The sequence below is a fragment of the Leucobacter sp. NPDC058333 genome (assembly GCF_042726155.1).
Taxonomy (GTDB): Bacteria; Actinomycetota; Actinomycetes; order Actinomycetales; family Microbacteriaceae; genus Leucobacter.
In genome coordinates this window covers 227725-284753 of the sequence record NZ_JBHXHV010000003.1, presented here as the reverse complement: position 1 = coordinate 284753, position 57029 = coordinate 227725, and the positions used below count along the sequence as shown (strand labels likewise).

At 64.0% G+C, this 57029-nt stretch carries 55 protein-coding genes (2 of these 55 only partly in view); 27 read left to right on the top strand and 28 right to left on the bottom strand.

Features of this window, described 5'->3' with window-relative positions; all coding sequences use genetic code 11:
- The 3 genes from lnt to ACFWHR_RS11820 all read left to right on the top strand — a co-directional run.
- Positions 1-65, top strand: the final stretch of a protein-coding gene (gene lnt / locus ACFWHR_RS11830) for an apolipoprotein N-acyltransferase (protein WP_382448498.1). Its footprint begins 1603 nt before the window's first position; the window shows 65 of its 1668 coding nt (coding positions 1604-1668); its start codon lies beyond the left edge, outside the window; the stop codon is at positions 63-65.
- 62 nt (positions 66-127) lie between these two features.
- Positions 128-949: a DUF5819 family protein gene (locus ACFWHR_RS11825; protein WP_382448497.1), complete on the top strand. Its 822-nt coding sequence runs from the start codon at positions 128-130 to the stop codon at positions 947-949.
- Positions 946-2010 carry an HTTM domain-containing protein gene (locus ACFWHR_RS11820; RefSeq protein ID WP_382448496.1) on the top strand — a complete coding sequence of 355 codons (1065 nt, stop codon included), beginning with the start codon at positions 946-948 and terminating at the stop codon, positions 2008-2010. The genes ACFWHR_RS11825 and ACFWHR_RS11820 overlap by 4 nt, the downstream gene beginning before the upstream one ends.
- Here ACFWHR_RS11820 and ACFWHR_RS11815 read toward each other — a convergent pair.
- On the bottom strand, positions 1999-2358 hold the full coding sequence (locus ACFWHR_RS11815) for an RNA polymerase-binding protein RbpA (protein ID WP_382448495.1): 360 nt from the start codon (positions 2356-2358) through the stop codon (positions 1999-2001). The two genes, ACFWHR_RS11820 and ACFWHR_RS11815, sit on opposite strands and share 12 nt — an antisense overlap.
- 169 nt (positions 2359-2527) lie before the next feature.
- Here ACFWHR_RS11815 and ACFWHR_RS11810 point away from each other — a divergent pair, with 169 nt between their 5' ends.
- The 7 genes from ACFWHR_RS11810 to ACFWHR_RS11780 all read left to right on the top strand — a co-directional run bounded on the left by ACFWHR_RS11810 (position 2528) and on the right by ACFWHR_RS11780 (position 14320).
- A complete protein-coding gene (locus ACFWHR_RS11810; protein WP_382448494.1) occupies positions 2528-3295 on the top strand; it encodes an SDR family oxidoreductase in 768 nt (255 codons plus the stop codon).
- A 377-nt stretch (positions 3296-3672) separates the two neighbouring features.
- Positions 3673-8325, top strand: coding sequence for a glutamate synthase large subunit (gene gltB, locus ACFWHR_RS11805; protein ID WP_382448493.1), 4653 nt, complete (start codon positions 3673-3675; stop codon positions 8323-8325).
- Entirely contained in the window at positions 8318-9769 is a 1452-nt protein-coding gene (locus ACFWHR_RS11800; protein WP_382448492.1) for a glutamate synthase subunit beta, read from the top strand. Before gltB ends, ACFWHR_RS11800 begins: the two co-directional genes overlap by 8 nt.
- Positions 9770-9789: 20 nt before the next feature.
- Positions 9790-11352, top strand: coding sequence for a methyltransferase (locus tag ACFWHR_RS11795; RefSeq protein WP_382448491.1), 1563 nt, complete (start codon positions 9790-9792; stop codon positions 11350-11352).
- Between the two features lie 66 nt (positions 11353-11418).
- Positions 11419-12738 (top strand): histidinol dehydrogenase, encoded by a 1320-nt coding sequence (hisD, locus tag ACFWHR_RS11790; protein WP_382448712.1) that lies wholly within the window; start codon positions 11419-11421, stop codon positions 12736-12738.
- On the top strand, positions 12738-13268 hold the full coding sequence (gene nrdR, locus ACFWHR_RS11785; protein ID WP_382448490.1) for a transcriptional regulator NrdR: 531 nt from the start codon (positions 12738-12740) through the stop codon (positions 13266-13268). Before hisD ends, nrdR begins: the two co-directional genes overlap by 1 nt.
- Before the next feature lie 5 nt (positions 13269-13273).
- On the top strand, positions 13274-14320 hold the full coding sequence (locus tag ACFWHR_RS11780; RefSeq protein WP_382448711.1) for a quinone-dependent dihydroorotate dehydrogenase: 1047 nt from the start codon (positions 13274-13276) through the stop codon (positions 14318-14320).
- 121 nt (positions 14321-14441) lie between these two features.
- On the opposite strand, the gene ACFWHR_RS11775 is transcribed toward ACFWHR_RS11780, so the two are convergent.
- On the bottom strand, positions 14442-15011 hold the full coding sequence (locus ACFWHR_RS11775) for a DUF3043 domain-containing protein (RefSeq protein ID WP_382448489.1): 570 nt from the start codon (positions 15009-15011) through the stop codon (positions 14442-14444).
- A 149-nt stretch (positions 15012-15160) separates the two neighbouring features.
- Between ACFWHR_RS11775 and ACFWHR_RS11770 the strand changes: the two genes are divergently transcribed.
- From ACFWHR_RS11770 to ACFWHR_RS11745, 6 genes are all read left to right on the top strand, one after another.
- Positions 15161-15553: a HesB/IscA family protein gene (locus tag ACFWHR_RS11770; RefSeq protein ID WP_382448488.1), complete on the top strand. Its 393-nt coding sequence runs from the start codon at positions 15161-15163 to the stop codon at positions 15551-15553.
- A 163-nt stretch (positions 15554-15716) separates the two neighbouring features.
- Positions 15717-16565 (top strand): cytochrome c oxidase subunit II, encoded by an 849-nt coding sequence (coxB, locus tag ACFWHR_RS11765; RefSeq protein ID WP_382448487.1) that lies wholly within the window; start codon positions 15717-15719, stop codon positions 16563-16565.
- A 17-nt stretch (positions 16566-16582) separates the two neighbouring features.
- Positions 16583-18226, top strand: a complete 1644-nt coding sequence (ctaD, locus tag ACFWHR_RS11760; protein ID WP_382448710.1) for a cytochrome c oxidase subunit I — start codon at positions 16583-16585, stop codon at positions 18224-18226.
- Positions 18227-18244: 18 nt separating this feature from the next.
- Positions 18245-18667, top strand: coding sequence for a cytochrome c oxidase subunit 4 (locus ACFWHR_RS11755; protein WP_382448486.1), 423 nt, complete (start codon positions 18245-18247; stop codon positions 18665-18667).
- Between the two features lie 13 nt (positions 18668-18680).
- A complete protein-coding gene (locus ACFWHR_RS11750; protein WP_382448485.1) occupies positions 18681-19124 on the top strand; it encodes a GNAT family N-acetyltransferase in 444 nt (147 codons plus the stop codon).
- A 2-nt stretch (positions 19125-19126) separates the two neighbouring features.
- Positions 19127-19624: a TetR/AcrR family transcriptional regulator gene (locus ACFWHR_RS11745; RefSeq protein ID WP_382448484.1), complete on the top strand. Its 498-nt coding sequence runs from the start codon at positions 19127-19129 to the stop codon at positions 19622-19624.
- A gap of 431 nt (positions 19625-20055) precedes the next feature.
- Here ACFWHR_RS11745 and ACFWHR_RS11740 read toward each other — a convergent pair whose 3' ends face one another.
- The 4 genes from ACFWHR_RS11740 to ACFWHR_RS11725 are packed head-to-tail and all read right to left on the bottom strand — an operon-like array spanning position 20056 to position 24296.
- A complete protein-coding gene (locus tag ACFWHR_RS11740) occupies positions 20056-21693 on the bottom strand; it encodes a cytochrome bc complex cytochrome b subunit (protein ID WP_382448483.1) in 1638 nt (545 codons plus the stop codon).
- The gene (locus ACFWHR_RS11735) at positions 21690-22805 is read right to left on the bottom strand and encodes a Rieske 2Fe-2S domain-containing protein (protein ID WP_382448482.1); all 1116 of its coding nucleotides are present in this window, start codon (positions 22803-22805) and stop codon (positions 21690-21692) included. Before ACFWHR_RS11735 ends, ACFWHR_RS11740 begins: the two co-directional genes overlap by 4 nt.
- 46 nt (positions 22806-22851) lie before the next feature.
- A complete protein-coding gene (locus tag ACFWHR_RS11730) occupies positions 22852-23661 on the bottom strand; it encodes a cytochrome c (protein ID WP_382448481.1) in 810 nt (269 codons plus the stop codon).
- 20 nt (positions 23662-23681) lie between these two features.
- Positions 23682-24296 (bottom strand): heme-copper oxidase subunit III, encoded by a 615-nt coding sequence (locus tag ACFWHR_RS11725; protein WP_382448480.1) that lies wholly within the window; start codon positions 24294-24296, stop codon positions 23682-23684.
- Positions 24297-24492: 196 nt separating this feature from the next.
- On the opposite strand from ACFWHR_RS11725, the gene trpD reads away from it, so the two are divergent.
- Positions 24493-25557 carry an anthranilate phosphoribosyltransferase gene (gene trpD, locus ACFWHR_RS11720; protein ID WP_382448479.1) on the top strand — a complete coding sequence of 355 codons (1065 nt, stop codon included), beginning with the start codon at positions 24493-24495 and terminating at the stop codon, positions 25555-25557.
- Between the two features lie 49 nt (positions 25558-25606).
- On the opposite strand, the gene ACFWHR_RS11715 is transcribed toward trpD, so the two are convergent.
- The 6 genes from ACFWHR_RS11715 to ACFWHR_RS11690 form a co-directional block, all read right to left on the bottom strand.
- Positions 25607-26530 (bottom strand): M23 family metallopeptidase, encoded by a 924-nt coding sequence (locus ACFWHR_RS11715; protein WP_382448478.1) that lies wholly within the window; start codon positions 26528-26530, stop codon positions 25607-25609.
- Between the two features lie 101 nt (positions 26531-26631).
- Positions 26632-28581 (bottom strand): BCCT family transporter, encoded by a 1950-nt coding sequence (locus ACFWHR_RS11710; protein WP_382448477.1) that lies wholly within the window; start codon positions 28579-28581, stop codon positions 26632-26634.
- Between the two features lie 16 nt (positions 28582-28597).
- Positions 28598-29290 (bottom strand): phosphoribosylanthranilate isomerase, encoded by a 693-nt coding sequence (locus ACFWHR_RS11705; protein ID WP_382448476.1) that lies wholly within the window; start codon positions 29288-29290, stop codon positions 28598-28600.
- Between the two features lie 351 nt (positions 29291-29641).
- Entirely contained in the window at positions 29642-30436 is a 795-nt protein-coding gene (locus ACFWHR_RS11700) for a phosphatase PAP2 family protein (RefSeq protein ID WP_382448475.1), read from the bottom strand.
- Positions 30433-31299, bottom strand: a complete 867-nt coding sequence (locus ACFWHR_RS11695) for a TrmH family RNA methyltransferase (protein WP_382448474.1) — start codon at positions 31297-31299, stop codon at positions 30433-30435. Before ACFWHR_RS11695 ends, ACFWHR_RS11700 begins: the two co-directional genes overlap by 4 nt.
- The gene (locus ACFWHR_RS11690) at positions 31296-32210 is read right to left on the bottom strand and encodes an alpha/beta fold hydrolase (RefSeq protein WP_382448709.1); all 915 of its coding nucleotides are present in this window, start codon (positions 32208-32210) and stop codon (positions 31296-31298) included. The genes ACFWHR_RS11695 and ACFWHR_RS11690 overlap by 4 nt, the downstream gene beginning before the upstream one ends.
- A gap of 167 nt (positions 32211-32377) precedes the next feature.
- Here ACFWHR_RS11690 and ACFWHR_RS11685 point away from each other — a divergent pair, with 167 nt between their 5' ends.
- Positions 32378-33076, top strand: coding sequence for an exonuclease domain-containing protein (locus ACFWHR_RS11685; RefSeq protein ID WP_382448473.1), 699 nt, complete (start codon positions 32378-32380; stop codon positions 33074-33076).
- Between the two features lie 87 nt (positions 33077-33163).
- Here the strand turns inward: ACFWHR_RS11685 and ACFWHR_RS11680 are convergent, their stop codons facing one another.
- Together ACFWHR_RS11680 and ACFWHR_RS11675 are read right to left on the bottom strand one after the other, a co-directional pair.
- Positions 33164-33412: a type B 50S ribosomal protein L31 gene (locus ACFWHR_RS11680; RefSeq protein ID WP_382448472.1), complete on the bottom strand. Its 249-nt coding sequence runs from the start codon at positions 33410-33412 to the stop codon at positions 33164-33166.
- 103 nt (positions 33413-33515) lie between these two features.
- Complete coding sequence (locus ACFWHR_RS11675; RefSeq protein ID WP_382448471.1) at positions 33516-34313, bottom strand: ABC transporter ATP-binding protein; 798 nt, start codon at positions 34311-34313, stop codon at positions 33516-33518.
- Positions 34314-34337: 24 nt separating this feature from the next.
- Between ACFWHR_RS11675 and serB the strand changes: the two genes are divergently transcribed.
- The gene (serB, locus tag ACFWHR_RS11670; RefSeq protein ID WP_382448470.1) at positions 34338-34988 is read left to right on the top strand and encodes a phosphoserine phosphatase SerB; all 651 of its coding nucleotides are present in this window, start codon (positions 34338-34340) and stop codon (positions 34986-34988) included.
- Positions 34989-35011: 23 nt separating this feature from the next.
- Here serB and ACFWHR_RS11665 read toward each other — a convergent pair whose 3' ends face one another.
- Both ACFWHR_RS11665 and fabG read right to left on the bottom strand, forming a co-directional pair.
- On the bottom strand, positions 35012-35821 hold the full coding sequence (locus ACFWHR_RS11665) for an isocitrate lyase/phosphoenolpyruvate mutase family protein (protein ID WP_382448469.1): 810 nt from the start codon (positions 35819-35821) through the stop codon (positions 35012-35014).
- Positions 35822-35886: 65 nt separating this feature from the next.
- Positions 35887-36597, bottom strand: coding sequence for a 3-oxoacyl-ACP reductase FabG (gene fabG, locus ACFWHR_RS11660; protein ID WP_382448468.1), 711 nt, complete (start codon positions 36595-36597; stop codon positions 35887-35889).
- 132 nt (positions 36598-36729) lie between these two features.
- Between fabG and ACFWHR_RS11655 the strand changes: the two genes are divergently transcribed.
- From ACFWHR_RS11655 to ACFWHR_RS11640, 4 genes are read left to right on the top strand one after another with little or no spacing between them, the layout of a single operon-like run.
- The gene (locus ACFWHR_RS11655; protein WP_382448467.1) at positions 36730-37098 is read left to right on the top strand and encodes a DUF3099 domain-containing protein; all 369 of its coding nucleotides are present in this window, start codon (positions 36730-36732) and stop codon (positions 37096-37098) included.
- On the top strand, positions 37095-37340 hold the full coding sequence (locus tag ACFWHR_RS11650; RefSeq protein WP_382448466.1) for a hypothetical protein: 246 nt from the start codon (positions 37095-37097) through the stop codon (positions 37338-37340). Before ACFWHR_RS11655 ends, ACFWHR_RS11650 begins: the two co-directional genes overlap by 4 nt.
- Complete coding sequence (locus ACFWHR_RS11645) at positions 37333-38256, top strand: SURF1 family protein (protein WP_382448465.1); 924 nt, start codon at positions 37333-37335, stop codon at positions 38254-38256. The genes ACFWHR_RS11650 and ACFWHR_RS11645 overlap by 8 nt, the downstream gene beginning before the upstream one ends.
- Entirely contained in the window at positions 38249-39154 is a 906-nt protein-coding gene (locus ACFWHR_RS11640) for a cutinase family protein (RefSeq protein WP_382448464.1), read from the top strand. Before ACFWHR_RS11645 ends, ACFWHR_RS11640 begins: the two co-directional genes overlap by 8 nt.
- Here ACFWHR_RS11640 and ACFWHR_RS11635 read toward each other — a convergent pair.
- From ACFWHR_RS11635 to sufB, 10 genes are all read right to left on the bottom strand, one after another.
- Positions 39151-40749 (bottom strand): ABC-F family ATP-binding cassette domain-containing protein, encoded by a 1599-nt coding sequence (locus ACFWHR_RS11635; RefSeq protein WP_382448463.1) that lies wholly within the window; start codon positions 40747-40749, stop codon positions 39151-39153. The two genes, ACFWHR_RS11640 and ACFWHR_RS11635, sit on opposite strands and share 4 nt — an antisense overlap.
- Positions 40750-40884: 135 nt before the next feature.
- The gene (gene pgl / locus ACFWHR_RS11630; RefSeq protein ID WP_382448462.1) at positions 40885-41613 is read right to left on the bottom strand and encodes a 6-phosphogluconolactonase; all 729 of its coding nucleotides are present in this window, start codon (positions 41611-41613) and stop codon (positions 40885-40887) included.
- A 27-nt stretch (positions 41614-41640) separates the two neighbouring features.
- Positions 41641-43077 (bottom strand): NADP-dependent phosphogluconate dehydrogenase, encoded by a 1437-nt coding sequence (gndA, locus tag ACFWHR_RS11625; protein WP_382448461.1) that lies wholly within the window; start codon positions 43075-43077, stop codon positions 41641-41643.
- Between the two features lie 20 nt (positions 43078-43097).
- Complete coding sequence (locus ACFWHR_RS11620; RefSeq protein WP_382448460.1) at positions 43098-44030, bottom strand: glucose-6-phosphate dehydrogenase assembly protein OpcA; 933 nt, start codon at positions 44028-44030, stop codon at positions 43098-43100.
- Positions 44027-45562 (bottom strand): glucose-6-phosphate dehydrogenase, encoded by a 1536-nt coding sequence (gene zwf, locus ACFWHR_RS11615; RefSeq protein ID WP_382448459.1) that lies wholly within the window; start codon positions 45560-45562, stop codon positions 44027-44029. The genes ACFWHR_RS11620 and zwf overlap by 4 nt, the downstream gene beginning before the upstream one ends.
- Positions 45563-45803: 241 nt before the next feature.
- Complete coding sequence (locus ACFWHR_RS11610; protein ID WP_211648429.1) at positions 45804-46154, bottom strand: metal-sulfur cluster assembly factor; 351 nt, start codon at positions 46152-46154, stop codon at positions 45804-45806.
- 16 nt (positions 46155-46170) lie between these two features.
- The gene (gene sufC / locus ACFWHR_RS11605; protein WP_382448458.1) at positions 46171-46929 is read right to left on the bottom strand and encodes a Fe-S cluster assembly ATPase SufC; all 759 of its coding nucleotides are present in this window, start codon (positions 46927-46929) and stop codon (positions 46171-46173) included.
- A gap of 3 nt (positions 46930-46932) precedes the next feature.
- Positions 46933-47259: a non-heme iron oxygenase ferredoxin subunit gene (locus ACFWHR_RS11600; protein WP_382448457.1), complete on the bottom strand. Its 327-nt coding sequence runs from the start codon at positions 47257-47259 to the stop codon at positions 46933-46935.
- Entirely contained in the window at positions 47259-48446 is a 1188-nt protein-coding gene (gene sufD / locus ACFWHR_RS11595; protein WP_382448456.1) for a Fe-S cluster assembly protein SufD, read from the bottom strand. Before sufD ends, ACFWHR_RS11600 begins: the two co-directional genes overlap by 1 nt.
- Positions 48446-49864, bottom strand: coding sequence for a Fe-S cluster assembly protein SufB (sufB, locus tag ACFWHR_RS11590; RefSeq protein WP_382448455.1), 1419 nt, complete (start codon positions 49862-49864; stop codon positions 48446-48448). Before sufB ends, sufD begins: the two co-directional genes overlap by 1 nt.
- 282 nt (positions 49865-50146) lie before the next feature.
- Here sufB and ACFWHR_RS11585 point away from each other — a divergent pair, with 282 nt between their 5' ends.
- On the top strand, positions 50147-51082 hold the full coding sequence (locus tag ACFWHR_RS11585; RefSeq protein WP_382448454.1) for a heme A synthase: 936 nt from the start codon (positions 50147-50149) through the stop codon (positions 51080-51082).
- Positions 51083-51183: 101 nt separating this feature from the next.
- Here ACFWHR_RS11585 and ACFWHR_RS11580 read toward each other — a convergent pair whose 3' ends face one another.
- Complete coding sequence (locus ACFWHR_RS11580) at positions 51184-51738, bottom strand: DUF559 domain-containing protein (protein ID WP_382448453.1); 555 nt, start codon at positions 51736-51738, stop codon at positions 51184-51186.
- 808 nt (positions 51739-52546) lie between these two features.
- Positions 52547-53479 (bottom strand): heme o synthase, encoded by a 933-nt coding sequence (locus tag ACFWHR_RS11575; RefSeq protein ID WP_382448452.1) that lies wholly within the window; start codon positions 53477-53479, stop codon positions 52547-52549.
- Between the two features lie 88 nt (positions 53480-53567).
- On the opposite strand from ACFWHR_RS11575, the gene tkt reads away from it, so the two are divergent.
- The 3 genes in view from tkt to ACFWHR_RS11560 are tightly spaced (at most 29 nt apart) and all read left to right on the top strand, a layout consistent with a single transcriptional unit that may run on beyond the window.
- A complete protein-coding gene (tkt, locus tag ACFWHR_RS11570; RefSeq protein WP_382448451.1) occupies positions 53568-55655 on the top strand; it encodes a transketolase in 2088 nt (695 codons plus the stop codon).
- Between the two features lie 29 nt (positions 55656-55684).
- Positions 55685-56794 carry a transaldolase gene (gene tal / locus ACFWHR_RS11565; protein ID WP_382448450.1) on the top strand — a complete coding sequence of 370 codons (1110 nt, stop codon included), beginning with the start codon at positions 55685-55687 and terminating at the stop codon, positions 56792-56794.
- Positions 56795-56796: 2 nt separating this feature from the next.
- Positions 56797-57029, top strand: partial view of a glucose-6-phosphate isomerase gene (locus ACFWHR_RS11560; protein ID WP_382448449.1) — the start only. Its footprint extends 1399 nt past the window's final position; only the first 233 of its 1632 coding nucleotides appear in the window; the start codon lies at positions 56797-56799; its stop codon lies off the right edge, out of view.

Sequence of the window (57029 nt, the reverse complement as noted above, 5' to 3'; positions counted from 1 at the left end):
GGCGTCGACGCGCGGAGTCATACGCCACGCGCGGCTCGCGGCGCTCGGCCCCGGATGGCGTGTAACACCCCTTCTCCTGTGTACGCTATGTCCAGGGGTAATCAGCCGGGGGACCAGGAGTAGCTGAGTGGACACATCCAATGACGGAGCCGCGAACGCAGTGCAGCGTACGCAGCCCAAACTCTGGGTACGCATCGTTGCCCTGATCGCGGTGATGCTGACGCTCTGGCATATCTTTGCGTCGTTCTTGTGGATCGCTCCGGCTGCGCCGCTGCGTGAGGTGGTGCCGGGCAATATGCTCTCGAGCTACATGCTGCCGATGTTCGGGCAGTCGTGGAGTGTGTTCGCGCCCGAACCGATTAACGGCGATTACCACTTCAATGTGCGCGCCGTCATTGAGCAGGACGGCAAGCCGGTGGAAACCGGCTGGGTCAGTGCGACGGATGTCGAACTGTCGATGATTCGGTACAACCTTGCTCCGCCTCGCGCGGGAATTCAGTCGTCTGAAGTCGCCTCGAAGTTTAAGGGCGCTTACGACGCGCTCAACCAGAAGCAAAAGGACGCCGTCGCTGGTGGATTCTTGAGCGACGACAGCCAGGCGGGTCTGCGCAAGGCACTTCTCGCTGGTGGCACTGCCGCGTCGGGCGACGTCGCAGCTTCGGGCGCCGACGCTGCGGAAATCGAAACGTACCTCGCTCAGGAGCACCGCTCGACGGCGTTCGCGACACAGGTAGCGCGGGCGATCTGGGGCGAGAACGTGCGAGAGGTGCAGTTTCGTGTGAGCCGTCAGAACATCATTCCGTTCGCCGAGCGCCACAATGCGGACGCGCAGCGACCGGCGCCGATGATCGCGGAGCCGGGTAGGCGTCTCCCGTTTGCCGAGGCTGGGCAAAACGACGAGAACTTCGCACGCACGTTCAAGGCGCAGTACGAGAGGATCAGCGAATGAGCGACGAGCGCGCGCGGGCCGGCCGCACCGGCCGGTTCATTGCTGATGTCATCGGATCGGCCTGGGCCGCGCTCATGTCGAGTCTCGGCACTGTTATCGACCGCGGCGAGCAGTGGCTATTTGACGGCAAGAAGGCACTGTACGGCCTCGCCGTGACGCGCATCGTATTTGGCGCGGCGATGCTCGGGCTATTGCTCGCGAATTTCGGTACACGCTTGTACACGTTCGGCTCCGGTTCTGCATGGAACGGCGAGATGGAGCAGCCAACGAGCGAGTTCCCGCGAATCTGGATCTTCAGCCTATTCTCACGCATCGCGGCAAACGATGCCGCGTTCACCTTCGCCTACATCTGCTTGATGGTGCTCGCAGTGCTGTTTATCATCGGTTGGCGTTTCAGGATCGTGTTGCCGATGTTTTTCGTCGGCTGGGTCGGCTTCATCGAGATGAACGACATGGTGGGTGATCAGAGCGACAATATGCAACGCATCGCACTGATCTTGCTGTTCTTCGCGGATCCGGCAGCCCGCTGGTCGCTCGACGCCCGGCGCCGTGCACGCCGGGGTGAGTGGTTCAGAGCGAACTCTGGCGCGCGCCAGCTCGGTACCGTCTTGCACAACCTCGCCATTGTGGCGCTCGTCGCGCAGGTCTGCTTCGTCTATGTGTCCGGGGGATTGTACAAGGCGCAGGGCGCACCGTGGGCTGGCGGCTGGGCGGTGTACGACCCGCTGCACACGATGCGGTTCGGTACCTGGCCGATTCTCTCCGACGTCATGACGGCGTGGGGGCCCGGCGTCACCATTGCGACGTGGGGATCGATTCTGTTGCAGATCGCCTTCCCGCTCATGCTGCTCACGCGCCCGACACGTCTGATCGGGCTCGTCGGCATCTTGAGCTTCCACCTGGCTATCGGTGTCGTGATGGGCCTGCCGTGGTTTTCACTCACGATGATCGCCATCGATGCGATCTTCATTCGGGATCGGTCGTGGCAACGACTCAGCGAGGGGCTTCGTCGGCGCTGGCGAGACTCGCGCAGCGTCGAGGAATCACCGTCACTGGCCTGAGCCGCGGCGGGAGCGCAAGAGTTTCAGTCGCTCTTCGAGTAGCTCTTCGAGTTCTTCACGACTGCGACGTTCGATGAGCATGTCCCAGGGCGTACGCTGCGATGCGCCCTTCTCTTCAAACTCGGCGCGTGCCGCGCGCCCGGCGTCATCATCGAGAAATCCGATCTCGCCGGTCTTCTGATCCACCCATTCTGCTGGCGGCTCAGCGTCAGCATCGAACATGATGGTGAATCGCACACCACGATCGGTCAGGTACTCGACTGATCGACGAGGGGAGAGCTCTACGCCCTCCTCGCCCTGCAAGCTGGTCGCGCCGATGCGCGTTCCGCGGAGTGTTCGATCGGCCATGTGGGAACCCCCTCGTGTCTGACGCCCACGTTTCCGAGGCGCCGTGCCTCTTCCCGAGAGTACCGGTCTGAGTATCCCGGGCGATAGCCCCGGGGCCGCGCTGAGCTGGGCGTTGCCTGGCCGTCCACTACCCTGGAGATACGGTAATCACCACTACTGAGGAGTACATGTGACCCAGATTCTCGAACCCGGCAGCCTCGCCGGCCAGCGTGCGCTCGTGACGGGGTCATCCCGTGGCGTGGGCGCCGACACGGTGCGCTACTTCGCTCAGGCGGGTGCCGACGTCGTAGTGAACTTCCGGAATAAGGCGCCGCGTGCCGAAAAGCTCGCGGCAGAGTTCCGGGATCTCGGCGTGCGCGCCCTGGTGCAGGGTGCCGATTTGACTGACCCCGAATCAGTGCAAGAGATGATGGCGGCGGTGAAGCAGGAGTTTGGCGGGCTCGACATTCTCGTGCTCAATGCATCCGGGGGCATGGAGAGCAACATGGGGGAGGACTACGCACTTCGCTTGAATCGTGACGCGCAGCTCTCGGTGCTCGAAGCGGCGCTGCCGCTGCTTGGCGAAGGGTCGCGCGTGGTGTTCGTCACGAGTCACCAGGCGCACTTCATCCGAACCACTCCGACGATGCCTGAGTACGTGCCGGTAGCCCAGTCGAAGCGCGCGGGGGAGGACGCGCTGCGCGAACTCATTCCCGATCTCGAAGCGCGCGGCATCGGCTTCACTGTGGTCTCGGGCGACATGATCGAGGGCACCGTGACAGCGACGCTGCTGAACCGACTGAACCCGGGTGCTATCGAGGCCCGTCGCGAAGAGGCCGGCAAGCTCTACAACGTCGCGGAGTTCGCTGCAGAGGTCGCGCGCGCGGCCGTCGATCCCGTACCGGCCGACCACACGCGGCTCGTCGGAAATACTTCGAGCTTCAACGGCGAAGGCTAGTACGAAGGAACGATTTACGATCGCGTGAGCTATAACGCGGTGTTCAATATGTGAACGGCCTTCGACGCCGTTTCTGACTATTGAACACCGCGTTCGCGTGTGCGGGCCCGCTTCCGAAGCCGTGTTTGTTTCGGGGGTGTTTCGGGTTGCGAACGTCTGCGGCAGAAGTCAAGATGTTCCGTCAAAAATTCGGCATCCTTGCGCGCGTCTCCGCACGGTTGCCACAAACTACGAAGTCAGCTGCGTTTCACCGAAGAAACGAAGTGCTACATTCGGAACTCAGCCACCGCTCTGCTGTCTCACTCCCTGTGAGGCCGGTTCGCGCAGAGCGGCTTCGCAACGGGGCAGACGACGTCCCGCCGATCGAGAGGACGTCGATGCCGCAGCGCTCGCCGAAAACGCACCCGGGGCAGCAGCCCATTCCGGGTTCGGCCTTCCCTTCCGCTACCGGTCTGTATAACCCGGCTGACGAGCGTGATGCCTGTGGGCTTGCCTCCGTCGTCGCGCTGACCGGTGAGGCGAGTCACGACATTATCGAGAAAGCGCTCGAGGCGCTTGAGCATCTCGAGCACCGTGGGGCCGTCGGCTCCGACGCTGGCACCGGTGACGGCGCCGGCATTCTGAGCGATCTTCCAGACACACTCATCCGCGAGGAGCTCGGGCGCCTGGATCCTCAGCTGCGATTGCCTGAGCCCGGTGGCTACGCCGCGGGTCTCGCGTTCTTGCCTCAGGCGTCCACAGAACGTCGCGCGACGCAGTACCGCATCGCGGCGATCGCCGCGGAGGAGGGGCTCACCGTGCTTGCGTGGCGCCCCGTCGCAGTTCGGCCGGAGGTGCTCGGCGAGAGCGCACGAGTCGCAAGCCCCGTCATTGAGCAGCTCGTGCTGACACCTGCCCCGGGCATCACCCTTTCGACCGATCAACTGGAGCGTCGCGCCTTCCGCACACGAAAGCGCGTGCAGCACGAGACGGGCAGCTACCTGCCGTCGCTGAGCGCTCGAACCATCGTGTACAAGGGGATGGTGACCACACTGCAGCTGCCCGGTTTCTACCTGGAGTTGTCTGACCCGCGGTTTATGAGTCGCTTCGCAATCGTTCACTCCCGGTACTCGACCAACACTTTTCCGTCGTGGCACCTCGCCCAGCCGCTCAGACTTGTCGCTCACAACGGCGAGATCAACACCGTACGGGGCAATCGCAACTGGATGCGAGCACGCGAAGCACAGCTCTCCTCCGAGCTCATCGGCGACATCGAGCCGCTGCTGCCAATTTGTTCCGACGGCGGCAGCGACTCGGCAAGCTTCGATGAGGTGCTCGAACTGCTCGTGATGGCTGGCCGTTCGCTGCCGCACGCGTTGGCGATGATGGTGCCAGAGGCGTGGGAGTCTGAGCCCGGCCTGCACCCTGCGCTCGTTGACTTCCTGGAGTATCACTCGCTCGTGATGGAGCCGTGGGACGGCCCAGCGGCGATGATCGCCACCGACGGCCAGGAGCTCGTTGCGCTGCTCGACCGCAACGGCCTGCGGCCCGGTCGGTATCTCGTGACCTCAGACGGAATGCTCGTCATCGCGAGCGAGACCGGCGTGCTCGACATCGCTCCCGAGCGCGTGGTACAGCGCGGCCGGCTCCAGCCGGGACGCATGCTGGCGGTCGACCTCGCGAGCGGCGTGATTCGTGACGACGAGGCAGTGAAGTCTGAGCTGTCAGCTGCGGCACCGTGGGGCGAGTGGCTCGAGGAGGGTCGCATTCGACTTTCGGAGCAGCCCGAGCGCGAGCACCTCGTGCACCCGCCCGCTTCGATTGAGCGCCGTCAGCGCACGTTCGGCTACACGGAAGAAGAGCTGCGCGTGCTCCTCATGCCGATGGCGCGCGACGCCATCGAGCCGCTCGCAGCAATGGGCACCGACACGCCCATTGCAACACTTTCAGAGCGTCCCCGGCTCGTGTTCGACTATTTCGTTCAGCAGTTCGCGCAGGTCACGAACCCGCCCCTCGACGCCCTGCGCGAAGAGCTCGTGACGAGCCTGCGCGCCGGCATGGGTCCGCAGGAGAACCTCCTGGAGCAGTCGGCGGAGCACGCCCGCCAGGTGATCCTCGATTTCCCGGTCATCAACAACGATGCGCTCGCCCGCATCCAGCACTTCGGCGATGACCCCGAGCGCGAGCGCGCAGTGACACTGCGCGGCCTGTACCAGGTTGACTCGGGTGCCCGAGGGCTCGCCGACCGCCTCGAAGCGATGTGTCTGGAGGCCACGGCGGCCATAGAGGCTGGAGCTGAGTTTCTGATCCTCTCGGATCGAGACTCGAATAAGGATCTCGCGCCCGTGCCGTCGCTGCTCGCGGTGTCGGCGGTGCATCACCACCTGATTCGCGAGGGCCAGCGCATGCACGTCGCGCTCGTCGTGGAGGCCGGGGACGTACGCGAGGTGCACCACGTCGCTGCACTCATCGGTTACGGCGCAGCGGCCGTGAATCCCTACCTCGCAATGGAGACTGTCGGGCTGCTCGTGCGCGACGGCTCAATCCCAGATCTCACCGAAGATGAGGCGATTGCCGGGCTCATCAAAGCGCTCGGCAAGGGCATGCTCAAGGTGATGAGCAAAATGGGCATCTCGACGGTCGCGTCGTACTGCGGTGCGCAAACGTTCGAGGCGATCGGACTCGCCCAGAAGCTCGTCGATCGCTACTTCACCGGAACGGCGTCGCGCCTCGGCGGAATCGGACTCGACGTGATCGCCGCCGAAGTCGCGGCACGGCACCGTTCGGCTTACCCCGATGACGCCGCGGCGATCGCACACCGCAAGCTCGAGACCGGCGGCGAGTACCGCTGGCGTCGCGGCGAGGAGCCGCACCTGTTCGATCCCGAAACGATCTTCCGTCTGCAGCACGCGACCCGCACCGGGCGCCGCGACATTTTCACGGCCTACACCGACCGGGTAAACGACCAGCAGCACCGCCTGATGACGCTGCGCGGGCTCTTTAAGTTCGCGCCGCAGCGACCTGCTGTGCCGCTCGCCGAGGTCGAATCGGTGAGCGACATCGTCAAGCGCTTCGCTACGGGCGCGATGAGCTACGGCTCGATTTCACCAGAGGCGCATCAAACGCTCGCGATCGCCATGAACCGGCTCGGGGCAAAATCGAACACGGGGGAGGGCGGCGAAGCTGAGGATCGCTTGCTCGACCCCGAGCGACGCAGCGCCATCAAGCAGGTAGCCTCCGGCCGATTCGGGGTGACGTCTATGTACCTGACGCACGCCGACGAGATCCAGATCAAGCTCGCGCAGGGAGCGAAGCCGGGCGAGGGCGGGCAACTTCCGCCCACCAAGATGTACCCGTGGATCGCGCGCACCCGCCACGCGACTCCGGGTGTCGGGCTCATCTCACCGCCGCCGCACCACGACATCTATTCGATCGAAGACTTGAAGCAGCTGATCTTCGATTTGAAGCGCGCGAATCCGTCGGCCCGCATCAGTACGAAGCTCGTTGCGCAGAGCGGCATCGGCCCGGTCGCCGCTGGTGTCGCGAAGGCGCTATCCGATGTGATCCTGGTATCCGGGCACGATGGCGGAACTGGCGCGAGTCCCATGAATTCGCTCAAGCACGCGGGTTCCCCGTGGGAGCTCGGCCTCGCCGAGGCGCAGCAGACCCTTATGCTGAATGGCCTGCGAGAGCGCGTGGTACTTCAGGCGGACGGTCAGTTGAAGACCGGCCGAGACGTGGTCATTGCGGCCCTGCTCGGCGCCGAAGAGTTCGGCTTCGCTACGGCTCCGCTCGTGGTCTCCGGCTGCATCATGATGCGAGTCTGCCACCTCGACACCTGCCCGGTTGGCGTCGCTACGCAGAATCCGGAGTTGCGCGCACGCTACACCGGTCAAGCCGACCACATCGTCAATTTCTTCCGCTTCATCGCAGAAGAGGTGCGCGAGATTCTCGCGTCGCTCGGCTTCCGGTCGATTGCCGAAGCCGTGGGTGACACTTCGGCCCTCGACGTCGACGACGCAATTTCGCACTGGAAGGCATCGGGGCTCGACCTCACACCGATCCTGCGCGGGCCTGTTTTCGCTGAGGGTGAGCCCCGTCGCCACGGTCGCGAGCAAGACCATGAGCTCGGTGATCACTTCGACGCGGCCCTCATCACGATGGCGGCAGACGCTCTCGAACGCCAAGATCCTGTGCTGATCGATCTGCCTATCCGCAACATCGATCGCGCCGTGGGAACGATGCTCGGTCACGAGGTCACGAAGCGTTTCGGCGCCGCGGGTCTCGCTCCCGAATCGATCGACGTCACGCTGACGGGCTCGGCGGGGCAGTCGCTCGGAGCCTTCCTGCCAGCGGGCATCACGCTGCGACTCGTGGGCGATGCAAACGATTACGTTGGGAAGGGGCTCTCAGGCGGCGAGGTCGTCATTCGGCCTCATCCAAACGCCGGGCACCCGGCCTCGGGCAACGTCATCGCCGGAAACGTCATCGGCTACGGCGCCACCAGCGGTTCGCTCTGGATCGCGGGCGTTGTTGGCGAGCGGTTCCTCGTGCGAGGCTCGGGCGCGACCGCGGTTGTCGAGGGCACGGGCGACCACGCGCTCGAATACTTCACCGGCGGCTTTGCGTTGATACTCGGCCCGACCGGTCGCAACATCGGAGCGGGCATGTCGGGCGGCGAAGCGATCGTGCTCGATCTCGACCCTGCTGATGTGAACTCGGCGGAGCTCGCGTCTGGGTCACTCATGCTGCAGCGATTCGGTGGCGCCGACGATCTCGGTCCCGGTTTGCCCGGTGGCGAAGAATCAGCGCTGCGCGCCAAGATAGTCGAACTGGTGAAACGGCACGCGGAACAGACGGGTTCGAGCGTGGCGGCAGAACTACTCGATCGCATTGAGCAGGACCCCGATCGCACCTTCGCTCGCTTTACGCGCCTGATTCCGCGCGGCTACTCCCGCGTACTCGAGATTCGAGTGCGCGCTGGCGAGCAAGGAATTGATCCCGACGGCGACCGTGTCTGGTCTGAAATCTTGGAGGCGACTCATGGCTGATCCCCGCGGCTTTCTGAAGGTGCGCGAGCGCGAGCTCGCCCAGAAGCGACCCGTTGCGCTGAGGTTGAAAGACTGGAGCGAGGTCGTGGACCCGGCCGACCCGAAGCTCGTCGCCCGACAGGCGTCTCGCTGCATGGACTGCGGTGTCGCGTTCTGCCATCAGGGGTGCCCGCTCGGCAACCTGATTCCCGAGTGGAACGACCTGATGCACCGCGGCCGCGAGCGTGACGCGATCGAGCGCCTGCACGCGACGAATAACTTCCCGGAGTTCACCGGTCGCGCGTGCCCGGCTCCGTGCGAGTCGGCGTGCGTGCTCGGCATCAATCAGCCCGCGGTCACCATCAAGCAGATCGAGAACAGCATCATCGATCAGGCGTTTGCGAACGGCTGGGTTGTTCCGCAGCCGCCGTCGCGGCTCACCGGAAAGACCGTCGCCGTCGTTGGATCGGGCCCGGCGGGGCTCGCGGCCGCGCAGCAGCTCACGCGCGCGGGCCACACGGTCGCGGTCTACGAGCGAGACGAGGAGCCAGGCGGGCTGCTGCGCTTCGGGATCCCCGACTTCAAGCTCGAGAAGACGCTGGTCGCTCGACGAATTGAGCAGTTGAAGGCTGAGGGAACACGGTTCCGCTGCGGTATCGAAATCGGCCGAGACATGTCGTGGACCGAACTGCGTCGTCGCTTCGATGCTGTCGTTGTGGCGACCGGTGCGACGGTGCCGCGGGAGCTGCCGCTGCCCGGCCGCGAGTACGGCGGCATCTTGCCGGCCATGACCTACCTCTCGGCGTCGAACAGAGTGCAGTCGGGGGCGGCCGCGTCGACGCCGTTCGACGCGGCTGGCAAGCACGTCATCGTCATCGGCGGTGGCGACACGGGTGCCGACTGCATTGGCACTGCTCACCGACAGGGCGCAGCCTCCGTTACGAACCTCGCAATCGGCAAGCAGCCGTCCGAGGTGCGCACCGCCGGTCAGCCGTGGCCGGTGCACCCGACCCTGTTCGAGGTGTCGAGTTCGCACGAGGAGGGTGGTGAGCGGCGCTACCTCGCATCGACCGTCGAGTTCGTCGCGAACGAGCAGGGCGAGGTGGCGGGACTGCGCGTCGCCGAGACCGGGTTCACCGAGACGGGCCGCGCCCCGATCGCGGGCACCGAGCAACTGCTGCGGGCCGATCTCGTACTCATCGCAATGGGCTTCACAGGCCCCGAAGATATCGAGGACGCAGCCCACAGGCTCGGGCGCTCACCGCAGGGGGCGTTTGAGCGCGGCCGCGACTACGCGACAGAGCTGCCGGGTGTGTTTGTCGCGGGCGACGCCGGTCGCGGGCAGTCGCTGATCGTGTGGGCAATCGCGGAGGGTCGGGCCGTTGCCGCCTCGGTTGACCGCTACCTCACCGGCGATACGGTGCTGCCGAGCCCCGTGACTGCATACGACCGCGCGTTTGCCTGACCAGCCACTACGCTGGGCGGGTGCACGAAGAACTCGTCGACCGCCTTCGCGTCGATCTTAGGTCCGCCGAATACTCCGCCGACGCGATTGCGGGGCTGCTCGGCTCAGTCGCTGACGGCGCCAGGCAGCGAGGGGTATGGGCGCCAGCGCTTCGCGCCCTCAACGGTCGTGCGGGCGAGCCGCTCGCGATCCTCGTCCGCTGCTTTCTGCTGGGCACAGCAGTCACAGCGCGCGAACTCGACGCTGCACTGCCCGAGCTGCGGGCTGCGGGGGCCGAGCAACTTGGACTGGTCGCGGCTATCGGGAACACGCTCGTTTCTCCGGATGAGTCAGAGCTTCGAGCCGCGCTTTCGCTGAACCCGGTTCGCATTGACGACGGTGAAGAGTGGCTCGTGCTCTCCGATCTTGACGACCAGCTGCGCCGTGGCCCGGCGCGCGCAGACCACGTGATGGGCGTCGGGGGAGCGACTCGCTCACTGCTGGTTCAGGCGCCGACTGCGCCGGTCGACTTGGCCCTCGACCTCGGTACCGGTTGTGGCATCGTCGCGATGCACCTGACGCAGTGCGCGGAACACGTGATCGCCACCGATATCTCTGAGCGGGCGCTCGACCTGGCTCGCCTCAATGCGCGACTGAACTCGGTTCAGGATCGCATCGAGTTTCGGCACGGAGACCTGTTTGCGCCGGTCGCGGCCGATCGCTTCGACCTGATCCTGTCGAACCCGCCGTTCGTCATCACGCCCCGCTCGGGGGACACGCCCGTGTACGCCTATCGCGACGGTGGCAAGACCGGTGACGCGCTTGCGCAATCGGTGATCGAAGCGGGTCCGGCGTTGTTGCGCGACGGTGGCACACTGCTGTGCCTCGCAAACTGGGAGTCGCCGTGGGGTGAAAACGGGCTGAGTCGCGTCGAAGAGTGGCTCACTGTGGCGAGTGGCGCCTGCGGACCGCTCTCTGCGTGGGTCATCGAACGCGACCGGGTCGAGCCGGTGCAGTACGCGGAAACCTGGGTCCGCGACGGCGGAGCGCGTCCGGGGGAGTCCGCTTTCGAAAGCCTGTTGGGGCTCTGGATCGATGACTTCGCTCGCCGGCGCATCACCGCCGTGGGGCTCGGTTCGGTGCGAGTGCAGCGCACCGTGGCGACCACGAACATCGTTGCGGGCGCGGCTCCGGTCGTGCACCTCGATGCGGCCACCGGCGCGTTTTCTATCGAGTCCGGTCTCGGTGACGCCCTGCAGCGCGCGTTCGAGGTCGGCTCCGCCACCGCGCGCATGACGCTCGAGGCCGTGCTCGAAACACGCTGGCTGCTCGACACCACTGTCATCGAGATTCGCGAGCACCAGCCGGGCGAAGAGGCGCCGCGCCGCATCTCTCTCGAAACCGTTCGGCCGATCGCGCGCCGAGTCGCTGCAGATCCACTGCTCGCCGCCGCACTGGGCGCCTGCGATGGCGAACTGACACTTGCTCAGATTGCTGATGCGCTCGCAACGCTGCTCGAGGTTGATGCGGCGGCGGCGAGTGACGCCCTCGTCGCCGGCGTGCGAGAGCTGGCATGGTTCGGCATGCTCGAACCTGCCGCGTAGCTCCTCGTTCTCGTCGCCCTCGGTGGGCGTTTTCGCGTGCCTGTCGCTCAGTAGACTGGGGGAGTGATGCGAACGATCGATCTCAGGGGCCGAGCGCTCTCTCGTACTGAATTGCTGCGGCTTGTGCCGCGCGCCGCGGTGAGCGCGGACGTCGCAGTGGAACAGGTGCGACCGCTCGTCGCCGACGTTGCCGCTCGCGGCGAGGCGGCGCTCCGCGATCAGGCGCGCTCCTTCGACGGCGTTGAGGGCCACGCGCTTCGCGTACCGGCCGAGACAGTTGCTGACTCGCTGGCCAGCTGCCCGCCCGAGGTCGAAGATGCTTTGCGGCAGCTCATCGAGCGGTTGCGACGTGGATCGGCAGCGCAGGTTCCGGCCCAGCAGGTCACGAGATTCGACGACGGCGCTATGATTCTGCAGCGCTGGCAGCCTGTGTCGCGCGTCGGCTTGTACGCCCCGGGCGGCAAGGCGGCTTACCCGTCGTCCGTGGTGATGAATGCCGTCGCGGCTCAGACCGCCGGAGTTCCGAGTCTCGCGCTCGCCTCGCCTGCGCAGTCTGACAACGGCGGACTTCCACACCCCGCGGTGCTCTGGGCAGCCGCGCTCTGTGGCCTCACCGAGGTGTACGCGATCGGCGGCGCAGGGGCGATCGCCGCGTTTGCACACGGCGTTACCGAGATTGACTTGGAACCCGTCGACGTCGTCACTGGACCTGGCAACGTATTCGTCGCCGCGGCGAAGCGCGTGGTCACGGGGCTCGTCGGCATCGATTCCGAGGCCGGCACCACTGAGATCCTCGTGATCGCGGACGCTTCGGCCGAGCCGGGCTTTGTCGCCGCCGACCTCATTAGTCAGGCGGAGCACGACGAAGCAGCCGCATCGGTGCTCGTCACCGATTCCGCCTCATTCGCCGAACGCGTCAGCGCAGAAATCTCCGCGCGAGCCGCTGCCACGCGGCACGCCGAGCGCGTCGCCACGGCCCTCACGGGGCCGCAGTCGGCGATTATTCTCGTCGACGATCTCGCGGCTGCCGTGCGCGTGAGCAACGCCTACGGCCCGGAGCACCTTGAGATCCAGACGGCCGATGACCAGCGGGTGCTCTCCCGCATCACAGATGCTGGTGCCATCTTCGTCGGTGGCTTCACACCCGTGAGTCTCGGGGACTATCTCGCCGGATCAAACCACGTACTGCCCACCGGTGGCACCGCGAGATTTGCGGCCGGCCTCGGAGCGCACACCTTCCTTCGCCCGCAGCAGGTCATTAGCTACGACCGCGCCGCACTTCGCGATGTCGAAGCGCCGCTGTTGGCCCTCGCCGAGGCAGAGGGCCTACCGGCGCACGGCGAAGCCGTCACCGCACGATTTGAGACAGGAACGGAGCTCAGCTGATGCACTGCCCATTCTGCCGCCACCCAGATTCACGTGTGATCGACTCACGCACCGCCGACGATGGCCTGTCGATCCGACGTCGCCGTCAGTGCCCCGAGTGCGGTCGCCGCTTTTCAACCACAGAAACCGCGAGCCTCACGGTGATCAAGCGTTCCGGCGTGGTCGAGCCGTTTAGCCGCGAGAAGGTCATGAGCGGCGTGCGCAAAGCCTGCCAGGGCCGCCCGGTCACTGATGCTGATCTCGCCGTGCTCGCGCAGCAGGTCGAAGAGTCGGTGCGTTCGAGCGGCATTGCGCAGTTCGACGCGAATGAAATCGGTCTCGCCGTGCTGCCTCACCTGCGGAAACTCGACGAGGTGGCGTATCTGCGCTTCGCAAGCGTGTATCAGGCGTTCGAGTCGCTCGCTGACTTCGACTCCGCAATTGACGAGCTTCGCGCCGACTCGAGCGATTCTGCAGCGGCGGATTCTCGCTCCGGTGCCCGCGCGAGTGCCTCGTCAGACGCCCGTTCCGACGCCACACCGGGGGAGTGACCGCCATGCGCTGGTACCCGATTCTGTTCAAGACTGTGCTTCGCCGCATGGACCCCGAGGCCGCCCACCACCTGGCGTTCCGCGTGATTCAGGCGATTCCGATCGCCGGTGGGATCGCGCGACGTGTCTGCGGCCCCGCGCCCGAATTGCGTGTGCACGCTCTCGGCCTCACCTTCCCGAGTCCGTTCGGCCTCGCCGCCGGGTTCGACAAGAACGCGACTGCCATCGACGGACTCGGTGCTATCGGCTTCGGTCACGTCGAGGTGGGTACGCTCACTCGGCATGCCCAAGATGGCAATCCAAAGCCGCGGATGTTCCGTCTCGTCAGTGACCGCGGTCTGATCAATCGGATGGGCTTCAATAATGGCGGCTCTGCGGCAGCCGTCCCGCGCATCGAGCGCGCGCGGATGCGGCGGCACCGGCCCATCATCGGTGTCAACATCGGCAAGAGCCGGATCACCGAGGTTGAGGATGCGGTCGCCGACTACGTCTGGAGCACGCAGCGGCTCGCACCGATCGCCGACTATCTCGCGGTCAATGTGAGTTCGCCGAACACGCCCGGCCTGCGTGGACTGCAAGAGCTTGAGATGCTTGAACCGCTGCTCGCGGCGGTGCGCGATGCGGCCGGGGACACCCCGCTGTTGGTAAAGATCGCTCCCGACATGGGCGACGAACAGATCGACGGGATCGTTGCGCTCGCGAAGCGCCTGGGTCTTGATGGCATCATCGCGACCAACACGACGGTGTCACGAGCGGGGCTACAGGTCTCCGAGTTGGAAATTGAACGAATGGGCGCTGGCGGGCTATCAGGCGAGCCCCTGCGGGATCGATCGCTCGAAGTGCTGCGCCGCATCCGCGCTGTTGAACCCGATCCTGAATTTTGCGTCATCTCTGTCGGTGGTGTCGAGAGCGCGTTCGATGTCCTCGAACGACTGCGGGCCGGTGCGACGCTCGTTCAGGGATACACCGCCTTCATCTACGAGGGCCCGCTCTGGGCGCGCAGCATCAACCGCGGGCTTGCGCGCGCGGGTTACCGGGGTTCTGCGGCCTAGGGCACCGCGCAGTGCGCAAGTAATCTGCGTTCGGCAACACCCACACCGTTGTAAGTGGCTTGCCGAACGCAGATTACTTGCCGAACGCGGCTCCGGAAGGGCCCGCGTGTACGGCTCGCGGTTACGCGGGGAAAGCGCGGCGCTTGACCACGGGCTTCGGCGCGCGCAGTGGGCGGAACTGGAACGCGCGCATCGCGGCATACCAGCGGAAGCCAGGCTGCACGCGATCCTCACCGAATTTTTCGCCGAGCTTGCGCTTCAAACGCATGCCAAGGAAGACGGCGTCGAGCACCGCGAGTGCCACAAACGCCCAGATTACAAAGAGACTGATGATCTGCACGGTGCCGGGGATGAACGTCATGACGAGCACCACGAGCATCATTGGGATGAGCATCTCACCCACGTTCCACCGCGCGTCGACGTAGTCGCGAACATACCGGCGCTGCGGACCGCGGTCGCGGGGTCCCAGGTAGCGCTCCTCGCCCTGCATCATGCCGACACGAGCGCGCTCGCGCACCTCGGCCTGCTGACGGCGCTGCTCCTTGATGGCCGCTTTATCGCGTGCACCAACGATCGGGCGAGCATTCGCGGCCTCGGCCTGCTTACGCGAGGGCGTCGGGCGCCCCTTTCCAACGGCAGATTCGCCGCCGTCCGTTGCACCCTGCTCGTTCGCAGCGCCCTTCTGAGCCACGCAGTTCCTCCCGTTCACGACGCTGTGAGCGCCTCCATACCCGGCGTTCGCCGAAGACTCCAAGCGTACCGTGACTTGCTCCCTCATTCCGCCGCGCCCGGGCGGTAGACTTGCAGACGAACGATCACGACGTGAGCAAGGAGTTACGTATGAGCACCGACACGATCGCACCCGAGGGCGCTTCGATCACCACTGACCTGACGACAGCTGAGCAGGCGCACGGCGTCCAGCTGAGCACGGTCGCACGCGAGAAGGTGCGCAGTCTGCTTGCCCAGGAGGGTCGAGACGATCTCCGCCTGCGCATTGCTGTGCAGCCGGGCGGTTGCTCTGGCCTGATCTATCAGCTCTTCTTCGATGAGCGCGAGCTCGACAACGATGCTGTCGTTGACTTCGACGGCGTCGGAGTTGTCGTCGACACGATGAGCATTCCGTATCTCAACGGTGCAACCATCGACTTCGAAGACACGATTCAGAAGCAGGGCTTCACCATCGACAATCCGAACGCTCAGGGCAGCTGCGCCTGCGGTGACAGCTTCAGTTAAACCGAGGTCATCGACGAGTCTCGTTCCGAGTATTCGCGACACCCGGCGGTGGTTCGGGGAACGGTCTTGATCGCGCTAAGCTGTCAGGGAGTCATCAGCTTCGTTCGCATGCGTGCGGCGAAACAACGTTTTCGAAAGGTATGCGGTGCGTTCCAATCGTCGAATGAAATGGGTCGCAGCCCCGGTCGCGCTCGCAGCAGCGCTGGTCCTGGCGGGCTGTACCCCCGAGCAGCAGCGGGGATTTCTCCCCGCCGGCTCCGAAGGGGCCACGAACCACACTGATGGAGTGACGGGCCTCTGGGTCACCTCCTGGATCGTGCTGCTTGCGGTTGGCGTGATCACGTGGGGCCTGATTATTTGGGCGACGATCGCGTACCGCCGTCGTAAGGGTCAGACCGGCCTGCCGGTTCAGCTTCGGTACAACATGCCGATCGAGACGTTCTTCACGATCGTCCCCGTCATCCTCGTGATCGGCTTCTTCGCGTTCACCGCGCAAGAGCAGAGCAAGATCGAGGCGCGCTACGACAATCCTGAAAACGTTGTCGAGGTTGTGGGCAAGCGCTGGTCGTGGGACTTTAACTACCTCAACGAAGACGTCTACTTCCAGGGCGTCCAGGTGCAGACTGACGATGATGGCGAAGCCGAGGCCGACACCATGCCGGTGCTCTACCTCCCCGTCGATAAGACGACCGAGATTCGTCTCGAGACCCGCGATGTCATCCACTCATTCTGGGTGGTCGAGTTCTTGTACAAGAAGGACATGATTCCGGGTCAGACCAACTACATGAGTTTCACTCCGACCAAGACCGGAACCTTCATGGGTAAGTGCGCAGAGCTTTGCGGCGAGTACCACTCCATGATGCTTTTCCAGGTCAAGGTCGTCGAACAGGACGAATACGACGCATACGTCAAGTCGCTGCGCGAGGCTGGCAATGAAGGCCGAGTGAGCACGGAAAACAACCCGAACCAGGACCACTTTGAAAGTGATCAGTCCAAGGCTCAGAACGAGTGACGAGGGATAGCAAGAAGATGAAGAAGGGCAATGTCATTGTCTCGTGGCTGACCTCCACGGATCACAAGGTGATCGGGTACATGTACCTGATTAGCTCCTTCGTATGGTTCCTCATCGGCGGCCTCATGGCCCTCGTGATCCGTGCGCAGCTGTTCGCTCCGGGTCTTGAGGTTGTCGCCACCAAGGAGCAGTACAACCAGCTGTTCACGATGCACGGCACCATCATGCTGCTGATGTTCGCAACGCCCCTGTTCGCGGGCTTTGCCAACGTCATCATGCCGCTCCAGATCGGTGCTCCTGACGTCGCCTTCCCGCGACTCAACGCGTTCGCGTTCTGGCTGTACACCTTCGGTTCGCTGATCGCGGTCGGTGGCTTCCTTACGCCGCAGGGCGCAGCCTCGTTCGGTTGGTTTGCGTACGCGCCGCTATCTGACATGCAGTTCTCTCCGGGTGTCGGCGGAAACCTCTGGGTGCTCGGCCTCGGCGTATCGGGTTTCGGAACGATTATGGGCGGCGTGAACTTCATCACGACGATCATCACCATGCGTGCACCCGGCATGACCATGTGGCGCATGTCGGTGTTCACCTGGAACACGCTGATCACATCGATCCTCGTCCTGCTGGTGTTCCCTGTTCTCGCGGCCGCGATGTTCGCCCTGGCGGCAGACCGTATCTTCGGCGCCAAGATATACAACGGAGAGGGTGGCGCCATTCTCTGGCAACACCTCTTCTGGTTCTTCGGTCACCCCGAGGTGTACATCATCGCGCTCCCGTTCTTCGGTATCGTTTCCGAGATCTTCCCGGTGTTCAGCCGCAAGCCAATCTTCGGTTATAAGACCCTCATTTACGCAACAATTGCCATCGCCGCGCTGTCGATGACCGTGTGGGCCCACCACATGTACGTCACCGGTTCGGTACTGCTGCCGTTCTTCGCGCTCATGACGATGCTGATTGCAGTGCCGACGGGTGTGAAGATCTTCAACTGGCTCGGCACGATGTGGCGTGGATCGATCACGTTCGAAACGCCGATGCTGTGGTCGATCGGCTTCCTCGTGACCTTCGTCTTCGGCGGCCTGACTGGCGTGATCCTCGCATCGCCCGCGCTCGACTTCCACCTCTCAGACACCTACTTCGTGGTTGCGCACTTCCACTACGTGGTCTTCGGTACCGTCGTGTTTGCGATGTTCGCCGGCTTCTACTTCTGGTGGCCGAAGTGGACCGGCAAGATGCTCGACGAGCGTCTCGGCAAGATTCACTTCTGGGTGCTCTTCATTGGCTTCCACACCACGTTCCTGGTGCAGCACTGGTTGGGCGTCATGGCCATGCCGCGTCGTTACTACACCTACCTGCCGTCTGACGGTGTGACCTGGGGCAACCAGCTCTCGACGATCGGTGCGATGATTCTCGGCGCTTCGATGATCCCGTTCCTGCTGAACGTATACATCACCGCACGCCGTGCACCGAAGGTGACCGTCAACGATCCGTGGGGCTACGGCCGCTCGCTTGAGTGGGCGACATCTTGCCCGCCGCCGCGTCACAACTTCACGTCCATTCCGCGAATTCGTTCGGAGTCGCCGGCATTCGATCTCAATCACCCTGAGATCAGCGGCGTCGAACAGCCCGTGCGACAGACCGAGCGCGAGCTCGCTGAAAAACAGTGAGCTGAGGAGTAACGAGTTATGAAATCAAACATCGTCATCTTCTGGATTCTGACGACCTACCTGGTGGTTATCGCCGCCGTGTACACGGTCTGGAATATCATCGCTCACGGGTACGTCGAGTGGGCCGGCTCCACCGCGATCCTGCTCTCGGGTGGGCTCACCGGGTTCATCGCCTCATACCTGATGCTTGTTCAGCGTAAGCAGGGCGGCGTACTCATCGAGGACCGAGAAGACTCAGACATCGATGATGGGGATCCTGAGCTCGGCGAGTTCAGTCCCTGGAGCTGGTGGCCACTCGTACTCGCCTTCGGTGCGGCGATTGTCGTGCTCGGCCTGTGCGTCGGATTTAACTTCTGGCTGTCGTTCCTGACGCTGCCGATCGTGCTCGTCGGCATCGTCGGTTGGGTGTACGAGTACTACCGCGGCAACTTCGCTCGCTAAGGGACGGTCAGCTTTGAGTATCATCATTCGCCGCGGTCGCAGCGACGACGACGCAGCGGTCTTCGGACTCGCGCGTCAGTTCACCACAGGTCGTGAGCCGATCGGCCGAGACGAGTTCTCGGTGGCCTATGACAACGTCCTGCGGCATCGTGACCAGGAGGCCAACGTCCTCTTTATCGCGGAGCTTGATGACACCGTGGTGGGGTACTCGCTGATGACCGTTTCGCGTGTGCTCCACGCTCCGGGCCTCACCGCTCACCTGCAAGAAATCGTCGTCGATCAGGCCTCTCGTGGGCATGGCGTTGGCGATCGACTCATGCAGGCGAACGAGCACTACTGCATGGGCCGCGGAGTGCGTCAGCTCTCGGCTTCAACCGCGCGCTTCGGCTCGTTCTACAACCACCGCGGTTTTGAAGCCGTAGGTGAGCACTATCGCAAGATTCTCGATCTCGGCTAACCATGACTGAACGTCGTGCTCGCAGAAAGCCCGGCGAGAACCGTGAACGCCTGATAGAGGCCGGACTCATCGAGTTCGGCCTCTTCGGCTTTCACGGCGCCTCTACCGCAAGGATCGCCGCTCGGGCTGGCGTGCCTCAACCTCACGTCTACGCTCACTTTGCGACGAAGCAGGACCTCTTCCTGGCCGTCTGCGCCATCGCCATCGACATCGTTGCTGATGATCTTGCTGCCGCGAGCCTCCTCGCCTCTGACGCCACGGCTCTGCGCGCCGGGGCGAGGTCACGCGTGGATGGTGGCGATGAAGCCAATTATGTAACTCGAGACAGTGCCCTGCAACTTCTCTCGCAGGCGATCGCGGCGCTGGGCGCCTCAGAGCTCCGCGCGCACCTGGCAGAGCTGCTCGCTGAGCTGCGCACGACGCTCGGAGCGGATGCGTTCCGTGCCACCTTCGGCACCGTGGGGGAGTCAGCCCTCAGGCGAGCGCTTGCCTTGAACTAGCGCTTCGTTCCAAGTTGGAGTTTGGAGTGGATCTCCCCGGAGGTTCACGCTCACAACGTGCCGAGGTGCCAGTCCCGGCTGGACGGTAAAGTTCGGCGTATCTGATCGACGTCCCGCAGACAGTTCCGCCTACGGGCATCTCGGGCTGGTGTGTCATGCTTAGCCAGTGGACTGGCCAAAACTCGCCCACCCATCAAGGTCAGAGGATAGCGTCCGAATCCACCAGCGCCATGAACAGCTGGTTGCGGACCAACGGTGTAGACAGCTTCGTAGCGTACGTGCATCCGCCGCAATTCGCTTTATGTGAAGCGCGATGTTACCTCGTTGAGCTCTCCGGGTCCTCGTCGGGGTTCGCAGTAACATACACCAGGTCGGAACACGACGAAGGCCCCGCGGGAATGTTCCCGCGGGGCCTTCGTCGTGTTCGAGGGTTAGTGGCCCTCGTGGTGTCCTTGTTCGATCTCACCCTTGCTCGGGGGGACGATCCGATCCTCGAAGAACCAGCGGCTGAAGCCAGCGCGCAGACGCTTCGAGAAGGGGATGCGGCCGTCGTCATTAGGACGAAGCATCAACGGAGCGTAGTCATGGTAGCTCACGAGCTCCCAAGACTCGTACTCATCGAGCGGCTTGTGTACCTCGATGAACTCGCCGCCGGGCATGCGCACGATGCGTCCTGACTCGTACCCGTGAAGAGCAATCGAACGATCCTTCTTCTGCAGAGCGAGGCAGATGCGCTTCGCCAACTGGTAGGCGATGATCGGGCCGAGGATCAGAAGAGCCTGCAGTCCGTGGATCACGCCCTCCATTGAGAGCTGGAAGTGCGTTGCCATGAGGTCCGAGCTCGCGCCCGCCCACATCACTGCGTAGAAGGTGACACCCGCCGCGCCGATTGCGGTACGCGTCGGAGCGTTGCGCGGTCGATCGAGAATGTGGTGCTCGCGCTTGTCGCCGGTCACCCAAGCCTCGATGAACGGGTAGATCATCACGAGAACAATGAAGAGGCCGATGATGCCAAGGGGGAGCAGCATGTTCCACGACCAGGTAAACCCGAACCACTCGGTTTCGAGCCCCGGCGGTACCAGTCGGAGCATGCCGTCGGCGAAGCCGATGTACCAGTCAGGCTGGGTACCCGCAGACACAGGAGACGGATCGTATGGCCCGTAGTTCCAGATCGGGTTGATCCCCACAAGCGAGGCGATCAGTGCGATCACACCAAACACGATGAAGAAGAAGCCACCGGCCTTCGCGGCGTACACCGGCAGCACGGGGAACCCGACAACGTTCTGCTGCGTCTTGCCGGGCCCGGGGTACTGAGTGTGCTTGTGAATGACCACGAACGCGAGGTGAAGTGCGACGAAGAGGATCACGAGCGCCGGGAGCACCATAATGTGCAGCATGTAGAGGCGCCCGACAATGGCTGTTCCCGGGAACTCTCCACCAAAGAAGAAGAACGACAGGTACGTTCCAATGACGGGAATCGCTTTGATGATGCCGTCGATAATTCGGAGACCGTTACCCGAGAGCACGTCATCGGGAAGTGAGTAGCCGGTAAAGCCTTCAGCCATGGCGAGGATGAAGAGCACGAAGCCAATCACCCAGTTCAGCTCACGCGGCTTGCGGAACGCACCCGTGAAGAAGATGCGTAGCATGTGCAGGCCGATCGAAGCCACGAACAGCAGTGCCGCCCAGTGGTGGATCTGGCGCATGAGCAGCCCACCGCGCACCGAGAACGAAATATCGAGCGTCGACGCCATGGCGACCGACATCTCCACGCCCTTCATGGGCACGTAGGGACCGGTGTAGTGCGTCTCAACCATCGATGCCTGGAAGAACAGCGTCAGGAAGGTACCTGAAAGCAGGATGACGACGAAGCTGTACAGGGCAACTTCACCGAGGAGGAACGACCAGTGGTCAGGAAAGACCTTGCGGCCGAACTCCTTGACGGCGACACCGATCTTGGTGCGCTCGTCGATGTAGTTGGCGGCCGCGGCCGTAAAACGGCTTGAGCCGTTCTGGCCGTTCTGAGCCTGTTGGCTCGACGCGGGGGATTCGGTGACAGTGCTGCTCACTTGAGGCGCTCCCAAAAGCTCGGGCCGACGGGTTCATGGAAATCGCTCTGTGCGACGAGGTAACCCTCGTCGTCCACGGTGATAGGCAACTGGGGAAGCGGTCGCTTCGCCGGCCCGAAGATCACCTTTGCGTGCTCCGAAACGTCGAACTGTGACTGGTGGCACGGGCACAGCAGGTGGTGCGTGTGCTGCTCGTAGAGCGCAACCGGGCAACCGACGTGGGTGCACACCTTCGAGTACGCGACGATGCCGTTGTACGACCAGTTCTTACGCTCGGGAAGCTCGTGCAGATCTTCCTGGTTGAGTCGCATGAGCAAGACAATGGCCTTCGCCTTCGCGTCGAGCAGGTGCGTGCTGCCACCGCGCTCGTCGAGCGTCATCTTCTCGAAGTCCTCGTGATTGAGGGTCTCGGGAATGACGTGGAATGCCGAACCGATGGTGACCTCGCTGGCCTTGATCGGTACGCCGGAGGGATCGCGCGCGAGACGCACGCCTTCTGTCCACATCGTGTGGTGAGCGATCTCGACCGGGTTGCGGTCTTGCGGGCCCAGGCTGCGCAAAAGCGTGATGCCGGGGAGCGGGAACGCGATCAGCGCTCCGATGAGGCTGTTGCGAACGAGCGAACGACGTGAGAAGCCAGACTCCTCGTCAGCGAGCTTGAAGACCTCCGCCGACGCCTCACGGGTCGGCGCGTCACTCGCGACGTCGTGGCGGATGTCAACGGATTCGTGATCCGCCATGATCGCCTTGCCCCAGTGCACTGCACCGATGCCGATGGCCAGCAGGGCGAGCGCCATGCCGAGGCCCACGAACATCGTGTGCAAGCGAATCGCCATGAGTTCGCCCGTTTCAATCGGGAAGAACATGTAGGCGAGTACGGCGCCGAGGCTGCCCGCGATGGACAGGTAGAACAGGCTGTAAACCGTTCGCTCCGCGCGCTTCGCCTTCTTCGGATCAAGATCCGTGACGCGCTTGCGGTGCGGGGGAAGACCCGGATTCTGCACAGCATCGGACGGGATAACCGCGGTACCAGCGGCGGCTTCGACCGAGCCGTGGCCGGCGGCAACGACAACGGCGTGCTCGCCGCCGTTGTTCTTCGCTTCCTCTGCCATGTTGCTCCTTGACTCCTGACTCATGAAAACTGTTGTGCGCTGTCGACTAGTTCGACTTCGCGGTCACCCAGACGGTGAGGCCGATGACTGCTCCGAGGCCGATTACCCAGATGAAGAGACCTTCGGCTACGGGGCCGATCGATCCGAGGGTGAGGCCACCGACTGCAGGCTCATTCTCGATGTACTTGAGGTACGAGATGATGTCGGCCTTGTCTTGCGGGGAGATGTTCGCGTCGTTGAACACGGGCATGTTCTGCGGTCCCGTGATCATTGCCTCGTAGATGTGGGTCGGCGCGACACCCGTCAGCTTCGGGGCGAACTTGCCCTCGGTAAGCGCGCCGCCGGCAGCCGCCACGTTGTGGCACATCGCGCAGTTGATGCGGAAGAGCTCACCGCCATTGGCGATGCCCTCATCGTCGCTGTCTGCCTGCAGGTAACGCGAGTTGGGCAGCTCAGGTCCGGGAGCGAGCGAAGCGACGTAGGCCGCCATCTGCAGCGTCTGCTCTTCGGTGAACTGTGCCGGCTTGACCATGCCCTGCGGGCCCTGGAAAGCGAGTGGCATGCGACCGGTGCCGACCTGGAAGTTCACTGACGCAGCGCCAGCGCCGATCAGCGACGGGCCATCATCAGTTCCCTGAGCGGCTGCACCGTGGCAGGTCGCGCAGTTCGCACCGAATAGCTTCTCGCCAGCCTCGATCGTTGCGGGGGAGGTGAGGTCGACCTCCGCGGTAGCGGACGTCTGGTTGATAGCAGCGTATGCGCCGCCGGTCACCATCAGCCCGATGGCAACGAGGGCCACCGTAGCAAGCGGATGCCTGCGGCCGGACTTGCGAAGCTTCGTATGGGAGCGAGCCATGATATCGATTACTCCTGACCCTATTTGAGGACGTAGATGACGAGGAAGAGGATGATCCACACGATGTCGACGAAGTGCCAGTAGTAGGACACGACGACCGCGGTGGTCTCTTCTTTATGCGTGAAGTTCTTGACGGCGTAAATGCGGCCGATAACCAGCAGGAATGCGACGAGGCCGAGCGACACGTGGATGCCGTGGAAGCCCGTGGTCATATAGAACGCTGAGCCGTAGGGATCGGAGGACAGCGTGATGCCCTCTGACACGAAAGTCGCGTACTCGTATGCCTGACCGGCGACGAAGATCGCGCCCATAAAGAAGGTCAGGAAGAACCACTCAACGGTTCCCCACTTCTTCATGCTGGCGCCCGTAGCGCGCGGCTGCATACGCTCGGCGGCGAAGACGCCGGCCTGAGCAGTGAACGAGGATGCGACCAGAATCAGCGTGTTGATAAGCGCGAACGTGAAGTTGTGCTTCTCCGTTTGTTCCGCCCACAACTCGGGGTTCATCGCACGCAGCGTGAAGTAAATCGCGAACAGGCCCGCGAAGAACATGACCTCGCTGCCGAGCCACACGATCGTGCCGACGGCGACGAGATTCGGTCGCTTCACCGCAGGCACGGCTGACTTGGTATTCATAGTGGTCGTTGTCACCCCTCCATTATGGCTGAAAGTCAGGTGTGCATTTTCACCCGGACACGGCGCGCCGAACTTTCTGCATCCTTCTCCGGTAGCCTACCGTCTCTGCGGGGTCTCGAATGGCACTTCCGACACACCATTCATCGGATGAAGTGGCGTGATCCCGCCGATTTCCCGCGATCGATAGAATCGACTCATGATCGACGAACGCACCTGGCCGACAGTCCTCACGACACTGCTGGAGGGCGACGATCTCAGCGTCTCGCAGGCCGAATGGGCGATGTCTCGCTTCATGACGGGGGAGGCGAGCGGCGCTCAGATTGGCGCCTTTCTCGTGGGCCTCCGATCGAAGGGTGTCACGGTTGACGAGGTGATCGGTTTTCGCGACGCCATCCTCGCGGAAGCACTGCCGCTGGACCTGCCAGCAATGTCTCTCGACATCGTGGGCACCGGCGGCGACCGCTTCGGCACCGTCAACATCTCGACGATGGCGTCGATCACCGCGGCCGCCGCTGGCGCCCCGGTAGTGAAGCACGGCAACCGCGCTGCAAGCAGCCAGTCAGGCTCTTCAGACGTGCTGGGAGCGCTCGGGATCGACCTGGGGCTAGACGCCACTCAGCTCGCGAGCGCATTCACCGAATCCGGGATCGCGTTCGTGCACGCCGCGCGTTTCTTGCCGGGATTCCGCCACGTCGCAGATGCTCGCAAAGAACTGGGTATCCCGACGATCTTCAACTTCCTTGGACCGCTCTGCAACCCGGTGCGGCCTGAGGCCTCGGCAGTGGGCGTCGCGGACATTGACCGAATCCCGATCTTCGTCGGCGTGTTCCGCTTGCGCGGGGCATCCGCACTCGTATTCCGAGGAGATGACGGGCTTGACGAACTCACAACGACCGGGCACTCGCGGCTGTGGGAGGTCAGTCGAGGCGGGCTCACTGAGCACGACATCGACCCGCGCGAGCTCGGACTTCCGCGCGCGCAGGTCAGCGACCTGCTTGGCGGCACGCCTGAAGAGAACGCTCAGGTCGTGCACCGCGTGCTTGCGGGTGAGTCAGGGCCGGTGCGTGACATCGTGTTGTTGAACGCAGCTGCCGGGCTGGTCGCGTTCGATCTTGCGCAGCGGCCCGAGACCGCTGAGCGGGCGCTGCTCGAACGCCTGAGCGAGAAGCTAGCGATCGCGGCGGACGCGATCGACTCCGGTAAGGCAGCCGCGAAGCTCGCTGACTGGGCACGGGCGACGTCAACGGCCGCCGCAAAGTAGCGAGCGGAGAAATCGCAGCGTCGGGTGCCGCCGCAGTCGAGCTGCGCTGCTAGTTCCCGGTCCCGGTCGAGGGGCCGGGACCGGTCGCGCTTGCGTCGTCCGCAGTTGCACCGGCCTCGACCTCAGTTCCGTTGCCGGCACTGGGGGCGGTTGAGCGCAGCGTGACCGTTTTCTCATCGCGGTCGGCACGGTAGTACTTGGCGAGAAACGGCATCGGATCGATCGGCTTATCGTCTACGCGCAGTGCGAGGTGGAGGTGTGCGCCAAAGGCGAGCCCGGTGGCGCCGACGCGGCCGGCAGGGTCACCCATCTTCACGTCGTCTCCCACCTTGAGTGAGTGAGAGCCAGACTGCATATGGCAGTAGCGACTCGTCACTTCCTTGCCATCGATTTCGTGCTCGAGGGTGAGCGCGAAACCGCAGCCGTCGGTTGCCTCGCCGGCCTCGGTGACGACGCCGTCGGCGATCGCGAGGACCTGAGTCCCAGCTGGCGCGCCAAAGTCTTGCGCGTCGTGGAATTGTGCCACCGGCGCGGTTCGGTATCCGAACGGGTCAGTGAGAGCCACCGGTGCCGCGAACGGATAGTTCACGACCGAGCGGGCCCGGAACGCATAGCCGATCGATGACGGCTCGTCGGTGTCAACGACATCGATCTCGGCAAGCGACGACGGCAAGTCTTCGGCCGAGACCTCCGAGAACAGGCGCTGCTGCGCGGCCGCGGGAGCAGCTGCTCCAGTCTGCTGCACGAGAGGTAGCGCGAGGGTCAGTACGAGTCCGCTGACGCTGACTACCGCTGCGGAGCGCGCGATACGGTGCCGCGCGGTTCGCGGGGGGCGCGATGCTTCTGGTGCGACACCATCAGCGTCAGGCACGTGCGCGAGCCGCGGGCTCTGCACGTACCCTGCGGTGACGCCCGGGGCGCCGACCCCGTCGGACGGATCCGGCGAGTGCGACGTGCGGGAGGAAGAAGTCATGCAGTCTTTCGTAGAGGGGCGCGGCTGGACCCGCGAAGGCATACCGGCCAGGGTACCCCGACTCGGCCGACAACGCCAGGCGCGGTCAGTGACCCAGTGATTCAGTCCTCACCGGTGAGCGGGGGATGAGGCCTCGGGATACTGCCCGTCGCAAGGGATCCATCGCCCGACGCGGTGTGATCCGGGCGTTCCGGCCCCGGCTTCTGCAAGCGACCTGGATCGAGCACACGCTGCACATCTGCGGCGGTCACCTGTTGAATCGGTTCGGTGCGCGCGTCGACGTACCAATCCGTCAACGCTGGGTCTTCGCTGTCGAATCCGGCGCCGGCGCCCTCAGCAGACGGCACAGCGCTCGCTCCGAAGACGAAGTCGTCACCGAACTCGTCGATGCCACGGCGCACACCCTGGGCGATCGCGGCGCGGGCGTACTTGCGTCGAATAATGTATGGATCGGTGCGCAAATCCTTCGCCCACGCGATCATGATGCCGATCACGATGAACGCGAAGGGAAGAGCCGAAACTACCATCAACGATTGCAAACCGGAGAGCGTGTCGCGCCCGCCTGCGAGCAACAGCGCGATGGCGATGCTGCTCAGGAGCAGACCCCATACGATCGTCACCCACTTGGACGGTTCAGGGCGGCCCATCTGCGACATTGATGCCATCACGATTGACGCTGAGTCTGCCGCGGTGACGAAGAACACGAGCACGGCGAGCATCGCAACGATCGTCGTAATTCTGCCGAACGGAAGCTGATTCAAGAGTTCAAAAAGCACCGCTTCGCCGGAGCCACCTGCCTCAAGATCAGCGCCCTGAAGCGTCTGATAGATCGCAGTGCCACCGTAGATGACGAACCAGGCGATCACGATAGCTGACGGCACGAGTACGACCGTCGTGACGAACTCACGCAGCGTACGCCCGCGCGAAATCTTAGCGATGAACATTCCTACAAACGGTGTCCACGATACCCACCACGCCCAGTAGTACGTGGTCCAGGTGGAAAGGAATTCAGTCGCGTTTTCGCCCTGATTCGGATTTCTCGCGAGCATTGCTGGTGCCTGTTGGAAGAACTCAATCAGCGACGATGGGAGGAAGTTGAGCAGATAGACCGTGGGGCCGACGACGAGCACGAAGAGCCCGAGTGCGCCGGTGAGGGCCATGTTCAGATTCGAGAGGCGGCGGATTCCCTTTTTCACGCCCGAGACAGCCGACGCGATAAAGAGCGCGGTGAGGATCGCTATCGCGCCAATCAAGAACCCGTTGCCCAGGGGCCCAAGCCCGGAGACGAGGCGAAAGCCACTCTCGATCTGCAGAGCGCCAATACCGAGCGACACTGCGGTGCCGAACAGCGTGACAATGATCGCGAATATGTCGATGATGCGACCGAGCACGCGGTTGCTGCTGCCCGGAAACACCGGCTCGAACAGCGCGGAGATGAGCGGTGCCCGGCCGCGCCGATACGCGCTGTAAGCGATCGCACCGCCGACGAGCGCGTAGAACGCCCACGCAATAGGTCCCCAGTGCAAGATCGTTTGGGCGAGAGCCGGTAGCGCGGCATCGGCGCTGCCGGCCTCAACGCCGAGTCCCGGAGCGGGATTCAAAAAATACGTGAGGGGCTCGAGCGGGCCATAAAAGAGGAGTCCGATACCGAGGCCAGCGGCGAACAGCATCGAGATCCACGACATAGTCGAGAATTCCGGCTCCTCATCGTCAGCGCCAAGCCTGATGCCGCCAGTGCGACCGTAACCGACGACCAGCATGAAACATGCGACGGCGATCGCGAGCGATCCGAAGAGCCAGCTGAAGTTCTCGGTGACCCAACCGAGAGACGCACCGCCGACCTCGGCGATGGAATCTGGGGCAACAAACGCCCACGTGATCACTCCCAGCGTGAGCGCAACGGTCACTCCGAGCACGACCCAGTTCGTCGCGAAGCGTACACCAGTCTGCTCAACGCCGATGCCGGGTATCAGCCCCGGGTGGGGGAGAGGGGGCGGCGTTGGTATCACGATTTTGCGCGTGCGCTTGCCGTGTTCAGGGCGTTCGCTCATGTGGATCGTTCGCTTTCTAGCTGGGGTTGGCGGGCGAAACGTGTCCGGCTGCGTTGCCTGAACGTGGTTCGTGTACGGCGGCTGGCGGATCCTGCACTGTTCGTGCATTAGCAATAAAATGCCTGATCAAATCAGGATTTTTGAGGCCCGGCGAACTCTCAACGCCGGTGGATATATCGACGCCGCCCGGGCGCGCCGCCGCGATTGCCGAGCCTACGTTATCGGGGGAGAGGCCACCCGCGAGCAACCAGTCCGTGCCGATGCGCTGCTTCAGCTCGGGGTCATTGAGCGCGGCGAGATCCCACGTTGCGCCCGAACCGGGCAATACCCCGTCGAGCAGCAAGCGTGCTTCTCCGAACTCACCGGCTCGCAGCTTGGGAAACTGTGCAAGTGAAGTTGCGCGCCAAATTCGGGGGAGGATCGCCCGAGCCGCTGCGAAATCTGCGGCGGAGTAATCGCCGTGGAGCTGCAGCACATCGAAGCCCATGTCGACCGCGATGTGTGCGGCCTCAATCGCAGACAGCGTATTCGTGACGAGTACCGTATCGAGCGCAAATGACTGCGTCGCCGCGACGACCGCGCGAGCCTCGTCGAGGCTGGCGTGACGCGGGCTATTCGGGCTAATGACGACACCGATCGCGTCGGCACCAAGTTCGGCCGCGAGCATCGCGTGCTCGGGATCGCGCAGCCCACAGATCTTCACGTACATGATTGGTCTCCTCGCAATGCCGACTCTCAAGGGTAACGGGTGCAGGATTTCGAGTCGGAAGGAGGGGCTCAATCCCCACGAGCTGACATAATATAGATTATCATGCACAACACTGCGCACGCGAGTCTCGAAAGGACGCGATGTGCTGTTTACTGGCCCTCGATGCGACGATCTGGGTGCTTTCGATAGCCGATCAAAGCGAGTCGGCACCGCGAGAGGGCTCGGCACCCCGCGCGGAAATGACAGCGCGGAAGTGGCACCGCGGAAATGAGGCGTGCGCGGCCTGCACACCTAAAATCTCGACCGAGCAACGAGCTGACATAAAGCGACGTCCCCGCGTCTGTCTTACCTCTACGCGCGGCCCGAGCCGAGCAAGAGCATGGAGCGCATCGCGAGCGCTGCCGCCGCGACGCCGCCGAATTCCCCGGCTGCCAGCATCAAGCCCGAATTGTCTGACGTCACTGCGATCCAGACGAGAACAACGGCGGCACCCACCATGACCCATCCGATGATCGCGAGTCCGACCGAGGTACTGGCCCCGAGCACAGCGGTGCCGCGAGATGTCGCTGGCCGCAGCAGCGCCGCAAAGGCGAACGCCACCATTGCGAGCGCTACTCCCCCGTATACGTCGCTTGGTCTATGCCAGCCGTACGCGAGCAGTTGCCACCCGACGAGCGCAACGAGCGCCGCTCCCAACAGCGACACGAATGCGCGTAGCCGACTCGGCACTGCCCAGACCAGAGCCGCCGTGATCGCCGCAAACACAGTCATATGGCCGCTCGGGAATGTGTTAACTGCGTCGAGTTCGAACAGCTCGGGGCGTGTAAGCAGCCGAAGCTTCAGCAACTGAGAGGCGAGAATCGCGAGCGCTGGCACCGTGGTCAACACGACTGCACGTTTGAAACCGTGGGAAACCCACGCAATGATTCCCACGATAACGAGGGCTATCACTACGGTCGGAATCGACACAAGATTCAAGGGCGGCGGAGGATCCGTCGTAAACTGCGCCGCTTCCAGCACGCTCTCCTCGGCGCGCTGACCGAGGGCAAACCGCACCCCGAGCACGTACGAGGCGGCGCCCACGACGGTCCAGAAGATCAGGAACCAGGCCGCTCTGCGCCGACCGCCTACCGAGATCCCGCTCACGACGCCACTTCCTCGACAGCGAGCCGAACCGATGTGACTTTTTTACCGGATCGCGCGTCTGCCGTGCGCACCGCCCACAGCGCAAGTGCCGCGGCGGTCGATACGTTCAGCGAATCAACGCCGTGCTCCATTGGAATCACGACGGCGCGTGTCGACGCCGCGAGCGCACGGTGCGTCAGCCCAGCGCCCTCGGTGCCGAACATCAGCGCGAGTCGCTCGGGGAGCTCCTCTACGTAATCCGCCAGGTCCTCGGCGTCATCGCGGAGCGCAAAGGCGGTGAGTTCGTAGCCGGCTTCGCGAATCAGCGGCCCAGCCTCGCGCCAATCGGGCAAGCGCGCCCACGGTACCTGCAGCACCGCTCCCATGCTGACGCGCACGGCACGGCGATACAGCGGATCGGCGCAGGCGGGCGTCAATAACACGGCATCTGCACCGAGCGCCGCGACGGAGCGAAAGATCGCGCCCACGTTGGTGTGGTCCGCCAGGTCTTCGAGAACGACGATGCGGCGCGAATCACGCAGCAGTTCCGCCGGATCGCGCAGTGTCGGGCGATGCATCGAGGCGAGCGCGCCACGGTGCAGATGAAACCCGGTGAGCTCGGCGAGCTGCGTCGACTCCCCGACATATACGGGGACGTCTGGAAACGCTTCGAGCAACGGTTCGACTTTCGGGAGCCATTCTTCGAGCAACAGCACGGACCGTGGGCGGTGCCCGGACCGAAGGGCGCGCTCAATCACCTTCGGCGACTCGGCGAGGTACAAGCCCTCGGCAGGTTCCCGCACCCGGCGCAGAGCGACGTCGGTCAATTGTGTGTAATCGGCGAGTTCAGGAGCGGCGAGGTCGTCGATTCGGATGACCCTCACGCGCCGACTTCCGAACTTGAAGCGCCGGCGTGCGACTCAGGCGACTCAGTCGACGCAGCAAAGGACGCAGCCGCAGACGCCACCGTCAACGGCGCAATGAAGTCCACGACGTAACCAGCAGCATCGGCAACCGCCTCGTAGTGCACGAGGTGCCCGGTGCCCGGAATGATTCGCAGCTGCGATCCGGCAACGCGTCGATGCAGCTCGAGCTGCTTGGTGAGCGGCGTGATGTCGTCGCGCTCCCCCGCGATGAGCAGCGTCGGCATCGCGAACGACGCAGAATACTCTGTGACCGTGTGCGACACAGACGCGCGGAACGCCTCGAGCAGCGTCGCCGCGTCAGCGAATGTACTGAAGTAGCTGGCGTGCTGGCCGTGGATCCACGCACGCAGCTCGGGGTCAGCGGTCTTCGCCATCACCTCGCTCATAACGCGCACGATCGCTGGATGCCCGAGCAGGACGCGGGCCGCACGCTCCGGCAGTAGATCGGCGGCCCTGTAGTACCCAATGGCCAGCTGCGTCATGACGGCTTGCGGACCTTCGAGGGCGGGTGCTGAAATCGGGTTGACGAGGATCAGCCGACGTGGAGCGAGGCCCGTCGCGACCGCTTGAGCAACGACGAGCGAGCCGAACGAATGACCGAGCACATCGATGCCAGCCCCGGTGGGCCCCACCGAGACGGCGAGGGCTCGGAGCCATTCTCCGTAGAGTGCAAGATCATGTGTGCGACCCGGTACCGGTGGCGTCTCACCAAATCCCGGAAGATCTGGCACGAGGACGCGCATTTCAGGCCGAAGTTCTGAGATCCGGCGAGCGATGCCTTCGAGGCCGTGGTGGTCACCGCGAAAACCGTGCACAAGCAACAGGGTCTGCCCCGCTTCAGCTCCGTAGTTCCAGACGCGAGTGTCCATGCCGAGCGTGGACACGGAGAGAACGCGAGGAACGGAAGTCACAGGGTCAATTCTACCGGCGCCCCCTGGCAGACTCCTGCTGCGGCCGCGTGGGCGTGACCGCGGGCACGGCCGCGGGCGTGAACGCGGTCACACTCGGTAGCATCGACAGAGACGAAAGGATCTCCGTGACCGAAACACTCCCTCTGTGGGCCGCAAACTTGGCCGTGTTCGATACCGAAACGACGGGCATCGACACGGCACACGCTCGCATCGTGAGCGCGACGATCGCGCTTCTCGGACCCGGCGGGGAGGTCTCTGAACGTTACGACTGGCTGCTTGATCCGGGGATCGAGATCCCCGCTGGCGCCGTTCAGGTGCACGGGATCAGCACGGAGATTGCACGCGCGAGCGGCATTGAGGCCGCTGTCGGGGTGCGCCAAATTGTGGAGCAACTGCTCGAGATGATCGAGCGCGGGTTCCCCGTGGTCGCGTACAACGCGCCGTACGACCTCACGCTGCTCGCGGCAGAGGCTGCGCGGCACGGCGTGCCCTGGCCTGCGGAGGTCTCCCCCGTCATCGATCCGCTGATCCTCGATAAGCAATTCGACCGTTACCGCAAGGGAAAGCGAACGCTCGAGGCGGTCGCAGCCCACCACGGTGTGCACATCGGTAACGCCCACGACGCCGGTGATGACGCGATTGCGGCGGGGCGGGTGTTGCAGCGCATCGCCGGCAAGTATGCAGACGTGCTCCCCCCAGAACTCGAAGATCTTCACCGGATGCAGATCGACTGGGCGGCGACGCAGGCAGCGAGCTTCCAGGACTACATGCGCCGCGCGCGCGACCCGTCGTTCATCGCCGACGGCCGCTGGCCGGTGCGCTAACGGGGTTGCGCACCCATGCTCCGGGGAGCAGAAAGGGCCGGGCGATCCGCAGTGGATCGCCCGGCCCTTTCGGTGTGCTGCGACGAATTACGCGCCGAAGCCCTTGAAGCGCTTGTTGAACTTCTCGACGCGGCCGGCCGAGTCCATGATGCGCTGCTTGCCCGTGTAGAACGGGTGCGAGGCGCTGGAGATTTCAACGTCGAGAACCGGGTAGGTCTCGCCGTCGAGCTCAATGGTCTTCTCGCTGGTCAGCGTGGAGCGAGTGAGGAACGTCTCCCCCGACGCGAGGTCGCGGAAAACGATTGCGTTGTACTCGGGGTGGGTTTCGGTCTTCATGAGAGTTCCTTATAGTCGCTGGGTGGTGGGTGCTTCAGACGCACCGAAGTCTTGCGGAGTTACCGCACCAAGGTTCTACCTTAGCAGAACACCTGGCAGTTGGTCACGATTGTGGGTTTGGGCGCGCCACCGCTGCGTACCGGCCGTCGGTCGACGTCAGCTCAAACGGCATTCCGAAGGTCGCTTCAAGCGCTTCCGCCGTGAGCGTCTCTGCAATCGGGCCAGCAGCCTGGATCTTGCCGTCGCGCATGAGCAGCACGTGCGTAAACCCGGGCGGCACCTCTTCGACGTGGTGCGTGACCATAATCATGGCGGGAGACGACGGCGATGCTGCGAAGCCCGAGAGCATTTGCAGTAACCGCTCGCGTGCACCGAGGTCGAGGCTCGCGCTGGGCTCATCAAGCAGCAGTAGTTCGGGATCGGTCATGACAGCGCGCGCGATCAGGGCGCGCTTGCGCTCACCGTCGCTGAGCGTGCCGAAGGTGTGGTCTGCGAACTGGCCCAGATCCCACTCGGCCAGGATGCGCTCAGCCTGGCGCACATCGATGCTGTCGTAGTGCTCGTTCCAGCGGCCCTCGACTGAATACGCGGCGGTGAGTACCACGTCGCGCACGAGTTCGTTTGCCGGTATTCGGCGAGATGATGCCGACGACACGAAGCCAATGCGGTTTCGCAGCTCGAAGATGTCTACCTTTCCGAGCCGCTGGTCGAGCACGTCCACAGTGCCGCGCGTCGCGTAGTCATTCGCGGTTGCGAGCTTCATGAGGCTGGTCTTGCCCGCACCGTTTGGGCCGAGAATCACCCACCGCTCGGAATCCTCGACCGACCAGGTGATCCCGTCGAGGATCGGCCTGCGGTCGCGCACATAGGAGACATCGGTGAGGCGCAGCACATTGACCATGAGCCCCAGCTTATCCTTGGTGTCATGACTTCACCCGGCACCACACGCCCACTCGTTGTGCTCGATTGCGACTCCACCACCATCCAAGACGAGGTGATCGAGTTGCTCGCCGATGCCGCGGGGAGCCGCGAAGAGGTCGCCGCTGTCACCGAGCGTGCTATGCGGGGCGAACTGGATTTCGCCGAGAGTCTCCGTGAACGCGTCGCGACGCTCGCCGGCACCCCAGAATCGGTGTTCGCTGACGCGTACGCGCGCGTTCGCCCTACCGCAGGCATTCGTGAACTCATCGCGGCCGTGCACGATCGCGACGGGCTGGTCGGGGTCGTGTCAGGAGGATTCCACGAGGTGCTGGATCCCCTGGCAGACAACCTCGGTATTGATCTGTGGCGAGCGAACCGTCTCGAGGTCGTTGATGGCGCGCTCACCGGGCGCACGATCGGGCCCGTCATAGACGCTGCGGCGAAGGCCGCATCGCTGCGGGAGTGGGCACATGCCGCGGGCATTCCGCTGCGCGCGACAATCGCGATCGGCGATGGTGCGAACGACCTGGAGATGATGGCCGTCGCCGAGATCGGTGTCTCGTTCAACGGGAAGCCGGTGGTGCGGGATCGCGCAGACGTCTCAATCGACGACGATCTCGCGCTCGCGATCCCGCTTCTCGACCAGCTCGGCTAGCAGTTCTTCGCCGAGCGAACCACTCAGAAGTTGTTGAGTGCCTCCGTGTCGGCAGGAATGACGCCGTCGGCGAGCAAAGACTCACCGAGCCGCTTGAGCGCGGTCAGCGCAACGTTCTGCGGCATCGGGCCATACGAAACGCGGGCGACGCCCAGTGCCTCGTACTCGGCGGCCGTGAGTGCGCCGGGTAGCCCGATAACGCTCACCTGACGCACGCCGATGCCCTCGACGAGTGCTCGCGTGTCGTCGGCGTCGAGGACCCCGGGCACGAATACGCAGGTCGCCCCGGCGTCCAGGTAGGCTTTGCCGCGAGCAACGGCGTCGGCAATTGCGACATCACGCGGTCGGTCGCCGCCCTTGATGAGTGCGTCAGTGCGGGCGTTCAGCGCGAACGCTACTTCTTCGCGCTCCCCCGCTTCCACGGCCGCCCGCATGATCGCGACCGACTCGTCGAACGGGCGCATGCGATCCTCGATGTTGGCGCCCGAGGCGCCGGCTCCGATGGCACGTCGCACTGTCTCGCCGGCATCGCCAAAGCCGCCGTCGAGGTCGGCTGTGACAGGCAGATCAGTGGCCGATGCAATGCGAGCGATCGCCGCGAGCATGGTCTCGAGCGGAATGTGCTCGCCGTCGGCATACCCGTGGCTCGCGGCGATACCGTGACCGGCGGTCGCGATCGCGCGGGTGCCGGGGAGCTGGGACACGACGCGGGCGCTCACGGCGTCCCACACATTGACCACGCGCAGAATCTCGGTGGCCGAATACAGATCGGCCAGAGACTGCGCGTCAACTGCGACGCGGGTGACGGAACGGGGCTGCTCTGATGTGCTCATGCGCCCAGGCTACTCGGCGGCGACGGCCGCGCGAAAGGGGGCTACCCCGATAGTCCGTGGCGGGCCTAGTGACCCATCCCGAGACCACCGTCGACGGGAATGACGGCGCCAGAAATGTAGGCAGCGTCGTCTCCCGCGAGGAACGAAGCCGCGCCCGCGATCTCGGCAACCTGGCCGAACCGGCCCGCAGGAATCGAACCGAGGTACTGCTGCTGCTGCGCCTCGGGAAGGGCGGCGGTCATGTCGGTCTCGACAAAACCGGGGGCGATCACGTTGGCCGTGATGCCCCGCGAACCGAGCTCACGCGTGAGCGAACGCGCGAAGCCCACGAGGCCCGCCTTTGAAGATGAATAGTTGATCTGGCCCGGGCCACCGTAGAGACCAACAACGCTTGAGATCAAAATGACGCGACCAAAGCGCCCCTTGAGCAGCCCCTTCGCGGCGCGTTTTACCACTCGGAAGGTGCCGGTCAGATTCGTGTCGATGACGCTCGTGAATTCTTCTTCCGTCATGCGCAGCAGCAGGGTGTCTTTCGTGATGCCAGCGTTTGCGACGACAACCTCAACCGGCCCAAGCTGCGCTTCGACTTCGCTAAACGCCGCGTCAATCGATGTGGCGTCGGTCATTTCGGCTCGCACAGTGAGTGATCCCTCCGGGCCCTCTCCCGAACGGGAGGTCACGGCAACACGGTGACCGTCTGCAAGCATGCGCTCGGCGATGGCGTAACCGATTCCACGGTTGCCGCCGGTGATGAGTACGGTGCGCGAGGTGGGCATGGGGATCCTTCCGTCTGAACAGCTGCGCCCAGCCTACCGACGCGCACGGACCGCTCACGGCATGGCGCGCGGTGATCCGGGGCGTGGACTCAGCTGGACAGCGTAGTCTTGGCAGGTACGGAGAAGGGGCGCATGGCAGAGAGTTACGACGTAACTTCGGCGGGGGTGAACCCGGTCGAAGACCGTGCGCACCGGATGCGCATGTACTTCATCGCGATGGCGCTCCGAGTGCTGTGCGTCGTGTCGCTCTTCTGGGTGCACGGCTGGTGGGTGCTGCTGGTAGGCGCTGGCGCTGTCATCCTGCCCTGGTTCGCGGTGCTCGTCGGCAACGCGGTTGCACACGGCGGCGAACACACGCCAGATGCTCCGGAACCGCTACAGCTCGAATCGGGCGAGCCCGAAGCTGTCGAGCCGAGCAACGTGGCGAACGAGGTCATCGTGATCGACGTTGCGCCAGAGCGTCGCGGAGCCGGGCGGCAGACGCCCGGTGATGCCGCGTGACCGGCGTCGTCACCCCCGCGCTGACGCTCGGCGGGACCCCCGATCGTCGCTTCGAGTGCTCACGCGCGGGGTGCACAGCGGAGGCCGTGTGGGCGTTGCTCTGGCGCAATCCCAAGATTCACGGCGCTGAGCGGCGTAAAACTTGGCTCGCCTGCGCCGAGCATCGCGACGTGTTACACGACTTTCTCGAGGCACGGAGTTTTCCGCTCGAGGTGCGAGCGGTCGGAGATCTCGATGACTGATCAGAGAACCATCGATCGGGATCCGCCAGCGGTCTCCGCCGGATCCCCGACGAACCCGTCGGCTGGTGCAGTCGGGTGGAGCTTCTTACGCTCCGGCCGCTGGGCCGGATACGCAGCGATGCTGTTGATCTTCTCGATCGCCTGCGTACTACTCGGAAATTGGCAGTTTGCGAGACGCGCGGAGGCCCGCGCCGAGATCGACCGAATCGACTCGAACTATGGCGCAGCTCCAGTGGCACTCACCGACGAGCTGCCCGATCTCGCAACATTTGACGAGGATCGCCAAAAGTGGAGCACGGTCGAAGTTCGGGGCGAGTACATCGGTGACCCGTTCCTCGCCCGAAACCGACCGGGGCCCGAGGGCGTCGGCTCTGACCTCATACAGGCACTTCGTACTGCCGATGGCTCGCTGTTCTTCGTCGACCGCGGATGGGTGCCCGTCGACGGCGCCGAGGCCGAGAATGTCGATGCCACCGAGCTGCCGACCCCGCCGGCTGGTGAGGTCACGGTGGAGGCTCGGCTGCGCGCCTCGGAGCCCGCGATCTCAGGTCGCACGACGTCGGGAAGGGCAGTCGCGAGTATCGAATTGCCCGAGCTCGCGAAGCTTGCTGACGCGACCGGTAACGCCTACACCGGCGCCTACGGCATGCTGATCTCAGAGTCACCCGAAGCGGAACACGGAGACTTGCCCGCGAAACCGGCGCGTGATGAGGGCCCCCACCTGTCATACGCCGTACAGTGGTACATCTTCATTATCATCGCCGTGATCGGCGTGATTTACGCTGCGAAGCGGGAGTATCGCACATTGAACGCCGGGAGCGACGAAGTGATCGAGCAGGATCGTAAGACCGCCGAACGAAAACGTCGACGCGGTCCGAGTGACGCCGACATCGAAGACGCTCTGCTCGATGACTAACGCGTTACGTTCGCGGCGCGCACTGCGCGCCGCCGTTCCCGGCGTGCTGTTGCTCGGTGCTGCACTCGCTGTGAGCGGGTGTGCCTCGCCGGTCGACCCTTCCGAGACGCGCGAGTCGCTCTCTGAGGTGACCGAGGACCCGTCACCGCCCGCTGCCGCTGAGACCTACGACGCGAAACTGCACCCGGAGCCCGTCGTCGATCCCGTCGATTGCGATCCGTATCTCGTGGTGACGGCTCGTGGCACCGGCGAGCCGAGTTCCGGCCAACTTCTGTCACCCGTAGCGCGGACGATCTCGAAGGCCCGGCCGGGCAGTGTTGAAGTGCTCGACCTCGATTACCCGGCCGACACTGACGTCAATGAGGGCGGAACGATCGGAACACGAACACTCATTGACATTTTGAACGTTCAGGCGGATGCATGCCCTGACCAGCGCTTCGTATTGCTGGGGTATTCGCAGGGCGCCCTTGTCGTCGGTGACGCGCTCGCTGACCCCGAAGCGCGGATGGTCGGCAGCACAGTCGGCACTGTAAGCGAGGAGGCGCTCACGCGCGTGCTCGCCGTCGTGCTCTACGGCGACCCGCGATTCGTGGGCGACGAGAAGTACAACGTTGGCACCTACGATCCGGAAGTCGACGGCCTACTCCCCCGACCCGAAGGGGCGCTCACTGCTGTGAGCACCAAGCTGCGTGACTACTGCGTTGAGGGTGACTTCATCTGCCAGAGCAGTCTCGACTTCAACGAGGAACCGCACATCGAGTACTACTCGAATGGCATGCAGGGCGAAGGAGCTGCCTTCGTAATCTCGAAGCTGGGCCGGCCTGATGAATCGCCTCGCGACTTTTCGGGCTCTCCTGCCACTCCCGGCACGCCCAGCACTCCTGAGAGCAAGGACTAGGCGAGTTCGATCAACTCGAGGTATTCCTTCGACCAGTGGTCTTCGGTTGCGTCGGGCATGATCAGCACGCGCTCGGGGTTCAGCGCTTCGACCGCCCCCGGGTCGTGAGAGACAAGCACAACGGCACCCGAGAAGTGCGCGAGGGCGTCGAGTACCTCTTCGCGGCTTGCCGGGTCAAGGTTGTTCGTGGGCTCATCGAGCAGCAGCACGTTCGCACTTGAGACGACCAGCATCGCGAGCGCGAGGCGGGTCTTTTCGCCGCCGGAGAGCACGCCAGCGGGCTTGTGCACGTCATCTCCGGTGAAGAGGAACGAGCCGAGGACGCGCCGCGCCTCGGTTTCGGTGAGATGCTGCGACACGGAAACCATGTTCTGCAGCACGCTCGCCTTGACGTCGAGCGTCTCGTGTTCCTGAGCGTAGTACCCGACCTTGAGACCGTGGCCCTCGATGAGATGACCTGTGTCGGCCTCATCGACACCAGCGAGCAAGCGCAGCAACGTGGTCTTACCGGCACCGTTCAGACCGAGAATAACGACCTTCGAACCGCGATCGATGGCAAGGTCGACGCCCGCGAAGATCTCTAGCGAACCGTAGGACTTCGAGAGGCCCTCCGCCATGAGAGGCGTCTTGCCGCAGGGCGACGGATCGGGGAACCGCAGCTTTGCCACGCGCTCGACTTGGCGCTCGTCCTCAAGACCAGCGAGCATTCTGTCGGCGCGGGCGACCATCTGGTGCGCAGCCGCGGCCTTCGAAGCCTTCGCCCCGAAGCGCGCGGCCTGATCCTTCAGCACCGACGCCTTCTTTTCGATGTTGCTGCGCTCCTTGCGGCGGCGCTCCTCGTCGGCGGCGCGCTGACGCAGGTACAGCTTCCAGTTCATGTTGTAGATGTCGATGACCTGACGGTTACCGTCCAGGTAGAACACGCGGTTCACCGTTTCACCTACGAGGTCGATGTCGTGGCTAATGACAATGACGCCGGCTTTTGAGTTCTTAAGGAACTCGCGCAACCAGACGATTGAGTCAGCGTCGAGGTGGTTTGTGGGCTCGTCGAGGATCATCGTGTCGGCGTCTGAGAACAAGATGCGTGCGAGTTCAATGCGGCGGCGCTGACCGCCAGAGAGCGTCTTCAGTGGCTGGTCGAGAATCCGGTCGGGTAGCCCGAGGTTGTTCGAGATCGAGGCGGCCTCAGACTCGGCAGCGTAGCCGCCGAGCGCCTGAAACCGGTCAGTGAGGTTACCGAAGCGCTTCATCGCCTTTTCGGCGACCGCGGGGTCCGTGGACGCCATGTCTTCGGTCGCTTTCGAGATGTTCTGTTGGAGCGTACCGAGTCCTCGGGCGTCGAGAATACGGTGGCGTGCGATCTGCTCGGGGTCGCCGGTGCGCGGGTCCTGCGGCAGGAAGCCGAGTTCGCCGGTCACCTTGATCTTGCCCTCCGCGGGCGGCAACTCCCCCGAGAGGGTACGCGTCAGCGTCGTCTTGCCGGCGCCGTTGCGCCCAACGAGGCCGATCTTGTCGCCGGGGTTCACGCGGAACGTGACGCCCGACATGAGGCGACGGGCGCCAACGTCGATGGCAAGGTCTTCGACGGAAATCATGGTGTAAAGGCTCCTAGTTGTGCCGGCTCAGCGCATCACAGGGAGACGTTCTCAGGCCAGGGCTGAGCGAAAGGGCAACCTGACCATCTTAGCCGCTCGCGGACCGAGTCGCTCTCAGGGGTGAATTTGCACGCCCTAAACCCCAGCCAACGCCGCCTCGTCAGCCCACAGCACCGTCTCGGTGGTGCCACTGATGAGCGCGGCGGGCAGCAGCGGCTCCGTGCGCGACACGACCCGGGAAATCGCATCTGCCTTGCCCGTGCCCGCAGCAATCAGCCAGACGCGCTCGGCTCGGCGCAGCGCAGGCAGCGTCAGCGTGACGCGCTCTGGCGGCGGCTTCGGCGACTCTCTAATGGCTATGGCGGCGGGCACATCGTCGCCCTCCGCCGAACCGGTGAGGAGCAATTCTGCGCGACCCGGAAACAGCGACGCGACGTGCCCGTCTGGGCCCACACCGTTGAGCGCAACGTCGATGCGGTCGATGCTCGACACGAGTTCCGCGTAGGCCGCGGCCGCCTCATCAAGCGTGAGCCCGGAGTCAGAACCGGCTACGCGGTGGACCAGTCCCTGATCAACCTCGACGCTGGCAAAGAACGCCGCGTCCGCCAGCAGATCATTGCGATCCTCATGCCCAACGGGAACCCAGCGCTCGTCACCCCAGATGAATTGCACGCGCGACCAGTTCACCGTATCCCGATCCGGGTGAGCGGCGAGAGCCTCTAGTGCGCGGGCTCCACCGGTACCGCCGGTGAGCACCACACAGGGCACTCCCCCATCGGCCTGGCGAGCGCGACACACCCCGATGAGGTCACCCGCGAGTGCGATGGCGAGCTCATCAAGATTCGCGTGCTGTTCGATGCGCATGTCGATTGGCTCCGAATCAGGTTCTCGCTACGCGAGGATCTCGCTGCGATCGCCCGACCACTGCGTGTGGAACGATCCCTCGCGGTCGATACGACGGTACGTGTGGGCGCCGAAGAAATCGCGCTGCCCCTGTACGAGTGCGGCTGGAAGCCGCTCAGCGCGGAGTCCGTCGTAGTACGCGAGCGACGATGAGAATGCCGGAGCGGGGATGCCCGCGGCGGTCGCGTGCACGACGACGCGTCGCCACGCCTCCTGCCCGCGCGATAGGGCGTCCGCAAAATACGGCGCGCTCATCAGCAGCGCAAGGTCGGCCTCGGCCGAGTATGCGTCGGCGATACGGTTCAGGAACTGCGCGCGGATAATGCAGCCCGCCCGCCAGATGCGGGAGATCGCGCCAAGGTCGATGGTCCAGTTGTATTCGGCGGCACCGGCGCGAATCTCGTCGAACCCCTGCGAGTATGCAACGATCTTGGAGGCGTACAGTGCCTGGCGCACATCTTCAATGAACGCTGCCTCATCGGACACGGTGATCGTCGCGGCGGGACCTGGCAACGCCGACGCCGCGGCCCGCTGCTCGGGATGCGACGAAAGCGATCGTGCAAACGTCGCCTCGGCGATGCCCGACACGGGAACGCCGAGCGCGAGTGCGGTCTGCACTGTCCAAGCGCCCGTGCCCTTCGCGCCGGCCTGGTCGAGAATTACGTCGACGAGCGGCTGACCGGTCGCCGCATCGGTCTGACGCAGCACCTCGGCAGTGATCTCAATGAGGTAGGACTCGAGCTCGCCCGTGTTCCACTCGGCAAAAATGTCGGCGATCTCCGCGGGCGACTTGCCCGTTCCCCGGCGAATCAGGTCATAGGCCTCGGCGATGAGCTGCATGTCGGCGTACTCGATGCCGTTGTGCACCATCTTCACGAAGTGCCCTGCGCCATCGTGGCCAACGTGCGTGACGCACGGCTCACCTTCGGCGACGGCCGCAATCGAGCGCAGGATCGGGCCGAGCGTCTGCCAGGCTTCATCGGATCCGCCGGGCATGATGCTCGGTCCGTTGAGCGCCCCCTCTTCGCCACCGGAGATGCCAGCGCCCACGAAGTTGATGCCTGTCGCGCGCACCGCACGCTCGCGGCGAATCGTATCGGGGAAGTACGCATTGCCGCCGTCGACAATGATGTCGCCGGGTTCGAATACCTCGACAAGCGAATCGATCGTCGCGTCGGTCGCGGCCCCAGCCTGCACCATGATGATCGCGGTGCGGGGCCTTTGCAGCGATGCAGCGAACTCTTCGTAACTGAACGCGGGCACAAACCCAGCTTCGGGATGCTCGGATACGAGCGTCTCCGTGCGCTGCGGGCTGCGGTTGAACACCGCGACTGTGTTCCCCTCGCGGCTCGCGAGGTTGCGCGACAGATTCGCTCCCATGACGGCGAGGCCTACGACCCCAATATTCGCTGCGCCTTCAGACACGCTGGCTCCTTCGTTCCTAGTCAATTGCTGGTCGAGTGCGACGCGCGGCTGCGCGCGAGCTGCTCAAGTACGCGGCCGTACATTACGTCTTCACCGAGGCCGCGCAGTTCTTCCGCAAGGCACTCGCTCAGCGTGCGCCGCGGCAACACGATCTCGTGGGTGGGCTGGCCGGGCTGGCTCAGCGCGGCGTGGGTCGGCGACAGCCGCTTCAACACTGCGTCGCTCCCCGCGCGAACGAGTCGCACTGAGTGCAGACCCTCAGCGTGCAGCGTGCGGTCAAGCAGTGTGCACGTCGTTGGTACCCCGAGCGCGAGTTCGAGCCAGGCCGCGAGCAGCTCGGTCGACGGCGAGGCTTCCGAACCAACGACCTCGACGGCCGTCACCGGCTCAAACGGCGGTTCATCGAGGATCGCTGCGAGATATTCGCGCCACCGTGTCAGGCGGGTCCATGCCAAGTCCGTGTCGCCAGCCGAGTACCCGGCGATTCGGGTATCCCACCCAGATCCGTCGGGCGCGGCTGCGTCGGTGATCCTGCGCTGCCCAATACGGCCGAGCGGGTCGGCGCCCGGGCGATCCGGCGCCTCCTCGGGCCACCACACGGCAACGGGCGCGTCGGGCAGCAGGAGCCCAGTGACGAGCCCCTCCACGCCGCTCGCGACCTCGCCCGAGGCCCTCAGCACGATGACATCGCTGGCGCCCGCGTCCGCGCCCACGCGAATCTCGGCGTCGAGACGATCTGCTTCGTCGGGCCGACTCAGCAGGACGATCACGCGCATCGGATGCTCGCTCGAGGCGTGATTCGCGGCCTCGATCACCGACTCATCAAGATCGCCGGAGGCCGAGATGACGAGGGTAAGTACGTGGCCGAGCGCCGAGACGCCGCTCTCCTGACGCATCGACACGAGGCGGCGAGTCACCGCGCTCACCGTCGTGTTGGGCAGAGTCTCAATCATGGGCGCCTCCACGTGCGGCCGTCGCGAGCCAGCATTTCGTCTGCCGAAGCAGGTCCCCACGAGCCCGGAACGTACTGTTCGACCGGCTCGTCGCGCTCGGCCCAGTGCTGTTCGATCGGGTCGAGAATGCGCCACGAGAGTTCAACCTCGGCCTGGCGCGGGAAGAGCGGCGCGTCGCCGAGCAGCACATCCAAGATGAGGCGCTCATACGCCTCTGGGCTCGCCTCGGTGAACGCGTGGCCGTAGCCAAAGTCCATGGTGACGTCGCGCACGCGCGTGCCGCTGCCCGGCACCTTGGCGCCAAATCGGATCGTGATGCCCTCGTCGGGCTGCACCCGGATCACGAGAGCGTTCGAGCCCTGCTCGACGCGCTGCGACTGACCAAACAGGTCACCCGGTTCCTTGCGGAAGACCACGGCGATCTCGGTGACGCGGCGGCCGAGACGCTTGCCCGTGCGGAGGTAAAACGGCACGCCCGTCCAGCGGCGTGTGTTCACGTTGAGCTTCATCGCGGCGAAGGTCTCGGTGCGCGAATCGGGCGCCATGCCCTCCTCGTCCAAGAACCCGTTGACCAGCTCGCCGCCCTGCCAACCCGCGGCATACTGACCGCGCGCTGTGGCGTGTTCGAGGTCTTCAGGCAGGCTGACCGCCTCAAGCACCTTCTCCTTCTCGGCACGCAGGTGCCTCGCGCTCAAACTAATCGGCTGTTCCATAGCCGTGAGAGCGAGCAGCTGGAGCAGGTGATTCTGGATCACGTCGCGCGCGGCGCCGACGCCGTCGTAGTATCCAGCGCGACCGCCGACTCCGATGTCTTCGGCCATCGTGATCTGCACGTGGTCGACGAAGTTTCGGTTCCAGATCGGCTCATACATCGCGTTAGCGAAGCGCAGCGCCAGAATGTTTTGCACTGTCTCTTTGCCGAGATAATGGTCGATACGGAAGATCGAATCGGGCGGGAACGCCGATTCAAGCACATCGTTGAGTTCACGAGCCGAGGCCAGGTCGTGTCCGAACGGCTTCTCAATGATCACACGTCGCCAGCGCTGGTCGTCCTCTGTGCGGTCGACGAGGCCAGAACTCGAGAGGTGCTTCGCAACCTCGGGAAACGCGGTTGGCGGAATCGAGAGGTAGAACGCGTGATTGCCCATCGTGCCGCGCTCGCGGTCAAGAGTCTCAACCGTGTCGCGCAACCGATCGTAGGCCTCGGGATCGTCAAACTGCCCCTGCACGAAGCGAATGCCCTCCGCGAGCTGCTGCCACGTTTCCTCCCGGAAAGGCGTTCGCGCGTACTTGCGCACGGCATCGTGCACGATCTCAGCGAAGTCGCGGTCCTTCCAGTCGCGTCGCGCAAACCCCACGAGCGCGAAGCCCGGCGGAAGCAGTCCGCGATTCGCGAGATCGTAGACCGCCGGCATGAGCTTCTTACGCGACAGGTCGCCGGTCACACCGAAGATGACGAGCGCGCTCGGCCCCGCAATGCGGCTGAGCCTCGGGTCATCTACTGAACGCAGAGGGTTGGAAGGAAGGTGCATCCCAGCCTTTCTCAAAAATCGCGGGGGCTCACGTTGCTGCACTCATAATCCGAATCGCGAATCCGGCCGCCTTAGGCGTGGCACTCGGATCAGAAACTACCCACCGGGCAGTTTCAAATCGCGAATCCGACCGCTTTCAGCGGGGCACTCGGATCAGAAACTACCCACCGGGCAGTTTCAAATCGCGAATCCGACCGCTTTCAGCGGGGCACTCGGATCAGAAACTGCCCACTGGGCAGTTTCAAATCGCGAATCCGAGTGCCCTCATCATGTCACGGCCGTCGTCGGTGATGCGCTCGGGCGTCCACGGCGGCATCCACACCCAGTTGATGCGGAATGCCGTGACGAGACCGTCGAGCGCCTCTGCGATGTCGTTCTCGATGACATCGGTCAGCGGGCATCCAGCGCTCGTGAGCGTCATGCTGATGACGAGGGCGTCGTGTTCCTCGTCGAACGCCAGATCGTAGATCAGACCGAGATCGACAATGTTCACGCCGAGCTCGGGGTCCGAGACGTTTTTCAATGCCTCGTACGCCTGCTCGCGGAACTCCGGGTCAATCGACTGGGGCACCGTGGTGGTTTCCTCGCTCATGCGGCCAGCCTACGCCCTAGGCGCTTTCGAGGAAGCGGTCGTAGCCCTCTTCCTCGAGGCGATTTGCGAGCTCGGGCCCGCCCTCTTCGGCGACGCGGCCGTTGACAAACACGTGCACGAAGTCGGGCTCGATGTACCGCAGGATGCGGGTGTAGTGGGTGATGAGCAGCACGCCAAGGCCGGTGTTCTGCTTGGCGCGGTTCACTCCCTCAGAGACGATCTTCAGCGCGTCAACGTCGAGGCCAGAGTCGGTCTCGTCGAGCACGGCGAACTTCGGCTTCAACAGCTCGAGCTGCAGAATCTCATTGCGCTTCTTCTCGCCGCCCGAGAAGCCCTCGTTAACATTACGCGCGGCGAAGGACTCGTCCATACGCAGATTGCCCATGGCCGCCTTCACGTCCTTCATCCAGGTACGGATGGGGGGCGCTTCGCCGTCGATCGCGGTCTTCGCGGTGCGCAAGAAGTTCGCGTTGGTGACGCCGGGAATCTCGACCGGGTACTGCATGGCGAGGAACACGCCAGCCTGAGCGCGCTCATCGACGCCCATTTCGAGTACCTCTTCGCCGTCGAGCAGGATCGACCCGCTCGTGACCTCGTAGCGCGGGTGGCCTGCGATCGCGTAAGCGAGCGTCGACTTGCCCGAGCCGTTCGGGCCCATGATCGCGTGCGTCTCGCCTTGCTTAATCGTCAGGTCGACACCCTTCAGGATCTGCTTGGCACCCTGCTCGGTCTCGACGCTGACGTGCAGGTCCTTGATTTCAAGAACGGAGCTCATGTGTTAAATCTCTTTCGTAACGTTGGGGTCGATGTACACGTCGCCGTCTTCGATCTCGACGACAAAAACGGGAACCGGCTCATAAGCCGGGAAATTCTCGGGGGCGCCAGTGACGAGCGAGAACGCGGAGCCGTGCGCCCAGCACTCCAACGTGTCGCCGTCGACGAACCCCTCGGAGAGGCTGACCTGACCGTGACTGCAGGTGTCACCGATCGCATGCACTGCGCCGGTTCCGTCGAGCACGATAGCGATCGGCACATCATCAACGACCACGCGGGTCGCCTGATCTTGCACGAGATCGCCTACGGCGAGCACCTTTTGCCTCGGCATCAGCGCACTGAACCCGCGAGTTCGGCGTCGACAGCGGCCTGCAGGCGCTCCTCCGTCGCCGCATCACCGATCTTCGCGATGACCTCGGCCAAGAACCCGCGCACAACAAGCTTGCGGGCCTCTTCGGCCGAAATGCCGCGGCTCTGCAGATAGAAGATGTGCTCGTCATCAAAGCGGCCGGTCGCGCTCGCGTGACCCGCACCCTCGATGTCACCGGTCTCGATTTCGAGGTTCGGAATCGAATCAGCGCGCGTGCCCTCGGTGAGAACCAGGTTGCGGTTCTGCTCATAGCTGTCTGTGCCCGCGGCGTTGTTCCGAATCAGCACGTCGCCGATCCACACCGTGTGCGCACCTTCGCCCTGCAGCGCACCCTTATAGGTGACCCTGCTGCGTGTGTGTGGAGCATCGTGATCCATGTAGACCTGGTGCTCAAGGTGCTGGCCAGCGTCAGCGAAGTATGCGCCGAGCGCCTCGCCGTTCGCGCCCTCGTGGTCGAGGTGGATCGACGGGTTCAAACGAACGACGCCGCCGCCGAGAGAGACAACGATGTGCGTGAGCGAGGCGTCACGGCCCACGCTCGCGAAGTGGCTCGCGAGCTGGATCGCTTCTTCGTTCCACTGCTGGACACTCACGACGGTGAGCTTCGCGCCGTCACCGACGACAATCTCGAGGTTCTCCGAGAGCTGAGCTGCACCCGTGTTCTCAATGATTACGAGGCCCTGCGAGTTCGGCGTCGCCTCGATGACGGTGTGCGCCGCGCGCGGAGCTGCGTCGAGGGAGTCGCGTGTGATGACCGCGGTCACCGACTCCTCAGACGAGACCGTAACGAGGTGAGCCTCGCCGAACGCCGACCAGGCAGCGGCCGAACCGCGCTCTTCTGGCGTTCCGGCGCGACCGATGCGGGAGTCATCACGGGCGATCCACTCGGAGGTCACGCCAGCGATATCGGTGACCGATACCGGCAGGCGCGATCCGTCGAGTTCGCCGTTCAACAGCGCGTCGAGCTTGGCGACGGGCGTGTACTTCCACACTGCTTCGCGGCCGGTGACCTCTGCAAAGTCGGCGACATCGGTCGACTTCGGTCGATCCGAACGCGTTTGCACAGGTATGCGATTAGCCCAGTCCCCGTCGGAGTGCTCGGTCAGTCCGTGCTGAGCCGTTTCCTTCGATGCAACAGCTTGCGTCATTATCCGACGGATCCTTCCATGCCCATCTCGATGAGCTTGTTCAGTTCGAGGGCGTACTCCATGGGCAACTCACGGGCGATCGGCTCGATGAAGCCGCGCACGATCATTGCCATGCCCTCTTCTTCGGCCATACCGCGGCTCATGAGGTAGAAGAGTTGCTCTTCACTCACGCGTGACACCGTGGCCTCGTGGCCGAGTTCCGCGTCGTCGGTGCGAATATCAATCGCTGGGTATGTGTCGCTGCGCGAAATCGTGTCGACGAGTAGCGCGTCACACACCACGGAATTCGCAGAGTGGCGCGCGTTCGCTTCAATGCGCACTTCACCACGGTAGCCGGTGCGGCCGCCGCCACGAGCGATCGACTTAGCGAGGATCGAAGACTTCGTGTTCGGCGCAAGATGGATCATCTTCGCGCCCGTGTCCTGGTGCTGCCCGGGACCTGCGAAAGCAACCGAGAGCGTTTCGCCCTTGGCATGCTCGCCAGTGAGGTAGATCGACGGGTATTTCATCGTGACCTTAGAGCCGATGTTGCCGTCGACCCACTCCATAGTCGCGCCCTCTTCAGCGATCGCGCGCTTCGTGACGAGGTTGTACACGTTCGTCGACCAGTTCTGGATGGTCGTGTACCGCACGCGGGCGTTCTTCTTCACGATGATCTCAACGACAGCCGAGTGCAGCGAATCCGATTTGTAGATCGGGGCGGTGCAGCCCTCGATGTAGTGCACGTAGCTGCCCTCGTCGGCAATGATCAGCGTGCGCTCAAACTGACCCATGTTTTCCGTGTTGATGCGGAAATAGGCCTGCAGCGGAATCTCGACGTGTACACCCTTCGGCACGTACACGAAGGAACCGCCCGACCACACAGAGGTGTTCAACGCAGCGAACTTGTTATCACCGGACGGGATGACCGTGCCGAAGTACTGTTCGAAGATCTCGGGGTGCTCTTTAAGCGCGGTGTCCGTATCGAGGAAGATGACGCCCTGCTCCTCCAGATCCTCGCGGATCTGGTGGTAGACGACCTCAGACTCATACTGAGCAGCGACACCCGCGACGAGGCGCTGGCGCTCAGCCTCGGGAATACCGAGACGCTCGTAGGTCTCTTTGATCTCCTCGGGAAGCTCTTCCCAGGTCGTCGCCTGCTTCTCCGTAGAACGGACGAAGTATTTGATGTTGTCGAAGTCGATCGCTGAGAGATCAGCTCCCCACGCCGGCATTGGCTTGCGATCGAAGATCTGCAGCGCCTTGAGTCGACGCTTCAGCATCCACTCGGGCTCGTTCTTCAACGCCGAGATTTCGCGCACGACCTGCTCGCTCAGCCCGCGCTTTGCGATTGCGCCCGCCTCGTCGCTGTCGTGCCAGCCGAATTCGTACTGGCCCAAGCCTTCGAGCTCGGGTCGGTCGATCAGTACCTCAGGCATGATCCCTCCCTCTTCTTCGTCTCGCCCGGGAAACCGTGGCCGAGCCGGAGGGATCCGGCCGGTGGAGTGCGCGAGCTCCGTGAGTGGACGCACACATCGGGTTCCCTGCAGCGGTGCAGTATTCTGGGCGTCGAACGGGGCCGAGGTAATTCGATGCGGAGCATCGAACCATCGCATTGCCGTTCGCAACCACAGCTTCCCATTCTACAGGTTTCCGATTCATTCGGGGGATGTCCGCTCAGGGCGTCGCACAACACTGGGAGGCAGCCGAGAGGAGACTCGTTGTCCAGCGCGCCCACTGCCAGCACACCCCGCACACGGATTGATTCCCGTGGCTTCGGCACTCCCTCGCGCTTCCTGCGCGTGATGGCGTGGGTGTCGTTTGTGCTGAACACCGTCATCATCGGAACGGGCGGCGCCGTTCGCCTCACCGGCTCGGGGCTCGGGTGCCCGAACTGGCCGCTCTGCGCGCCGGGATCGCTCATCCCCACCGAGGAGCTGAGCTATCACTCACTGATCGAGTTCGGAAACCGCACGATCTCCGGGCCCTTGCTCATCAGCGCCATTCTGGTCGTCATATTGACGTGGCGGATTCGCGCGTCGCGGCGAGATCTGTTCAGCATCTCCGTGGTGGTGCTCGGCCTTGTCCTGCTGCAGGCACTGATCGGCGGCATCATTGTGTGGTTGCACTTGAATGCGAACCTCGTCGGCATCCACTACGTCATCTCGCTTTCGCTCGTGTGCATCACGGCGGCGTACCTCGCGCGGATGTATGACGTCGCGGGGCCCAGAGAGCGCGCGGTTCCTCAAGCCTTTGCGATCCTGACCCATATCACGACGTTCGTGATGGCAATCACCGTCATCGTGGGTGTGCTGACGACGGGATCGGGCCCGCACTCGGGCGACTCGACGATTCAGCGCGACGGTATCGATGCGCTCCTGATGAGCCACATCCACTCGTGGCCGGGCTACGCAGCGTTCGCGCTGACGCTGACGCTGCTCGTGTGGGCGGCCGCCCGTCGACTGCGACCGCTGCGCTGGATCATCGTGCTGTTCGCCGCGCTCATCGTGCAGATCGCTCTTGGCATTTACCAGGCCCGCAATGGGCTCCCGGCGCTGTCGGTGGGCATACACATGGTGCTCGCGGCCCTCACCGCGGCAACAATGACGGTCGTCGTGCTCCGCCTGAAGCGCCCCGCCACAAAGCTCGAGGCCTAGGCCAGGGCCTCTCCTCACTTCCCTTCCCCTTCCTTCCCTCCTTTGCCCTTCGCGGGTGAGCAATTTTTGACACTTTCACACCTTGGGGTGACCAAAATTGCTCACCCGCGAGGTGAGGGGCTGCGGGAGTCGGGCGCGTCAGCGAGTTTGAGCTGCGGGATCGCTGACTCCGTGGGAGCGCTTGGCGGATAACGCTCCTCGAGGAGCTTGGCGAGCGGCGGGCGTGGGCGCCGGGGCACTCGGTCCAAAAACTTCAACATGCGTTGCGCAAGTCCACGGTAGTCATGAAGCACGTCTTCTCGATGCACGATCATGACTCGCCAACCGGCGTCGCGTGCGGCCTCGAGTCGACGGATGTCCTTCAGGTACTGACTTCGCACCGTGCGATGCTGTTCGCCGTCGTATTCGATGATTCGTTTGACCGCGACATCACCGAGGTCGAAACGCCCGATCCAAGTCCCGTTCGCATCGCGCACCTCGAGTTGCAGTTCAAGGTCGTCGATGCCAACCCGATATCCAACGATTCGTGTCAACGATTCCATTCGGGACTCTGCGCCGTCGCGGGCAAGCTTCGCGACTTGCCGCAATCGCCGGGCTCCCGGGCCTTGAGCTTGCTCCGAAAACTGACGGAGGCCGTCGATGCGGGTGGATGACATGTGGACTCCAGTCGCATGCCCCAATCGGACCAAGTGATCCGCAGCGACGACAAGCTCAACGAACGGAATTCCGCTCGCCGCTGCCTGAAGCAACGCCTGCAGAGGCTCAACCACAGGAAGTCGCATTCCGCGCCGTGCGGGCTCGAAACGAGTCGCACTGAGGAACACTATTCGTTCGCTCCGCTTGCGGCGGTGTCCCCGGACCCCGACGCACCGAACCTGCCCGCGATCTAGACGCGATTCGACATCAACGGGGCAATCGTGAAGGACCCGGATCGGGCAGCCGAATAGGGCGAGCGCGGTGACGTGGCTGAAGCACTCCCCCGGCCGCAAGCGCGGCACATAGTTGACGGCTCGTTCGGCGAGCGAGGGTCCGCCACTTGAGACCACGCGAACTCCAGAAAAGGGTGCCGCGAGAGAACGATGACGCAGTGCGCGTGCTGTGAGGTTGCGCGCGGCCTCGTCCGAAGTGAGAAATGGTCTGTCTCCGAATATCGCGCGGACATGTTCAATGTGTGTCATGCACCCAGGTTCGGGGTCGCCGACGAGTCCGTGCGAGTAATCCACAGGCACGCCACCAAATAGGTAGCGTGCGCGAATCCGACCCCTCTGTGAGCGACGCTGTCTCGCTCAAGTCCCACGCGGGAACTTACCCACCACTCCCCGAGGCCCGTGCGAGGCCACTCGCCTCTCGGGTGAGCAATATTTGACGCGGATCGGGCCGAAAGTGACAGAAATTGCTCACCCGCGAAGGGGTGAGCAGGACCCCAAGCCTCAGGCCCAAACCCCCAAGCCCCGAGAGCCGTAGCTAGAAGGGCAGCAGCGCGTCGATCGCGATCGCTAGGGAGATGATCGAGAGGTAGATGTTGGCCGTGTGGAAGACCTGCATCGGCTTGCCTGATTCACCGCGAATCGCGTGCCCGTAGAGTCGGTGCGCCTGCACGATGAAGTAGCCACCGAAGACGAGCGACGCGACCGTATACGTCCACCCCATCTCAGCAACAGGAATGAGGAGCAGGCTCGCCGCCACAGTCGCCCACGTGTACAAAATCACCTGGAGGCCGACGGTGACCCGCCCGCGCACGACACCCAGCATGGGCACGCCAGCCGCGGCATAGTCGTTGCGGTACTTCATTGACAGGGGCCAGTAGTGCGCCGGCGTCCACAGGAAGATGACGAGAAACAGCACCCACGCTGGCCAGTCGAGCGAGCCGGTCACAGCCGCCCATCCGATCAGCACCGGGAAGCAACCCGCGATACCGCCCCACACGATGTTCTGCTCGCTGTGGCGCTTCAACACGATCGTGTAGATCACCACGTAGAAGAAGATGGCGCCAGCCGAGAGGGCCGCCGCGAGCAGATTTGTCGTAACAGCGAGCCAGACGACCGAGAAGATTCCCATGACCCACGAGAAAATCAGCGCGTTGCGATCCGAGATCTCGCCCGTGACAAGCGGACGGTTCTCAGTGCGCTTCATCTTGCGATCCATGTCGCGATCGATGTAGCAGTTGAACGCGCCAGCTGATCCGGCACTCATCGCCCCGCCGACCAGCGTCGCGAGCACTAGCCAGAGGTTAGGCAGCCCACCCTGCGCCAGAATCATCGCCGGCACCGTGACCACGAGCAGCAGCTCCATCACGCGAGGTTTCGTCAGAGAGACGTAGTTCTTGACCGTGCGGCCGAACGACGGTCGCCCGGCGGTGGCTCGGGCCTGAGTCTGGGCTGGATTCTGCGTGGACATCACCCCCTATGGTACCTCGCTGTTCGATAAGATTGTGCCGGGGAGCGCCAAGGCGGCGCAGGCCTCATTCCGGTCGGAAAGGAACGTCTTGGCGAACGAACTGCAGTGGGATGAACTCGACGATCGCGCGGTAGACACCGCGCGTGTACTCGCGGCTGACGCCGTGGAAAAGGTGGGCAACGGCCACCCGGGCACGGCGATCAGCCTGGCCCCGGTCTCCTACCTCTTGCACCAGAAGGTGCTGCGTCACGACCCGTCCGACCCACACTGGGTTGGCCGAGACCGCTTCATCCTGTCGGTGGGGCACTCTTCGCTGACGCAGTACGTGCAGCTTTACCTCGGTGGCTACGGGCTTGAGCTCGAAGACCTCGAGTCGCTGCGCACCTGGGGCTCGAAGACTCCGGGTCACCCTGAGTTCGGCCACACCGACGGCGTTGAAATCACTACCGGCCCACTTGGCCAGGGACTCGCATCGGCAGTGGGGTTCGCGTACGCGGCTCGCTACGAGCGCGGCCTGTTCGATCCCCAGGCAGCACCGGGCACGAGCCCGTTCGACCACTTCGTCTACGTGGTGGCCGGCGACGGCGATCTGCAGGAGGGCGTGACCAGCGAAGCGTCGTCGCTCGCGGGCCATCAGGAGCTCGGCAACCTCATCGCCATTTACGATTCCAACCAGATCTCAATTGAAGACGACACGAACATCTCGTTCTCCGAGGACGTCGCGAAGCGCTATGACTCCTATGGCTGGCAGGTCATCGAGGTCGACTGGAAGAAGACCGGAGCATACGTCGAAGACGTCTCAGAACTCTATGCGGCCATCCAATCGGCGCAGGCTGAGACGACGAAGCCCTCTCTCATTATTGTCAAGACGATCATCGGCTGGCCCTCACCCGGCAAGCAGAACACCGGCGGCATTCACGGCTCGAAGCTGGGCGCCGAAGAGCTGGCCGGGCTGAAGACCGCCCTCGGGTTCGACCCCGAACAGCACTTCGCTGTGGCGCCAGAGGTGATTGCTCACACGCGTGAGGCCGTGCAGCGGGGCGCCGACAAGCGCGCTGAGTGGCAGCTCGGATTTGACGCCTGGGCTGCAGCGAACCCCGAGCACAAAGCGCTCTTCGATCGCGTGGAATCACAGCAGTTGCCGGACGGCGCTTTCGAGGCGCTGCCCACATTCGAACCTGGCGAGAGCATCGCCACACGCGCTGCGAGCGGCAAGGTGCTTGCGGCACTCGGTCCGATCATGCCCGAGCTGTGGGGTGGCTCTGCTGACCTCGCCGGATCGAACAACACGACGATCCCCGGCGTGCCGTCCTTCGTACCCGTCGAGCGTTCCACCGGTGCGTGGCAGGGTGATCCCTACGGCCGCGTGCTGCACTTCGGCATTCGCGAGCACGCCATGGGCGCGATCCTGAACGGTATTCAGCTGCACGGAAAGACCCGCAGCTACGGTGGCACGTTCCTGATTTTCAGCGATTACATGCGGCCCGCAGTGCGACTCGCGGCGCTGATGAATGTGCCGTCGATCTTCGTCTGGACGCACGATTCGATCGCGCTCGGTGAAGACGGCCCGACACACCAGCCCATTGAGCAGCTGGCGACTCTGCGCGCGATTCCGAACCTTGCAGTCGTGCGCCCCGCCGACGCGAACGAAACCGCGATCGCGTGGCACGAAATGCTCACCCGCACCGCCGGCCCCACCGGCATCGCGCTCACTCGCCAGAATGTCCCGGTGCTGCCGCGCGGTGGCGACTTCGCGTCGGTCGAGGAGGCAACCGATGGCGTGCGCCGCGGCGCGTACGTGCTCGCCGACTCCCCCACCGGTTCGGTCGACGTGCTGCTCATCGGCACGGGTTCCGAGGTGCAGCTCGCCGTTGAGGCACGCGAGCGTCTGGCCGCAGACGGCATCGGCGCGCGCGTCGTTTCGGCGCCGAGCCTGGAGTGGTTCGCCGAGCAGACCGAGGAGTACCGCGAGAGCGTACTGCCCAAGTCTGTTACTGCCCGCGTGAGCGTCGAAGCCGGGCTCTCACTCGGCTGGGAACGCTTCGTCGGCGATCGCGGCCGCTCGGTGTCGATCGAGCACTTCGGCGCCTCCGCCGACTACGAGACCCTCTTCCGCGAGTTCGGCATCACGACCGACGCAGTTGTCGCAGCAGCGCGCGCGTCGATCGCTGCCTGAACCCGCCCTCCCGAAAGGAATATCACTCAGTGTCAAATTCCCACACCGCCGCCCTCAGCGAGGCCGGCGTCAGCATCTGGCTCGACGACCTGTCGCGCCGCCGCCTCGAGAGCGGCGAACTGGCCTCCCTCGTTGAGACGCTCAATGTTGTCGGCGTCACCACGAACCCGACGATCTTCGCGAACGCAATCGGTGGGGGCGACGGTTACGGCGACCGCCTTGCTGACGCTGCCGCCCGTGGCCTCGACGCCGATGCCGCGATTGTCGAGTTGACGACCGCTGACGTCGCCGACGCGTGCGATCTGCTCACCGGGGTGTACGCCGACACGAACGGCCGCGATGGCCGTGTCTCGATCGAAGTTGAGCCCGGCCTCGCCCGCGATACCGCCGGCACCGCTCAGCAGGCTCGCGAGCTCTGGGCTCGCGTCGATCGCCCGAACGCAATGATCAAGATTCCGGCAACGGTCGAGGGTCTCGACGCGATCACCGAGACCATTGCCGCTGGAATCAGCGTCAATGTGACGCTGATCTTTAGCCTTGAGCGCTACCGTCAGGTCATCAACGCCTACCTCGCTGGACTCGAGCGTGCGCGTGCCGCCGGCATCGATATCTCGACGATCCACTCGGTCGCTTCGTTCTTCGTGTCACGCGTCGATTCAGAGGTCGACCGTCGACTGCGGGAGGTCGGCACGCCCGAGGCGCTCGCGCTCACCGGCCAGGCTGGCATCGCCAACGCGCGTCTCGCGTACGAGGTGTTCGAGCAGTCGTTCGCGAGCGAGCGAGCCAGCTTCCTCGTGGGGCTTGGCGCGAACCCGCAGCGTCCGTTGTGGGCCTCGACCGGTGTGAAAGATCCCGCGCTCGTCGACACCGCGTACGTCACGGGTCTCATCGCGCCGAACACGGTCAACACGATGCCCGAGGCGACGCTGCAGGCGTTTGCCGATCACGGCCACGCACCCGGAAACACGATTTCGGGAGCGTATCTCGAGTCCAACCAGGTGCTGAATGCGATCGACGCCCAGGGCGTCGACTATGCAGAGGTGACCGAGCTGCTCGAGCAGGAAGGCCTGCAGAAGTTCGACGCCTCCTGGGCCGAGCTGCTGGGCACGGTGGAGCAGGCACTTCGAGAGGCACGCTGAGCATGGCACTCGAAGTGACCATCGCCGAGGGTGTCGCGAACTCGGAGGAAAGCGCTTCCGCTCTCGAATCGCTCGTCACCGATCGCGTCGCGAGTCGCATTTTCGCGCACGACGCAACGCTCTGGGGCGAAGCCGCGGAGGCGGAGGCTGCAGTGCGCCTCGGATGGACCGACGTCGCCGAGGCCGCGAACGCGCTGATCCCCGAGATCGAGTCCCTTCGAAGCGATCTACAGGC

Coding starts and splice junctions, on each gene's coding strand:
- ACFWHR_RS11640 (WP_382448464.1), top strand. CDS start 38,249: ATGACTAACGCGTTACGTTCGCGGCGCGCACTGCGCGCCGCCGTTCCC.
- ACFWHR_RS11715 (WP_382448478.1), bottom strand. CDS start 26,530: ATGACTTCTTCCTCCCGCACGTCGCACTCGCCGGATCCGTCCGACGGG.
- fabG (WP_382448468.1), bottom strand. CDS start 36,597: ATGCCCACCTCGCGCACCGTACTCATCACCGGCGGCAACCGTGGAATC.
- ACFWHR_RS11610 (WP_211648429.1), bottom strand. CDS start 46,154: ATGAGCGAGGAAACCACCACGGTGCCCCAGTCGATTGACCCGGAGTTC.
- ACFWHR_RS11725 (WP_382448480.1), bottom strand. CDS start 24,296: ATGAATACCAAGTCAGCCGTGCCTGCGGTGAAGCGACCGAATCTCGTC.
- ACFWHR_RS11575 (WP_382448452.1), bottom strand. CDS start 53,479: ATGTCCACGCAGAATCCAGCCCAGACTCAGGCCCGAGCCACCGCCGGG.
- ACFWHR_RS11745 (WP_382448484.1), top strand. CDS start 19,127: ATGACTGAACGTCGTGCTCGCAGAAAGCCCGGCGAGAACCGTGAACGC.
- serB (WP_382448470.1), top strand. CDS start 34,338: ATGACTTCACCCGGCACCACACGCCCACTCGTTGTGCTCGATTGCGAC.
- ACFWHR_RS11690 (WP_382448709.1), bottom strand. CDS start 32,210: ATGGACACTCGCGTCTGGAACTACGGAGCTGAAGCGGGGCAGACCCTG.
- ACFWHR_RS11815 (WP_382448495.1), bottom strand. CDS start 2,358: ATGGCCGATCGAACACTCCGCGGAACGCGCATCGGCGCGACCAGCTTG.
- ACFWHR_RS11755 (WP_382448486.1), top strand. CDS start 18,245: ATGAAATCAAACATCGTCATCTTCTGGATTCTGACGACCTACCTGGTG.
- ACFWHR_RS11645 (WP_382448465.1), top strand. CDS start 37,333: ATGACTGATCAGAGAACCATCGATCGGGATCCGCCAGCGGTCTCCGCC.
- ACFWHR_RS11665 (WP_382448469.1), bottom strand. CDS start 35,821: ATGAGCACATCAGAGCAGCCCCGTTCCGTCACCCGCGTCGCAGTTGAC.
- ACFWHR_RS11680 (WP_382448472.1), bottom strand. CDS start 33,412: ATGAAGACCGAAACCCACCCCGAGTACAACGCAATCGTTTTCCGCGAC.
- ACFWHR_RS11705 (WP_382448476.1), bottom strand. CDS start 29,290: ATGTACGTGAAGATCTGTGGGCTGCGCGATCCCGAGCACGCGATGCTC.
- trpD (WP_382448479.1), top strand. CDS start 24,493: ATGATCGACGAACGCACCTGGCCGACAGTCCTCACGACACTGCTGGAG.
- ACFWHR_RS11655 (WP_382448467.1), top strand. CDS start 36,730: ATGGCAGAGAGTTACGACGTAACTTCGGCGGGGGTGAACCCGGTCGAA.
- ACFWHR_RS11635 (WP_382448463.1), bottom strand. CDS start 40,749: ATGATTTCCGTCGAAGACCTTGCCATCGACGTTGGCGCCCGTCGCCTC.
- pgl (WP_382448462.1), bottom strand. CDS start 41,613: ATGCGCATCGAACAGCACGCGAATCTTGATGAGCTCGCCATCGCACTC.
- sufD (WP_382448456.1), bottom strand. CDS start 48,446: ATGACGCAAGCTGTTGCATCGAAGGAAACGGCTCAGCACGGACTGACC.
- ACFWHR_RS11710 (WP_382448477.1), bottom strand. CDS start 28,581: ATGAGCGAACGCCCTGAACACGGCAAGCGCACGCGCAAAATCGTGATA.
- sufB (WP_382448455.1), bottom strand. CDS start 49,864: ATGCCTGAGGTACTGATCGACCGACCCGAGCTCGAAGGCTTGGGCCAG.
- ACFWHR_RS11600 (WP_382448457.1), bottom strand. CDS start 47,259: ATGCCGAGGCAAAAGGTGCTCGCCGTAGGCGATCTCGTGCAAGATCAG.
- ACFWHR_RS11820 (WP_382448496.1), top strand. CDS start 946: ATGAGCGACGAGCGCGCGCGGGCCGGCCGCACCGGCCGGTTCATTGCT.
- ACFWHR_RS11580 (WP_382448453.1), bottom strand. CDS start 51,738: ATGTCATCCACCCGCATCGACGGCCTCCGTCAGTTTTCGGAGCAAGCT.
- zwf (WP_382448459.1), bottom strand. CDS start 45,562: ATGCACCTTCCTTCCAACCCTCTGCGTTCAGTAGATGACCCGAGGCTC.
- coxB (WP_382448487.1), top strand. CDS start 15,717: ATGAAATGGGTCGCAGCCCCGGTCGCGCTCGCAGCAGCGCTGGTCCTG.
- nrdR (WP_382448490.1), top strand. CDS start 12,738: ATGCACTGCCCATTCTGCCGCCACCCAGATTCACGTGTGATCGACTCA.
- ACFWHR_RS11780 (WP_382448711.1), top strand. CDS start 13,274: ATGCGCTGGTACCCGATTCTGTTCAAGACTGTGCTTCGCCGCATGGAC.
- sufC (WP_382448458.1), bottom strand. CDS start 46,929: ATGAGCTCCGTTCTTGAAATCAAGGACCTGCACGTCAGCGTCGAGACC.
- ACFWHR_RS11735 (WP_382448482.1), bottom strand. CDS start 22,805: ATGGCAGAGGAAGCGAAGAACAACGGCGGCGAGCACGCCGTTGTCGTT.
- ACFWHR_RS11800 (WP_382448492.1), top strand. CDS start 8,318: ATGGCTGATCCCCGCGGCTTTCTGAAGGTGCGCGAGCGCGAGCTCGCC.
- hisD (WP_382448712.1), top strand. CDS start 11,419: ATGCGAACGATCGATCTCAGGGGCCGAGCGCTCTCTCGTACTGAATTG.
- ctaD (WP_382448710.1), top strand. CDS start 16,583: ATGAAGAAGGGCAATGTCATTGTCTCGTGGCTGACCTCCACGGATCAC.
- ACFWHR_RS11730 (WP_382448481.1), bottom strand. CDS start 23,661: ATGGCTCGCTCCCATACGAAGCTTCGCAAGTCCGGCCGCAGGCATCCG.
- ACFWHR_RS11770 (WP_382448488.1), top strand. CDS start 15,161: ATGAGCACCGACACGATCGCACCCGAGGGCGCTTCGATCACCACTGAC.
- gltB (WP_382448493.1), top strand. CDS start 3,673: ATGCCGCAGCGCTCGCCGAAAACGCACCCGGGGCAGCAGCCCATTCCG.
- ACFWHR_RS11675 (WP_382448471.1), bottom strand. CDS start 34,313: ATGGTCAATGTGCTGCGCCTCACCGATGTCTCCTATGTGCGCGACCGC.
- ACFWHR_RS11620 (WP_382448460.1), bottom strand. CDS start 44,030: ATGATTGAGACTCTGCCCAACACGACGGTGAGCGCGGTGACTCGCCGC.